This window comes from Vibrio sp. V04_P4A5T148, assembly GCF_963875605.1.
GTDB lineage: Bacteria > Pseudomonadota > Gammaproteobacteria > Enterobacterales > Vibrionaceae > Vibrio > Vibrio anguillarum.
The window spans coordinates 1-57,671 of sequence record NZ_CAWNMS010000069.1 but is presented as its reverse complement, the minus strand read 5'-3'; the positions used below and the strand labels follow the sequence as shown (position 1 = coordinate 57,671).

The following is a 57,671-nucleotide window of genomic DNA, read 5'->3' as shown; positions in this document are numbered from 1 at the left end:
GTATGGGTAATAAACTCTTGCAAACCAAATTCGCCAGCCAGATAGCGCTCGACAATGTGTGGCAGTTCCGAGCGGCCTTTTACGCCGCCAAATGCACTACCACGCCATACTCGGCCCGTCACTAATTGGAAAGGGCGAGTTGATATTTCTTGGCCCGCGCCAGCCACACCAATAATGACCGATTCTCCCCAGCCTTTATGACAGCATTCCAATGCTTGGCGCATCACATTGACGTTACCGATGCACTCAAAAGAAAAATCAACACCGCCATCAGTCATCTCAATAATCACTTCTTGGATTGGCTTAGTCAGAGTTTTCGGGTTCAGGCAGTCCGTTGCACCAAGCTGAGTAGCAAGCTCAAACTTACTCTCATTGATATCAATGCCAATAATACGGCTGGCACCGGCCATTTTTGCGCCAATAATGGCGGAAAGCCCGATGCCGCCTAGGCCAAAGATGGCCACAGTATCACTTTTTTTAACTTTGGCCGTATTGAGCACCGCGCCCATGCCCGTTGTGACACCACAACCGAGCAAGCAGACCTCTTCTAATGGCGCCGCTTTATTGACCTTAGCCAAGGAAATTTCTGGCAACACGGTATACTCAGAAAAGGTGGAGCAACCCATATAATGGAAAATGGGTTGGCCGTCTTTATAGAAACGTGTAGTGCCATCAGGCATTAATCCTTTTCCTTGCGTTTCACGTACTGCTTGGCACAGGTTAGTTTTACCTGATTTACAGAATTTGCATTCACCACACTCTGCGGTGTACAAGGGAATGACATGATCTCCTACCTTGACGCTGGTTACCCCTTCACCAATCCTCTCAACGATACCGCCGCCTTCGTGGCCGAGGATAACCGGAAAAATCCCTTCAGGGTCTTCACCCGATAGCGTAAAGGCATCGGTATGACAAACGCCGCTCGCAATAATACGCACCAACACTTCGCCTTTTTGGGGCAACATAACGTCAACCTCCTCGACTTTTAGTGGTTGATTTGGCCCCCACGCAATCGCCGCGCGAGATTTAATGAATTGATGTGATGACATAAGATTTTCCTTTGCACATGGCTTGAAGTTTTAAGTGAGTTGGGGAGAGTGACAGTATATTCCCTTCTTGAAATTTGATAATCGGTCTAAAATAAGAATCACTTTTACTTATCAGTAATAATTAAGATGGCGAGTTGGGAAGGCATTCATGAATTTGTTGCGGTGGCTGAAACTGGAAGTTTTACCGCAGCAGCGCACAAACTATCGACATCAGTAGCGAATGTCAGCCGACGTATTGCGCTATTAGAAGAGCGCTTGGCGGTAAAGTTGTTGCAACGTACCACGCGGCGAGTCTCCCTGACCGAAGCGGGTCAACTCTATTATCATCAGTGTCGGCAATTGGTTGAAGGCTTAGCGCAGGCTGATCTTGCTGTCACGCAGATGCAGCAAACGCCGTCAGGTTTACTGAAAGTGACCGCTCCGGTGACTTATGGTGAGCAGAAAGTCGCGCCTTTGCTGCATGAGTTTTTACAGTTACATCCTCAATTGGAGTTGGAACTGATACTCACTAACCAAAAATTGGATCTGATTGCGGAAGGAATTGATGTCGCCGTACGATTAGGTCAGTTAGATGATTCGAGTTTTATTGGCAAAAAGTTATCCAACCGACAACTGTTTGTCTGCGCTAGCCCTGACTATTTGGTGAAATATGGCACCCCCTATTCATTGTCAGAGTTGGTTCATCACCAATGTTTACAAGGCACTATGAACTATTGGCGATTTAAGGATCAGCAACGCTCTCGTGAAATCGGTGTTAAAGGAAAAATTAAATGCAACAGCGGTGTGGCGTTATTGAATGCCGCGTTGCAAGGGATTGGAATCGTACAATTGCCCGACTATTATGTAGAGCCGTATTTGCTCTCGGGTGAGTTGCAAGAAGTGCTACATCAGTACCGAGATGATCGTGAAGGTGTATGGGCCTTATACCCACAAAATCGCCATTTGTCCTCAAAAGTTAGGCTGCTGGTGGATTTTCTGGCAGAACGGCTATCGTCCGCTAACGGCAAAGGCTAGTGAAAGAGAAAATAGGATATATGAATACACAGTTTACCGTTCAAGATCAAAAGTTTATGCGCCGAGCCATCGCGCTTGCCAATCTTGCAGAACAAGCAGGTGAAGTGCCTGTGGGCGCTGTGCTTGTTAAAGATGGCGAAATTATTGCTGAAGGTTGGAATGCCTCTATTGGTCAACATGATGCGACAGCGCACGCTGAAATTCAGGCTTTGCGTCAAGCAGGTCAACGGTTACAAAATTATCGTTTGCTTGATACTACCTTATACGTCACTTTAGAGCCCTGTCCAATGTGCGCAGGCGCACTGCTGCATAGCCGAGTCAAAAGGATTGTCTTTGGCGCTCCAGATCTCAAAGCTGGGGCGGCCGGTACGGTGCTGAATTTATTTGAAAGCCAAGCCTCCTATCATTACGCGACGGTCGATAAAGGATTGTTAGAAGAGGAGTGTCGGGAGCAACTGCAATCTTTTTTTAGACGAAGACGCGCAGAGATACAGGCGGAAAAACAGCGGAATAAGCAACAGAGTGATGGGCTTTAGCAAACATCCACTTTGAGTAGATGTTTGCCGCTGAAGGTTAAGCAGAGATTAATTGCATAAATGCACGGTTACGCCAGATAATTTTCTTTTTATTATTGGATAACATACGCTTACGACGGTTCGCTGCCACCGTTTTATTAAGGTGTTTTGATAGCTTTTTACGTTTAAGCATAAACAACCTCCTACTGCTGAGTTTTGACAATGATCCCTAATGGTTTAGGGTGCCTTATAACAATCTTAATCTGCCTTTATAGTGCAGGATTGTTACCATAATATGAAACTTAGGAAACGATCTTTTTCACGTTTTGATGTATGGGCTGCACACTTGGAAATCAAGTGTGCAATTTTCGTTCAATGTGGAAGATTTAGCTATTATTATGCTTATTGAGCTACGGGGTCGAGATACTGATTATCTTGCGCCTCATCGGCCGATTCCATAGCTTCCAACGCGGCCTCCTCCTCCTCAATACTGATCACAACCAAATCATCAGTACCTGAACTATTGTCTATCTGCTTTTGTTGATCAACATGGCCAATAATACTTTGATAATAGCGACGAATATTTTCAACGTAGGCCTTGGCTTCGTCACCTCGCGCGTAGCCATATCGAGTCTGGCTGAAGTATTTCTTTTGTCTCAGTTGAGGGAGGCGTTCTTTGACTTCAGTCCATGAATCAGGGTTCGCACCTTGTTGCTTGGTTAAGCGTCTTGCATCCATCATATGCCCATAGCCGACGTTATAGGAAGCAAGAGCAAACCAAATTTTCTCATGTTCTGGGATCGAGTCTGGTATACGTTGCACCATCCGACGTAGGTATTCGACACCACCACGGATCGATTGTTCCGGATCGAGCCGATTGGTTACACCAACACTTTTAGCCGTCGGGAGGGTTAGCATCATCATACCGCGCACTCCCGTGGGAGATTTAGCCAAGGGATTCCAGTGGGATTCTTGATAAGCTAAGGCGGCAATCAATCGCCAATCAAATTCGTCAGAATATTGTTGGAAAAGAGGGGCCCATTTTGGTAAGCGGACATCTAGTGCTCTAATAAAGGCGCGCGTATCGACATAATCAAACGTGCCCACGTGACCAATATATTTCTCTTCCAAGGCTGCTAGTTGGCCAGATTGTTTAAGGTTGCCAAAAAACTCAATCATCAAGGCGTATAAGCTTTCATCTTCAGAACGACGCATATACCAAGCGATGGGCTGATCTTCAGTTAATTCAAAGGCGATGGCTAAGTCAGGGTAGATTCGCTGCGAAAGCGAGACTTCGACCGAATCAGCCATGGTAAACAGCAGTTCGCCATTCGAAACTTGTTTTAAAAGGTCGTTAACGTCGGCGTTATTATTCACATTGTACTGAAACTCTGGGTGGATCTGTTTAATGTCGCTGAGCGTATTTTCAAAGTGGGATTCATTCACGATAGAAAAAACGCTGTCACCTTCATGACCAGCAATCAGTTCCGGTTGTTTTTCCAGTAATTGTTTTAAATTTCTTGGACGCCAGTTGCCTTTTTTATAGACCACTTGTTGGCTGACATAGTAATAAGCGGGCCCTGTTCTGAACTCATTCAGATGTTGGTTGGACTGGCTTAATCCTGCTGCAATAACGTCGATTTCCCCATTTTTCAGTGCAGGAAAGAGACTCGATAACCGATAAGCGGGTTTCATCTCCAATTTAACCCCAAGCTGATTGGCAAATTCGCGTGCTAGTTCGTAGTCCAGCCCTGCAGGGCCATCTGGGCCAATGTAGTAGGAGAGTTGATTGTTCAACGTACCCACTCGCAATACGCCACGTTCACGAATATGGTCAAGCTCGCTTTTAGGATCTGAATCGATTTGGCAACCGACTACAAAAAGAGTGAGTAGGAAAATGGACAATGAGCGATGAAGCTGAATCAGATAATACTTTGGCATTTATGAGCGATCTCTTACATCAATTACTGCCTTTATATCAAAGGCGGCCATATTGGCAAAGTTTCAGATCAAAAACGGATGAAAAAGTGTCGGCGACCACGCTAATGTGGCTGTATTTCAAATTTGACAAAAAAAATGACGCAAACGGTTGCTTTCAGTGTTACGTCACAAAAAGAATTCCTTTATAATGCGTTCGAAATCACGAGGTGAAATTGGTATGTATTCAGTTTTTTTTATTAACTTATTGTATTTTAATGATTTTGAATTCATTCCAATTACACCTCAACCCACTGTATAAGAGACCTAAGCACATGAGAATTTTGCGTGGCTCCCCAGCGCTTTCTGAGTTTCGTGTTAACAAACTCGTTGAACTTTGTCGTGAACAGCAACTGCCTGTATCGGGTATTTACGCGGAGTTCATGCATTTTGCTGATCTCTCTGCGGATTTAGACGCTCAATCCCTTGAAAAATTAGAGAAACTACTCACTTATGGCCCAACGATTCAAGAACATGAGCCACAAGGTCTTCTTTTACTGGTCGCTCCTCGCCCTGGAACCATCTCGCCTTGGTCTTCCAAAGCGACGGATATTGCGCATAACTGTGGTTTGAATGAGGTGAAGCGCTTAGAGCGAGGCACGGCTTACTACATCGAATTAGATCGCGAACTTTCTCAACCGCAACTTGTTACGCTTTATTCCCTGCTGTACGACCGAATGATGGAAGTCGTGTTTACCGATTTCGAATCAGCAACCTCACTGTTTAAAGTCGCTGAACCTGCTCCCGTAGCGTACGTCGACTTGCTGAATGGCGGCCGCTCAGCGCTTGAAAAAGCAAACGTTACCCTTGGGCTTGCATTGGCTGACGATGAAATTGATTATTTGTTCGAAAGCTTCGTCACTAAGCTTGAGCGTAATCCAACCGATATCGAATTAATGATGTTTGCTCAAGCAAACTCTGAGCATTGTCGCCATAAAATCTTCAATGCCGATTGGACTATTGATGGCGTTAAGCAAGATAAATCGCTGTTTAAGATGATCAAAAACACTTATGAAGTGACTCCTGATCACGTGCTGTCTGCCTATAAAGATAATGCCGCCGTCATGGTGGGTTCAGACGTTGGGCGTTTTTTCCCTGATCCAGAGACACGCCAATATGGTTATCACCATGAAAAAGCGCATATTTTAATGAAGGTGGAAACACACAACCACCCGACGGCGATTGCTCCTTGGCCGGGCGCTTCAACGGGTTCCGGTGGTGAAATTCGTGACGAAGGTGCAACGGGGATTGGTGGAAAGCCTAAAGCAGGGTTAGTCGGTTTTACTACTTCAAACTTGCGTATTCCTAATTTTGTGCAGCCTTGGGAAACGGATTTTGGTAAACCGGGGCGCATTGTCACGGCACTTGATATTATGCTGGAAGGCCCGCTCGGTGGCGCGGCTTTTAACAACGAATTTGGTCGTCCCAACTTGTTAGGTTACTTCCGTACTTACGAAGAGAAAGTTAACTCTCACGCAGGTGAAGAAGTGCGTGGTTATCACAAACCAATCATGATTGCTGGTGGGATGGGGAATATCCGCGACGAGCATGTGCAGAAAAAAGAGATCCCTGTTGGCGCGAGCTTAATTGTGCTTGGTGGTCCGGCAATGAACATTGGCCTTGGTGGGGGCGCCGCTTCTTCGATGGCATCTGGTCAATCTGCGGAAGATCTTGATTTTGCGTCGGTACAGCGTGAAAACCCAGAGATGGAACGTCGCTGCCAAGAGGTGATTGATCGCTGCTGGCAACTCGGTGAGGCGAATCCGATCGCCTTTATCCATGATGTGGGCGCTGGTGGTATCTCAAACGCATTGCCTGAGCTTGTTGATGATGGTGAACGTGGCGGTATTTTCCAACTGCGTGATGTACCTAACGATGAGCCGGGAATGAGCCCGCTTGAAATTTGGTGTAATGAATCACAAGAGCGTTACGTACTGGCTGTAGCGCCAGAAAACATGGCGCGCTTTGACGCCATTTGCCAACGTGAGCGCGCGCCTTATGCTGTTGTGGGCATTGCCACTGAAGAGCGTGAACTGAAATTGGAAGATTCACATTTCGACAATACGCCAATTGATATGCCGATGGACGTATTGCTTGGCAAAACACCTAAAATGTATCGTGATGTGAAGACGCTGAAAGTTAATAATCCAGCACTTGATCGCCGTGATATCGAATTGAACGAAGCGATTGATCGTATACTGCGTCTCCCTGCGGTTGCAGAAAAAACCTTCCTCATCACCATTGGTGACCGAACCGTCACTGGCTTGGTTGCTCGTGACCAAATGGTTGGTCCATGGCAAGTGCCAGTAGCAAACTGCGCGGTTACCGCGGCAAGTTATGATACTTACCATGGCGAAGCGATGTCGATGGGGGAGCGCACGCCAGTTGCCTTGCTGGATTTTGGGGCATCGGCACGCTTAGCCGTGGGCGAAGCGATCACCAACATTGCCGCTACCCATATCGGTGATATCAAACACATTAAGTTGTCGGCGAACTGGATGTCACCAGCGGGTCACCCAGGTGAAGATGCTGGTTTGTATGAGGCAGTAAAAGCGGTCGGTGAAGAGCTTTGTCCTGCGCTCGGCCTGACTATCCCTGTGGGTAAAGATTCGATGTCGATGAAGACCAAGTGGGATGAGAATGGCGAACAAAAAGAAGTGACCTCTCCGCTATCATTGGTGATCACGGCATTTGCTCGTGTTGAAGATGTGCGTAACACCATCACCCCTCAGTTAAGAACCGATAAGGGTGAAACCGCCCTGGTTTTGATTGATTTAGGTAATGGTAAGAATCGCTTGGGCGCAACGGCGTTAGCACAAGTCTACAAACAGTTGGGTGATAAACCCGCAGACGTAGATAATGCGGCGCAGCTTAAAGCCTTCTATGAGGCGATCCAAACCTTGGTCGCCAATCAGCAGATTATCGCCTATCACGATAAAGGTGACGGTGGTTTATTCGTCACTCTAGCTGAAATGGCCTTTGCTGGTCATTGTGGCGTGAAAGCCGATATTGCCGCGCTGGGTGATGATGCATTGGCCGCGTTATTTAATGAAGAGCTGGGCGCAGTCATTCAAGTTCGTCACCATGACTTGGATACGGTGCTTTCGACGCTAACGGCGCATGGTTTACAAGCGTGTTCACACGTTATCGGTCGTGTTGAGGCTTCTGATGAGCTAGCCATTACCGCTGGTGAGCAATCTATTGTGGTGCGTAACCGCACCGAACTTCGCACCATCTGGGCTGAAACCACGCATAAGATGCAAGCGCTGCGCGATAACCCGCAGTGCGCGGACCAAGAGTTTGCAGCAAAACAAGATAACAGTGATAAAGGTCTTAACGTCAGTTTGAGCTTTGACGTGCAACAAGATGTTGCAGCACCGTATATTGCTAAAGGCGTGAAGCCAAAAATGGCTATTTTGCGCGAGCAAGGGGTTAACTCACACGTTGAAATGGCGGCAGCGTTTGATCGCGCAGGCTTTGAAACAACCGATATACACATGAGCGACATCTTAACGGGTCAAGCGGTGCTTGAAGAGTACCAAGGCCTCGTCGCATGTGGTGGGTTCTCTTATGGTGACGTATTGGGCGCGGGCGAAGGCTGGGCGAAATCAGTGCTGTTTAATGTACAAGCTCGTGAACAGTTCCAACGTTTCTTCCAACGTGAAGATACTTTCTCGCTAGGGGTGTGTAACGGCTGTCAAATGCTGTCGAATTTGAAAGAGTTAATCCCCGGCGCGGATTTATGGCCGCGTTTTGTGCGCAATGAATCAGAGCGTTTTGAAGCGCGCTTTAGCTTAGTGGAAGTGCAGCAATCTGATTCACTGTTTTTCAATGAGATGGTTGGCTCGCGCATGCCGATTGCGGTTTCGCATGGCGAAGGGCGCGTTGAAGTACGTGATACGGCACATTTAGCGGCGATTGAACAATCGGGCACCGTTGCGCTGCGTTTTGTGGATAACAACGGCCATGCCACGCAGCAATATCCGAACAACCCAAATGGTTCACCCAATGCGATTACAGGCTTAACGACTCAAGATGGTCGTGTGACGATCATGATGCCGCACCCAGAGCGCGTGTTCCGTACGGTAGCGAACTCTTGGCATCCTGACTCTTGGGGTGAAAACAGCCCATGGATGCGTATGTTCCAAAATGCACGTAAGAACTTAGGGTAACTCACCTTGTCGCCAGTGAGAGAAACGACTTAGTCTTGTTATTCCAGCCGCTGCAACTCAGCGGCTTTTTGTTTACTTTGAGGATGAATTTTTTGTAAAAAATGCAGAAAAAAATTGTGATTTGTGCTCTAATGCCGCGCTTACCAAGGGATGGTGTTCAACATCCGCCGCCATATAATATAATGGCGCGCGACAAACGTTGATGAGTAATCCCTTATTATTCCCTTAGGAAAACGAAAATGTCAGAAAGTAAAAAATTTACCATCAAAGTGACTGAAAAGCGCAATGGTTGGGCGGCGGAAATCGTACGTCAAGTGACCTCTCGCAGAAGTGTTGTTTCAAAGCGCGAAATGGGTTTTGAAAGCGAAGCACAAGCACAAGCTTGGGCGGAAAAAGAGCTCAGTGGCTTTATTGAGAACCAAGCGAAACGCAATGAGCGTAAGGCTCTGGCAAGAAAAGAGAAAAAAGCTTAGTACAAAAATCTGAGTGCTGCGCTTTAAGAACGGTTATTTGAACGAAAACCCGCTTTAAATTAGCGGGTTTTTTATGCCTTAACGAAATTGACCGATTTGCGGTAAAAACTCAAAACCAGCACTGGCTAAGCGAGCCTCTAATGCCGCGCGATCGATATCAAAGTCATCCGCCAGCTTATCAAGATCGCCATTAAAATCATCACGTAGCTTCATATTGATGATGCTCATCAGCATGATTGGATCCATTGTGGCAAAATTGGCTAAATTCATCACTTATCCTCGAAATCAGAAATCAGCAAGTTAGCTGCCGCAAAGGCTGCTTGCTCTCGAACCGCTTTTGGCAGCGATTCGTCTGCTGCGACATCATTCAAGGTTTTGATGGCGCAGGAGATTGCTTGAGGAATATAAGCTTGATCACCACTGCCTATCTGCGCATAAAGCTCGCGCACTAATTCACAACAACCGTAAACTTGCATAGATTAAATCCTAACTAATGATAATGGCTCTCAATATACACATTACGTTTGGCAAAGACAAAATCAGAACTTGCGTTTGCGCAAGCTCTGATTGCATGTGATGAAACTTTAAGCGTTCACTTGCCGATCTAATTGTAGAAATAAAAAAGGTTGCCATTTAGGCAACCTTTTCAATAACACACTTTATTAGGCGATTTGAGCATTAATAAAGGAGGCTATTTCATTCATAGCGACGGCCGACTTCTCACCACTGCGGCGATGTTTATATTCGAAGTTGCCCTCATCCATACTGCGATCGCCAATAATGATGGTATGTGGTACACCGATCAGTTCCATATCTGAGAACATTACGCCCGGGCGCTCTTTACGATCATCAAATAGCACTTCAATACCAGCAGCAGTCAGTTCCGCATACAGCTTTTCAGCAGCTTGTTGGACGCGCTCTGATTTGTGCATGTTCATGGGGACAATCGCCACTTGGAAAGGCGCGATCGCGTCAGGCCAGATGATGCCGTATTTATCGTTGTTTTGCTCAATGGCTGATGCCACAACGCGTGATACACCAATGCCGTAACAACCCATCTCTAAAATGGTGTTTTTACCATTAGAATCAAGAACGCCACAGTTCATTTTCTCAGAGTAGTTGGTACCCAATTGGAAAATATGACCCACTTCGATACCGCGTTTGAGCATTAGTGTCCCTTTGCCACATGGGCTTGGGTCGCCTTCAACGACGTTACGGAGATCTTCCACTTTCGCTAGCTCAACGTCACGGCCCCAGTTGATGCCAAAGTAGTGTTTGCCATCGATGTTGGCTCCTGCGCCAAAATCGCTCATGACGGCTACGCTGTGATCAACGATAAATGGCAATTCAAGACCAACAGGGCCAAGAGAGCCTGGGCCTGCGCCAATCAGCGCGCGAATCTCTTCTTCGCTAGCCATTTCTAGCGGAGCGGCAACTTCAGCGAGTTTCTCGGCTTTGATTTCATTGAGTTCATGATCACCACGGATGATCAGTGCCACGATAGAGGCATCGATCTCATCAGATGCTTTTACAAACAGTGTTTTAACTGTTTTCTCAATCGGTAGGCCATGCTGCTCAACCAATTCAGCGATGGTTTTGGCGTTTGGCGTATCAACCTGCGTCATCTCTTGAGTTGGCGCGGCGCGCTCAACGGCTGGCGCAATGGCTTCTGCTTTTTCGATGTTGGCGGCGTAATCCGATTCAGTTGAGAAGGCGATGATGTCTTCACCACTTTCAGCCAATACATGGAACTCATGAGAGCCGTTACCACCGATAGCGCCGGTGTCGGCTAATACTGGGCGGTAATCAAGCCCCATGCGATCGAAGGCTTTACAGTAAGCTTCGTGCATCGCTTGGTAAGATTTCTCTAAGCCTGCTTTATCAATATCAAAGCTATAGGCATCCATCATGCAGAATTCACGAGCACGCATCACACCAAAACGAGGACGTCTCTCATCACGGAATTTGGTTTGAATCTGGTACAGGTTCAGCGGCAATTGCTTGTAAGAGCTGACTTCGTTGCGTACCAAGCTGGTGATCACTTCTTCTGCTGTTGGACTAAGCACAAACGGACGAGTATGGCGGTCAGTAAAGCGAAGTAGCTCAGGGCCCATTTTCTCAGAGCGACCTGTCTCTTCCCACAGTTCAAACGGTTGCACAACGGGCATCAAGGTTTCGATTGCACCGGCATTGTCGATCTCTTGACGAACGATGTTTTCGACTTTACGCAGCACACGTAGACCAGTAGGCAGCCAGGTATAAAGACCTGAAGCCAGCTTACGGATCATACCTGCACGTAACATGAGCTGATGGCTCACGACTTCTGCGTCGTTTGGAGTCTCCTTCAAAGTAGAAAGAAGATATTTACTGGTACGCATTCTATGGTATCCGTTTCATGATAGTTAAAAGCGCTCTCCAATGAGAGGCTAGAATTAAGCCGCTAATAATATCAGCCAATCGGCTTTGTCAAAAGCGTTCTATTGCGGTTACTGAGACTAAGTTGTTTGCGATAGTGAATTTTACGTTCAGATCGAACAGATTTACCGCATATTCTTTATAATCGATTTTGTGTTTTTTATAGGCTGGGCGAGGGTCTTGAGCCAGCACTTGCTCAATGACGGCTTTAACCATGTCGTGATCTGCTCGCGCATTCAGTACCGTTAACGCCGCTTGGCTAAAGGTCACTGCGATCTTGTCGGGCTCGCTCTCGGCATAGCCACCGCCGGCTGTGGCTATCGAATCGGAATAGGGAATATAGGGTTTGATGTCAATGATCGGTGTGTTATCGACTAAATCTACGCTGCCTAGTTCCAAATAAACCTGATCACCTTGTTGAGTGACGCCTTTCAATTCAACGGCAGACATACCGATGCCGTTAGGTCGAAACGTAGCCCGTGAAGCAAATACGCCGATCCGCTCATTTCCGCCTAAGCGCGGTGGGCGCACGGTCGGTTTCCAACCAGCATCGAGGTTTTGGTCAAACAGAAAAAGTAACCAGACATGGCTAAATTGTTCGATACCTCGCACCGACTCTAAGCAATTAGCGTGACCGATGAGCTTGACTCTCGCGCTTGCGCTCGCCACTAAGCGAGGTTGGCGAGGAACGGCAAATTTTTCTTTATAAGGCGTTTCAATAGTGCCAATCGGAGCAATGGTGTGCATATCCGTATCCGTCTTTTTTCACGTTGGTTGAGAAAAATATCACATTTAAGCTTGCTTTTCTTCTTGGTAATGATTATTAATTGGCATGTTATAACATAACAATTTAAGTGAGGGGAAATTGATGAAAGACGGAATTCATCCGCCATACCAAAAAGTGGTTTTCCACGACACCAGTGTGGATAAGTATTTTATTGTGGGTTCAACGCTAAAAACTGATCGGACGATCGAGTGGGAAGATGGCAACACCTATCCTTATTTCACCTTAGATGTGTCGTCTGAATCGCATCCGTATTACACCGGTAAGCAGCGAGTTGTTCAAAAAGAAGGACGAGTGGCGAATTTCAATCGTCGCTTTGCTCAGTTTGGTAAGGAGTAAACTATGAAAGTATTAAGTTCATTAAAAAGCGCAAAATCACGTCATCCAGATTGTCAAATCGTCAAAAGACGCGGTCGTTTATATGTAATTTGTAAAACTAATCCAAGATTTAAGGCGGTTCAGCGCTAATGAAGAGGAACGGTTGGACAGGCTAGTGATTGTCCAACCGTCAAAACGTGGTTATTTGTTCGCTTTAGCCAAAATGCGATCCAAATGGTTGGCAAATTCGCGCCGTTCTGTTTGAGAAAGCGCACTTGGTCCGCCAGTTTGGATACCGCTTGAGCGCATAGTGTCCATAAAATCTCGAATATTGAGGCGCGCCTTGATGGTCTCTTTGGTATACAGCTCACCACGAGAATTGAGTGCCAAGCCACCTTTGGTTATCACTTCATCGGCCAGCGGAATATCGGAAGTAATTACCAAATCGCCCACTTCTACCCGTTTGACGATTTCGTTATCGGCAACATCAAAACCACTGGGGACTTGCAGTGAACGAATGTTGGATCGTTGCGGAATCGGAACGACATGATTGGCCACAAAAGTACATTCAACGCCCGTCCTTTCGGCTGCGCGGACAATGGTTTCACGAATTACTTTCGGACATGCATCGGCGTCCACCCAAATTTTCATCATTCAATTACTTCTCGGTTAGTTGTGCCTCTAGGGCTGCTACTCGGGCTGACAAAGCGGCTAGTTGCGTTTCAAGTTCGGCTACCTTGTTCGCGCTATTTTCCGTACTAACGCTCACTTCTACTTTGGGAACTCGGTGTGCATTTTTCCAACTTTTGATGGTTGCAATCAAGGCTGGCATTGGCACTGAGGTGCTAAGACGTGACTTTACTAAGGCCACACTCGGTTCCTTTCCCTGTTGTTGTAAGAGAGTCAAGATGCTTTCTAGTTCTTGAGTGACATCTTTTGTGAGCATAGGTTGTCCTTTTTGTGAGTTGCTGTGATCTTACCTTTTATTTACCAAGAGCAAAAGTGGCGAAGTGTTGTAAGAGATCTCGCACATTGTTTGTAAGAAATCACAGTGTTTAACGCAGTGTTTGGTGGTGATTTTTTTATAACTATTTGTTTTTAATTAATATATCTATTTCTTTAGGTTGTTTTTTTTAAAATGATATTTTTAGGTGATTGTTTCTTAAAGCCAAACGAGTAAATTGAACCCTGTCGGAAGGATTCTGACAAGGAATTACAAAGCACCAAGGTTTGGTCTCTTCAGGAAGAAGACAAGGTTGTTCACGAAGAATAACCACGCAGGATGCTAGGACAGCGTAAGGATACAACAGTTGGCAGGATGCGAGCTGCATGGATTGGCGATGGACACCTTGTGGATAAGGCAGGACAACATCAGGATGATGTTATGGACACCGCTCAAGGAACAAGTGATGAGTATTGACCGGAGTGTTAGTACCATGGAAAGTTTGGACACCGCTAGGATGGCGATGCAGGATGAGCCGAAGAATTGGCCACTATTATGGATGATGCATGGAGCACACAATTTAGTAGCTGGACTGCTGCGAGTAAGACTTTAAGCCTCGACACATGCGTGTTGAGGCTTTTCTTATTACTTGCATTCTGGCTTTAGCGTGTTGTTGCTTCAAAAAAAGTTCATATGATAAGTGCAGCAAAATAATAACAACAAAAAAACAATCTAGATCAATTACCTCATCGTTCGGTTGGTTTAATTTTCGGCTTCTTTGCAAAAATAGAGTACCAGATTTTATCTGGGCTAAGGCGTATTGCCCTGAGCCTAGTTGAGTCTTTCGGTATTATTTTGCGGCTAACAAGGATTGTACGTGACAACCGTAACAAGAAGAACACTTCTTCTCCCTTACACCGATTCGTTAGAGTCTGATTTTTTGATGCTCAATTGTTGCGCCAAAAATCGGGCACAGATGAATGGCCCTAAAACGGTCGCTTCAGCAAAACAGCTTTTTCAACGAGTGCTTCATGATCCTCATTTGTACGCAATGGCGGTGTTAGATAATTATAACCGCGAATACATGGGGCATTTGTTCATTGAACTTGACGAAGAGCGAGCAGAACTCGGTTTTCTGTTTGATAAATTGTATTGGGGCAAAGGCATTGCAACTGAGGCATTGAAGGCTTTTTTACCTAAAGCGGCCTACCAATTGCAACGACAAAAAATTACAGCCACTGCTAATATTGGCCACCATGCCTCTATTGCGGTACTCAAAAAACTCGGCTTTGAGCTGTTGGGTGAGAAAGAAGATGTTTTTGGCCCTTATTGGGAATTTGAGTTTACATACGATGAGGCGGCAAATGAAAAGCAGATGGCCTAAAGCCTATCATTTGTAATTCACCTTGGTAGCAGTCGTCACCTAGTGCAGAAAACTCAAACCAATAAACGGTATGCCAACGCCAGAGTCCTTCTGGCGTTTTGAATTTGTGGCGTCCAAAAGCCACGCTGATCAGCTGTAAGTCGAGTTGTTCGCATTTTCGACTGATCGCCGCTTTTGCCAATTCGGCTTGGCGACGCTGTTGCCAGAAAAGAAAGCAGCCCAAGCTGAGTAATAAAATAGCCAATAGATCGCCTAGCATAAACATTCCAGTTATTGAGCTTTAGTTGTTTGTTGTAAGCGAATTAAGGCATCGGCTAATTCGATCGAAGGGCTAGAATGCAGCAGTGGCAGCAGTATCATTCGCAGTTCTGGCAGCATCACTAAATCAGCAAAGAGCTGGTTAAAGAGGGCTTGATTGCCTGTTTGCGCCAAGCGTAATAAAAACGTTTCGGCAAGTGATGGGTTAGACAATACATGCCACGAGCGCCCTGCAATGGCAATTAATATCTCTTGATGGCTCAAGCGTGGGCTTTGCAGAATACGTTCAACCAAGGTCGCGGTGAGTGCATTATTCGCACCTGATAAGGCTCGTATTAAAGCAGAGAGTAAGAACAGATCAGGTTCGTGGCTTTCGATGTGCAACATTGCCATCTCTTGCAAACGCAGCGCCAACTTATCATTCAACGGTGCACTATGTTCGAGTGCCCCAAGCAGGGCATACAAAGGCTGAGCGGGGAGGTGGTTTAATGCTTTCCTTAGTAACACGCTATTTTGTTCTTTGCTTAAACGAGCACAAATATCAGTAATGCCTTGTAAGCCGACCGTCTGCCAGTTTTCCCAGCCTAAATCCCCACTAAAATAGTGTTGCGCATGCTCATAATATTGGCTTGATGGTAGGTTCAACTGGGCGCGTATTTGGCTGTGGAATACTGCCATTTTGTCGTCGCTCGGTTTAAAGGTATAAGGGTTATTGGCAAGCTTTTGCTGCTGCTCATCGCTGAGGTCTTGATGCAAACGTGACCCCATCGCTTCAAGTACAAACTTGATGAAGTTACCTATCTCAGCTTGTTTGAGTAGGCCGCGTTCATCCAAAGAGAATTTAAGAAACCAGATCCAAGGTTGTTGGGCTTGGTTCCAATACGCGATGGCAAGATGAGCATGACGCTGCAATGGATAGGGATACGGTTGTTGACCTTTTTCTACTTGAGAAAAGTGTGTATTTTCAATCGGGCAGATGCGTCTTCCTAAATCAAAGATCCGATATTGGCTACCACTATTGGTGAGCAATTGGCTAAGCGTATGAATGGTATCCATGGATAAAGTGGCCTTAACTTGTGTTCTTGAATAACTATTTTTGATCAATAACTCTCTTTGAACAATAAATGGTACTCTATAGCCCATTTTCAAGGTCACTTAGCAAATTAACTTGGTGAATAATGACAGTAAGCACAGAACTGACCCACCTGTTGAAGCAATTAGAAACTCAGCTACGCAATACTCAGTGCTGGCAATCTCAGCCGCCAAGCGAAAGCGCATTGATGAGCACAGAGCCTTTCTCCATCGATACCCTCACTCCGGAGCAGTGGCTGCAGTGGATTTTCATCCCCAAAATGTTATTGGCAATTGAGCAGCAAACAGAGCTTCCTCAAGGGTTTTCGCTCACTCCCTATTTTGAAGAGGCATGGCAACATCAAGCGGAATTGGCTGAGGTGATTGCGCTGCTACGTTTGATTGATGAGGTAAGCCAAGCATGTTAGATATTCTGTATCAGGACGATGATTTGGTCGCCGTGAATAAACCCGCAGGAATGCTGGTGCATCGCTCATGGCTAGATAAACACGAAACGCAATTTGTGATGCAAACGCTGCGCGATCAAATTGGCCAGCATGTGTTTCCCCTACATCGATTAGATAGGCCAACTTCTGGCGTGCTCGTGTTTGCGCTCTCCAGTGAAGTGGCGGCGCAAATGATGCCGATGTTTGCCAACCATCAAATGGAAAAAACGTACCATGCGATTGTGCGTGGTTGGATTGAACAAGGGGATGTGCTTGATTACCCACTCAAAATCGAGCTAGATAAAATTGCCGATAAGTTTGCCAAACAAGATAAAGAAGCCCAAGAAGCGATCACCGCTTATCAACCATTAGCGACAGTAGAAGTGCCGTATTCAACCGGGCGTTTCCCAACCAGCCGCTACTGTTTGGTGGAAATGAAACCGCAAACGGGCCGTAAACATCAGTTGCGTCGTCATATGCACCATTTGAGTCATCCGATTATTGGTGATACCACTCATGGTGATGGCAAGCACAACCGCCTATTTCGCGATCATTATGACGCGCAGCGTCTGATGCTCCATGCCTCTGAATTACGTTTTACTCATCCGTTTACTGGCCAAGCATTAGTGCTTAAAGCTGGTTTTGATGAGGTATGGCAAAGGCTGTTTACTCAGTTTGAGTGGAGCCAGCCGATATAAAAACAAAACCCTCGCGATGCGAGGGTTTTGAGTATTGGGATGTAACTGAAAGTGATGTAGTTCATCAAGACATTCAGTTCATAAAAGTCGGCAGCGAACAAAAAACGAGCTACTTCGCTAGATACTCTTGAATGGAACGCTCGATGCCTTTGGCATCTAAACCTAATTCTGCATGCAGCTCTTCTTGTGTACCTTGAGCGATGAATTGATCAGGCAAACCTAAATTGAGTACTGGTTTTAGGATTTTCTCTTTCATCATCAATTCAATGACGCCGGCACCCGCACCACCTGCAATCGCATTCTCTTCCAAGGTCACTAGCACATCATGTTGCGCAGCCAGTTGGCGAATGAGTGTTTCATCAAGGGGCTTAACAAATCGCATGTCAGCTACTGTTGCATTTAGCTTATCGGCTGCTTCAAGCGCGTTTGGTAGGAAAGTACCAAAGTTGAGGATCGCGATTTTTTCATTCGCGATAGCGGTGTCACATTGGCGCATAATGCGTCCTTTACCAATCTCTAACGCACTAAATTGGGTTTGAATTTCGACTCCCATGCCATTGCCACGAGGATAACGCACTGCGCTTGGCCCTGTGTGTTTATGGCCGGTATAGAGCATTTGTCGGCACTCATTTTCATCGGCGGGTGCCATGATCACCATGTTGGGAATACAGCGCATGAAGCTTAAATCAAACGCACCTTGATGAGTTTGGCCATCAGCTCCGACTAACCCTGCGCGGTCAATGGCAAACATAACGGGTAAATTCATGATGGCAACATCGTGGATCAGTTGATCATAACCCCGTTGTAAAAAGGTTGAGTAGATCGCCACTATCGGATGATCTCCCGCAATCGCCATACCTGTCGCAAGGGTGACGGCATGTTGCTCAGCAATCGCCACATCAAAATATTGTTGTGGGAACTCTTTTGAAAAGCGAACCATGCCAGAGCCTTCGCGCATCGCGGGTGTAATCGCCATTAATTTTGGATCTTGCGCGGCCATGTCGCATAAAAAATCGCCAAAGATTTTAGAAAAAGTAGGTTTAGCATTGCTGCTTTTTGGCAGGCTAGTGTGGCTCGGGTCAAATTTAGGAACGCCATGGTAACCAATCGGATCTTTTTCGGCGGGCTCATAGCCTTTGCCTTTTTTGGTCATGATGTGCAAAAACTGCGGGCCTTTGAGCTCGCGCATGTTGCGTAATGTCTTGATAAGTTCAATCACATCATGGCCATCTACTGGGCCTATATAGTTAAATCCAAGCTCTTCAAACAAGGTGCCGGGTACGACCATGCCTTTCAAGTGCTCTTCTGTGCGGCGTACCAGCTCTTTGATAGGCGGTATGCCAGAGAGCACTTTTTTGCCCCCTTCACGGATCGAGGTATAAAGGCTACCGGAAAGCAGTTGCGCTAAATGATTATTCAGTGCGCCCACGTTTTCAGAGATAGACATTTCGTTGTCGTTGAGCACGACTAACATATCCGGATGAACGTCGCCAGCATGGTTCATTGCTTCAAAGGCTATACCTGCTGTGATAGCACCATCACCAATCACGCCCACCACTTTGCGATTTTTCCCTTCTTTACCTGCACTGATCGCCATCCCTAAGGCGGCACTGATTGAGGTGGACGAGTGGCCGACAGAGAGCGTGTCATATTCACTTTCTTCGCGCCAAGGAAAAGGATGAAGACCATCTTTTTGACGAATGGTCGACATTTGCTCGCGGCGACCAGTTAAGATTTTGTGTGGGTAAGCTTGGTGACCTACATCCCAAATCAGCTGATCGAAAGGGGTGTTATAGACGTAGTGTAGGGCAACCGTTAATTCAACCGTGCCTAAGCCTGACGCAAGGTGGCCACTCGACTGACTGACGGAATTAAGAAGGTAGTTTCTTAATTCATCACACAACGTTGGCAGAACCTCTTTTGGCAGACTGCGCAGTTCATCGGGTGTATTTGCTAAAGCCAGTGTTGGGTATTTTGAAATATCAAGAGTCATAATTTTGCGCGCTTATAGTTTAGTTCTTGCGCTCGACGACGTATCGGGCGAACTCTTCGAGTGATTCTGTATTGTAGGGTATTGCTTCCAAGGCTTGAAGAGCTTCCTGTAACAGACTTTGTGCTTTATCAATAGCACCTTGTAACCCTAGCAGCGCTGGGTAGGTACTTTTATTGAGTTGTTGATCCGAGCCTTGAGGTTTACCTAATGTCTCGGTATCGCTAACGATATCCAAAATATCATCTTGAACTTGGAATGCGAGACCAACGGCATCGGCATAGCGATCCAATTGTGGTAGTACCGCAAGCCCTTTTTCACCAGCCGCAAGCGCACCTAAACGGATTGCACAACGCATCAAGGCTCCTGTTTTATTGCGATGGATCTCTTCTAATTCCTGCACTGAAACCAGACGATTTTCCGCTTGCAGATCCAACGCTTGCCCTATACACATACCTTGAGCACCGGAAGCTTGAGCCAACATTTGAACCATCTTAATGCGGTTGACTTGCGCATGTTCGGCGAGTTGACCTTCTGCCAAAATAGTAAAGGCCAGTGTTTGCAGGGCATCGCCCGCTAAAATCGCGATGGCTTCGTCAAATTCGATGTGACAAGTGGCTTTACCGCGACGCAATTCATCGTCGTCCATCGCGGGAAGGTCATCGTGGATCAATGAGTAAGCATGAATACATTCTATTGCGCAGGCTGGGGTATCGAGTTTATCTGGCGTACAACCAAGCATTTGCCCTGTGATATACACCAAATAAGGTCGAGCTCTTTTGCCGCCAAGTAACAAACCGTAGCGCATCGCGTCAATCAACGGTTGTTTTTGGTGCGGTAAACGGCCTAACCAAAGGTTTAATTGGTCAATATTTCTTTGCTGATAGGAGCTCAGAGCCTCAATCATAGGGCACTCTTTCTACTAAGTTGTGGTATCTACTAGGTTACGATCGACCGTTTCCCTGTGACTTAATTGACAGGTTCATGTCACATAGCGAGCGATGAGATCGATAAATATGAGTCAGTAATAAGTATGTATCAGTAATACGTGCCTATTACTCAGGTAGTTCAGTAAAGTCAGAGAGTGGCGCGTCATCGCTCGCACTGAGCAAAATACTGACTCGCTGCTCCGCTTCACTTAACTTACTTTGTCCAGCACGAGCAAGGGATATTCCGCGCTCGAATTTTTTTAGCGCATCATCTAAGGCTAAATCGCCATTTTCTAGCTGTTCCACTAAGCTATCAAGTTCTTCGATTGTCGCTTCGAAGGACATATTTTCAGGTTTCTTGCTCGCCATAATCTTTTTATCTTGGTAAATATGCACGAAAGTTACCTTAGGGCGTAGTGATGGTCAAATTTAACCAACGATTTTTGTCTGAAAAGTCCCTCTTTTGGAACTGTCACTATCACAAATAATAAAAATAATAATACGATACTTAGCAACCAGACCGATATTTACTGAAATAGTGACGGTGACTCAGAATCTTGGCCATATCAGTGTGCTGGCAACAGTGCATCTTTGCTCAGTTTAGGTATAAACTGAATAGAGAAAATTTCGGTATGATCCAATAATTTACTTAAAGATTTGAATCTATTGCCGATAACGAGTTTAAACTCATTATCGCGGGTAAGCAGCATGAGGAGTGCTTTGTGGATTTAGCAACGCTGATAGGCCTGATCGGAGGCCTCGCTTTCGTTATCATGGCGATGATTTTAGGCGGAAGCCTAATGATGTTCTTCGACGTCACATCTATCTTGATCGTAGTGGGGGGCTCAACCTTTGTTGTTTTGATGAAATTCACGATGGGACAATTTTTTGGTGCAGCCAAAGTCGCAGGTAAGGCTTTTATGTTTAAAGCTGATGAGCCTGAAGATTTGATCGCAAAAATCGTGGAAATGGCGGATGCGGCACGTAAAGGCGGCTTTCTTGCATTAGAAGAGATGGAAATTACTAATAGCTTCATGCAAAAAGGGATCGATTTGCTGGTGGATGGCCATGATGCTGACGTGGTGCGTTCTGCGTTGCAAAAAGACATTGTATTAACCGATGAGCGCCATTCTCAAGGGTCTGGTGTATTTCGTGCCTTTGGTGACGTAGCGCCAGCAATGGGCATGATCGGTACTTTGGTGGGCTTGGTTGCCATGTTGTCTAACATGGATGACCCTAAATCAATTGGCCCTGCCATGGCCGTTGCCTTATTAACTACCTTGTACGGCGCTGTTCTCTCGAACATGATTTTTTTCCCGATTGCAGACAAACTTGCTTTGCGCCGAGACCAAGAAAAGCTTAACCGTCGTTTAATCATGGATGGCGTTCTGGCTATTCAGGATGGACAAAACCCACGGGTCATTGATAGTTATCTGAAAAACTACCTCAATGAAGGCAAGCGTGTTTTAGATGTTGATAGTGAATAACGGAGCCTGTAATGGATGATGAAGAAGGCTGTAAATGCCCACCTCCCGGCTTGCCGTTGTGGATGGGAACCTTTGCCGATTTAATGTCGCTGTTGATGTGTTTCTTCGTACTGCTGCTCTCTTTTTCCGAGATGGACGTACTGAAGTTTAAACAGATAGCGGGCTCGATGAAGTTTGCTTTTGGTGTGCAAAATCGTTTGGAAGTGAAAGACATTCCTAAAGGGACAAGCATCATTGCACAAGAGTTTCGCCCGGGCCGCCCCGAACCGACACCGATTGATGTCATCATGCAACAAACCATTGATATCACGCAGCAGACACTTGAGTTTCAAGAAGGGGATTCAGATCGAGCGGGTGGTGTTCAGCGTGAAGAAGGTCAATTGACTGGGGGGCAATCCCCTGAAACTTCAACGCAGAATAATCAAAATACTCAATCGGAAATGCAACAACAGCAAGCAGAATCTATGTCGCAAGAGATGGAAATTGTTGAACAGGACATCAAAAAAGCGTTAGCAAGAGAAATCGAACAAGGCGCAATTGAAGTTGAAAACTTAGGTCAGCAATTGGTGATCCGTATTCGTGAAAAAGGTGCGTTTCCCGAAGGTTCTGCATTTCTACAACCTAAGTTTCGTCCATTGGTTCGTCAAATTGCCGATCTGGTTAAAGATGTGCCGGGCATTGTGCGTATTTCTGGCCATACCGACAATCAAAGTGTCGATTCTGAATTGTATCGCTCAAACTGGGATCTTTCGGCTCAACGAGCGGTTTCTGTGGCGCAAGAGATGGAAAAGGTTCGTGGGTTTTCTCATCAACGACTCAGGGTGCGTGGTATGGCCGATACCGACCCAGTCGGCTCTAACGATACGGAAAGTGAACGTTCACGCAACCGCCGAGTAGAAATCAGTATCATGCAAGGTGAACCGCTGTACAGTGATGAAGTTCCATCCGTTCAGTAAGTTACGTTGGATTATGTAAAAACACATAGACGAGCGCTAAGGCTCGTCTTTTTTATGGTTATCACCTCGTGTATAATCCTGCGCCCTTAGCGGTGTATCAGTAGCAAGCAGAATGCGACCCATTGATTCACCACGTTGCCCAATCAGATTGCGAATAGAACTATGAAATTTATTGTTAAGCCCCATCCGGAAATTTTTGTTAAAAGTGACTCAGTACGCAAGCGCTTTACAAAAATTTTAGAGTCCAATATTCGTAATATCATCAAACGAAGAACAGAGTCGGTCGCGGTATTTAACCGTCGCGATCACATTGAAGTGGCTGCGCAAAGTGACCAATACTATCAAGAAGTCCTTGAAATTCTGACTCATACTCCTGGCATCCAGCAAGTGCTCGAAGTGCAGCAATCTGAGTTTAAGGATATGCATGACATTTACGAGCAAGTGTTAGCGCTCAGCCGTAATAACATCGAAGGAAAAACTTTTGTTGTGCGTGCTAAGCGTCGAGGAAAGCATGATTTTACCTCAATCGATGTTGAGCGTTATGTTGGTGGTGGTTTAAACCAAGCAGTTGAGAGTGCAAAAGTTCAACTTAAAAACCCGGACGTTACCATCAATATTGAAATAGCCGATGAATTGCTCAATCAAGTGATTGCCCGTTATAAAGGCTTAGGTGGTTTCCCTCTTGGCACTCAAGAAGATTTATTGAGTTTGATTTCTGGTGGTTTTGACTCGGGTGTATCAAGCTATTTACACATCAAACGTGGCTCAAAAGTGCATTATTGCTTCTTCAATTTAGGCGGCCCTGCGCATGAAATTGGTGTAAAGCAAGTGGCCCATTATTTGTGGAATAAATACGGTTCTTCAGCCAAAGTGCGTTTTATCTCGGTCGATTTCGAGCCTGTGGTGGCTGAAATCTTAGAAAAAGTAGACGATGGCCAAATGGGTGTGGTGTTAAAACGTATGTTTATGCGCGCCGCAGGCATGATAGCTCATAAGTTAAATATTGAAGCTTTAGTGACCGGAGAAGCGTTGGGTCAAGTTTCGAGCCAAACTCTAACTAATCTTCGTCATATTGATGGTGTGACAGATACTCTAATTTTGCGTCCTCTCATCAACTGGGACAAAGAAGAGATTATTAAAGTGGCGCGCGAGATTGGAACAGAAGATTTTGCCAAAACGATGCCAGAATACTGTGGGGTTATTTCAAAAAGCCCAACAGTTAAAGCGGTGAAAGCGAAATTAGAAGCCGAAGAGGCGAAGTTTGATTTCTCAATCCTAGAGCACGTAGTTTACAACGCTCGTCAAATGGATATTCGTGATATTGAGAAAGAGAGCCAAGAGCAAGCACCTGAAGTTGAACAAGTGACCGCTATCGAAAAAGATGCGGTGGTACTTGATATTCGTAGCCCAGATGAAGAAGATGACAAGCCACTGCTGATTGAAGGTGTGGAAGTAAAACATTTGCCTTTCTACAAGTTATCGACTCAGTTTGGCGATTTGGATCAATCGAAAACATATCTCTTATATTGTGCGCGCGGTGTGATGAGCCGGCTTCAAGCTCTTTATTTGAAAGAGCAAGGCTTTAACAACATCAAGGTATATCGACCTTAATCGTTATCTCGATACAGAATCGACCGCTCACGTTTTCGTGAGCGGTTTTTTTATGGCTCCGACTTAATCACAGACATAAAAAAACACCGCCCAAGGGCGGTGCTAAAGAATTTGACAGACAGGTCAAACAATAAATACAGGAAGTATATGTTTTGGTGCAGGGGATAACTGCACAAAACAGGATGGTAGAATTCTACCTCACTCGAAATACGAGTTTGCAAACACAACATCGCAACAAAAGCCAATTGATTCATAACTGAATCAAGCCGTTCAGGCCTTGTTGCGGGGTGAAATATAGAATTTCTCTAGCCGCTCGGCAATGGACAATTTATAATGTTTCAGATTAAAAAAACTAATCTAATTTTTGAGTGTACCTATGTCCAGAAGATTGCCACCATTAAACTCGCTGAAAGTGTTTGAAGCGGCAGCTCGCCAGCTGAGTTTTACTCGTGCTGCGGAAGAGCTATTTGTGACACAAGCCGCAGTCAGTCATCAAATCAAAGCGTTAGAGGAATTTTTAGGGTTAAAGCTATTTCGCCGTCGTAATCGTTCTCTGCTATTGACAGAAGAAGGGCAAAGTTACTTTCTCGACATTAAAGATATCTTCACCGCACTCTCTGAAGCCACCGATAAGGTACTAGAGCGCAGTGAGAAAGGGGCATTAACCATTAGTTTACCGCCGAGTTTTGCGATTCAGTGGCTCGTGCCGCGTCTGGCCGATTTTAACCAGCAAGAGCCGGATATTGATGTGCGTATCAAAGCGGTTGATATGGATGAAGGTTCGTTAACCGATGATGTGGATGTGGCGATTTATTATGGACGAGGTAACTGGCCTGGTTTACGCGCGGATAAGTTGTATCAAGAGTTTTTGATCCCGCTTTGTTCTCCTTCACTGCTGTTAGGCCCTAAGCCTTTAGAAACACTGGACGATCTAACACGCCATACTCTGCTACACGATACTTCACGTAAAGATTGGAAACAGTTTGCCAAAGAGAACGATCTTGAAGGGGTGAATGTCAACCACGGCCCCATCTTTAGCCATTCGACCATGGTGCTGCAAGCGGCGGCGCATGGGCAAGGTATCGCACTGGGGAATAACGTGTTAGCTCAGCCAGAGCTGGAAGCGGGTCGCTTGATTGCGCCTTTTGACGAAGTGCTGATGACTAAAAATGCTTTCTATGTGGTCTGTCACGAGAAGCAGGCCGATATGGGGCGCATCGCCACTTTCCGTGATTGGATGCTCAAAAAAGCCAGAAGGGAACAAGAGGTATTGTTAGATGAAGAGTAAGTTATTGCTCACTATCGCGGCTTTTATGGCGGGCGTTGGTGTCGCTCTAGGAGCTTTTGCGGCGCACGGCCTAAAAGCGTATTTAACCCCTTACTTGCTTTCGGTGTTTGAAACGGGAGTGCAGTACCAATCGATTCACGCTTTAGCCATATTAGCGTGTGGTATTTTGCTGCGTTGTCGTTTGGGATCGAAAGCACAAAAATATTTTTTCATTGCGGCAATTTGCTTTATCATCGGCGTCCTTTGTTTTAGCGGCAGTCTTTACGCTTTAGCACTCACGGGCATCAAGTGGTTTGGCCCGATCACGCCATTTGGTGGCGTGTTCTTTATGCTAGGGTGGGGAGTGTTTGGCTATGCAGCACTTAATATTCAAGAGGTGGACCAGTGAAACACGTAATGCTCTATTGTCGTGCAGGCTTTGAAAAAGAGTGTGCCGGAGAGATCCAAGATAAAGCGACTAAGCTAGAGGTTTTTGGTTTTCCTCGTTTGAAAAACAATACGGGTTACGTTTTGTTTGAGTGCTATCAGGCCGGTGATGCTGATAAGCTGATTAAAGAGATCGATTTCCAATCGCTTATTTTTGCTCGTCAGATGTTTGCGGTAGCGGCGGAATTTAGCGATTTACCTAAAGATGATCGTATTTCGCCTATCTTATCTGAACTCGCCGAACTTGAGGGTTTTCCGCGTTGTGGTGACATTCGCATTGAAACGCCAGATACCAATGAAGCGAAAGAGTTGCTCAAATTTTGTCGTAAGTTTACCGTGCCATTGCGTCAAGCGTTACGTGGCAAGGGGATTTTGTCTAACAAAGAGTCGGCGAAGAGACCTGTGCTACATGTCTGCTTTATTCAACCCGGACACTGCTTCGTTGGGTATTCGTACACCAACAATAACTCGCCTTTTTTCATGGGTATTCCTCGTTTGAAATTCCCAGCCGATGCGCCAAGTCGTTCCACACTGAAGTTGGAAGAGGCTTTCCATGTGTTTATTCCTCGTGAAGAGTGGGATGAACGTTTGGCTCCGGGAATGTGGGCGGTAGACTTGGGCGCATGCCCGGGGGGCTGGACTTACCAACTGGTGAAGCGTTCGATGTTTGTTCATGCTATCGACAACGGTCTAATGGCTGAAAGTTTGATGGACACAGGACAAGTGAAACACCATGCCGAGGATGGTTTTAAATTTGAGCCGCCACGCAAGAACGTGACTTGGATTGTGTGTGACATGATTGAAAAGCCAGCTCGTGTTGCGCATTTAATGGGGCAGTGGATCCTCAAGGGTTGGGCGAAAGAAGCCATCTTCAACTTAAAGCTGCCAATGAAAGGGCGCTATGATGAAGTTTTACAAGATATTGAAAATCTGAAAGTTTTTCTGATTAAAAATGATGTAAAGTTCCGCATGCAGGCAAAGCATTTGTATCATGATCGTGAAGAGATCACAGTGCATGTCCAATGCTTGTCGAACATCTCTCCGCACTAATGCTCCAATAGGTTAATTTAACGCTCCTTTCTAGGAGCGTTTTGCTATTCTGGATGGGATACTTGCGCTGAAAAGCGAATGTCTTGCAAATTAAAACCGAGCTCTATATCGGTCTTTAGTGTGGCAATGTGTTTGCAGACTCGCGCCATATCGATCTGCTCATCAAATTTTTTACGGTATTTCTTGGCCAAATCAGCACTGGCGTAGGCCGCTTCTATGTCGGGAAATTGCGTTAATATCTCTTTTGCTGCTTTGGGACCAATGCCGGCAATGCCGGGAACTTGGCTTGAACTGATGCCCGTTAATCCCCAAAAATCGGTTAATTGGCTCGGCTTTACGCCAAATTCCTGTTCAATAAAGGGTTGATCTAACCAACGATGTTGAAAGTAGTCACGAATTTGTAAAGTGGGGGAGAGTAGTTGGCAGTAGCCTTTATCGGTTGAAATGATCGTTACTTTTTCACCGTGGCTTGCCACTTTCGTGGCTAAGGTGGCCACCAAATCATCGGCTTCATCACCTTCCGAGAGCAGTGAATCAATCCCTAATTCCCACCATGCTTGCTGAATGGCGTCTAAGCCAAGTTGCAGTGCTTCTGGCATCGGCTTCCGGTTCTGCTTATAAGTCGGTAGAAGCTGTGCTCTCCAGCCCCGGTCTTGGAAGTGATGATCAAACACGGCGATGATGTGGGTCGGTTGAGCTTCATTGATGATACGGTGCAAGGTGCGCGAGGTTGTCTCTATGGTTCTTGCCATATCGTTAGGATCGGGTTGTGCGGAGTGCACCCGACGGATCAAATTCAAAGCATCAATGATGACAAGGTGTAAAGACATAACGACCAAAAAATAAGGGCTTAATAAGCCCTTATTGTAATGATCTCACTTAATATTGCCACTCATCCCCGGCATAAGTTATTTTTGCCTTTAATGGTTAATGGTTAATGGTTAATGGTTAATGGTTAATGGTTAATGGTTGCAATTTTATAGCAAGGTTCATAAGCACTGCCGCCGGGCAGCTTCATTCGGTGTTGTGCAACGAAGTCTTTTAGCAATAGATCCATTTTTTTCATCAATTGGGCATCGCCATCAATGATGAATGGGCCGTGACGTTCAATTTCTCGAATGCCTTCCGCTTTCACATTACCAGCGACAATGCCAGAGAAGGCGCGACGCAAGTTAGCAGCGAGTACTTCTGGTTTTTGGTTTAGGTGTAAATCCAAGTTGGCCATACTGTCGTGAGTCGGTTCAAAAGGCAGTTGGAACTCAGGCTCGATTTTGAGGGACCAGTTGAAACTATAAGCATCACCACTATCTTTACGATGCTGACGAACCAGCGGCATCGCTTGGCTCATGATACGCGCCGCTTTTTCTGGATCATCAATGACGATTTGATAATGTTGGCGTGCTTTTTCACCTAATGTTTCGGCAATGAATGTGTCGATTGAACGGAAGTAGGCTTCGCTCTCTTTTGGCCCAGTCAGTACAATTGGCATTGGTTGGCTTGCGTTATCTGGGTGCATCATGATACCCAAAATGTACAGCAGTTCTTCCGCTGTTCCTGCTCCACCGGGGAAAATAATGATGCCGTGCGCCATTCGCACAAAAGCTTCTAGTCGTTTTTCAATATCCGGCATAATCACCAGTTCGTTCACAATCGGATTTGGTGGCTCGGCGGCAATGATCGACGGTTCGGTTAAGCCAAGATAGCGTTGTGCGGTATAGCGCTGTTTAGCGTGTCCAATGGCGGCCCCTTTCATTGGCCCCTCCATAGCACCTGGTCCGCAGCCTGTACAAATGTTCAGTTCACGCAAGCCCAGTTCATGGCCCACTTCCCGCGTATATTGGTACTCAGCAGGGTTGATCGAGTGTCCACCCCAACAAACCACTAAGTTAGGTTCAAGACCGGGAACCAAGGCACCGGCATTACGCAAAATACCAAATACTAAGTTGGTGATGTGAATGGCATTGGTGAGATTTAGGCGCTGATTATCCGCCAGATGCATGTTGACATAAACGATATCGCGCAGGACCGAAAACAGATGTTCTTGAATTCCTTTAATGATCTGCCCATCAACAAAGGCATGTTCTGGTGGATTCGTCAGCTCTAGCTTGATACCGCGTTCACGGCGCATGACAGTGACATCAAAAGATTTATATTTTTCAAGAAGTTCTTTTGAGTTATCCGTATGGCTACCAGAGTTAAGTACCGCCAAAGTGCAGTTGCGGTACAGTTGATATAGATCGCTCGACGCGGTCTTTTTTAGACGCTCAACTTCAAGTTGAGAAAGCAGATCCATGCTGCCTGTAGGGCTGATATGAGTAATCATACTGGCCTCCTTAGTTGAGAAGTAAGGAAAATGTCCACGCTACGACTAAAGTTGGTTTTTATATATACCCGCTTAGTATGGAGTATAGGTCATGGTTCGTTTAGTGACGGATGTGCGATAGGACGACATAACTGATTGAAATTACAGTATCAATCTAGTTCTTTTCTCGATTGTTAGGAAATGTTTATGCAAGCAGAGTGTGATGTTAAGCACGCTTTAGTTTGGTTTTGTTCAAATAGCGACCAGTTAAGGCCGCGATTTGAATGGGTTTCTTTTGTCTACATCCGATCTGGACTTGTGTTTATTTCCAAACTACTTGGTTAGGGCCGAAACTCTTGGCTTCTAGTAACGAGCGGCGTAAACGTTCAAGTACTTCCTCTGGCGTATCGGAGTCTTTAAAACAGGTACTCGCGGCTGAAAGTGTAATCGTAATACTCTTGTCTCTGAACTTGAAAGGGAGCCTCGATACATGACGTTGAATGTTTTTTACCACCTTGAAACAGTGATTATCTTCTTGATCGGGAAGTAAAATAATAAATTCTTCACCAGAGAAACGTGCCACGGTATCCGTATCGGATGCTTCTTTGGATATGGTGCGGGCAATAATTTTAAGGGCTTTATCACCTGCCGTATAGCCAAAGCTATCGTTGATAGTTTTGAACTTATCAATATCAAAGATTACGATTCGGAAAGTGTGTTGAGCTCTTATCCAGCGCCGATATTCCAGCTCAAGGTGGTCATTAAAGGCCGTGCGATTATAGACTTTTGTCAGTGGATCAAGCAGCAAGCGCTGAGACTGATCTTCCAATCGACGGCGATAATCTTGGGTGAGCTCAAACAGAGCTTCCATTTGATTTTTGCCATAATTTAAGCGTTCAATCAGTGCCTGCTCGCGTTGCTCTGCATGACTTAAGCGTTCAGAAAGTGACGCCATTTCGCATAATATAGGTGAAACGGAGAGCTTAAGATCGTCAATCGCCACAGAATCTTTGATTAGGGTTTGGCTTTGGGTAATCAAAGCGGCGAGTTCAGCATTCATCTCTTGGCGATGTTCAAAGTAACTCTGGCTTTGGTCTGCGTTGTGAGTGCTACTTTTAATGTGTTTTGTGAGTGATGAGTTGACCTGTTCTAAAAACTTCTCAGATGTTTTTCGCTCACTGTTGGTGCCATCAATCACCAGTTTTAGAATCTCTAACGTTAACTCTAAGAGCGTTGATGTCGATACGCCAATCAACAGCTTGGCACGAATATCTACCAGTAGTTCCCCTGATTCACCTTCAAAATCCAATTCAGTGATCAGGTGTTGCAGTTCATCGGATAGCTTGGTCAATAGCTCTCTATCCGCGACATGCAGCTCGCTGATGGCCGTATTCGGGTTCGCTGTTATTATTTTGATTGCACGTTCATAAATCCCAAGCAGTTGAATCGCTTGTTCGGCTTTAGGCTGAGCTTCTGAAAAACTGAGCAGATCACGCAAATCACGCTTAAGTTTGGCGGGTAGGCCAGCAACGCGAAGTAATGTTTCCCCACAATGTTTGATTTGAGAGTCCAAATGAGAGTTTTCTTTTTCCATAACCAAAGTTTGTTGCTTCAACATGCGCTCCAATACGGCTAAGCGAGGTATGAGCGTGCTTACATCTTTTTGTTGCTCTAGAGCTTCACGAAGATCCGATAAATTAATATTTAGCTGATGATCATTACCCTGACACGCCAAGCTTAATGATGCGACGATCCGTTTTAGGACAGTATGTTCTCGTTTAAATTTGAACGAAGTGTCCCTGTGTGTCAAACGAACCTGTTCCAACTGAGTTTTCAGCTGCTGTAACTGTGTTTGAATATCCTGTTCGAGAGCGCCCATGTACAACTAAACTAAACTGCGAGGATCGTTAGGATCCTATTAATTGATTTATCGATAATAACAAATTAATTGCCCACGTCACTGCTTTAACACATTGAATGCCGAGTAATTACCCATCTTTTAGGAGTTTTTTGATGCTCTCCTCATTCTTATAAGAAGAATGCACTTTTATCAACCCTTGATTGATGGCGTGCTTGCATGATTTGCGAATATTGTTGGAGGCAAAACTAGCGGCTGGAGCGTTATCGATCGCTTTTAAGTAGACCCAATGGCTTGCTCCTTCTCTCATACTTAGCTCACGAGCTGTGTTAGTTGCCATCAGCAGAATATCGAGCAGCTCTTTATCATTAATCGCCATATAAGCTCTTGGCAAAAATGGGTAGTCGGCGATGCCCATTCGTATTGTACGGTTTAAGCGACGTTCAGGTTGAAATTCATCTATCCATTGCTGAATTTGATCGAATGCGATTTCAGGCGGTGTATTGCGATCGGCATTCGGTTCGATATAGAGCAGATTGGAATCTGAAAAGTGATAAATCCGATTCGGTTCTTTGATTTTCGATTTTAAAAACTGACCAAATTGATGCTCCAATTCTAAGCCAGCTGAATAGCCATGTTCTAAGTACATGTTGCGCAGAAAGGGAATATCAATCATCACAAAGCGGAGGCGATCACTCAGTGGCTCGTGGATGAGTTCACCAATATACCACGGCTCAAAATGACGGCTGCTTTTTTGCATCGCTGAAGGAAGCTTAGCATTGAGCATGCGCAGGTTACGTAAGCGAGAGCGAGAATGGGTAAAGAGCGTGCTGTTGAGTTCATCGATTTCTTCATTTTGCAACTGGATAAGGTAGCCTCTACGCAGTAACAGTAAAAATAAAATAATGGAGATGATAAACAGAATAAAAGCGATCTTTTTGAACTTATTATACTCTTCTTGAGTTTTGAGCAGCGCTTTTTCTTGCCCGACCAGATGTAAGGTTTGTTCTACAAACTCTTTTTGTTGACGAAAAGCATCTTCACTGATCTGATTGAGTTTTTCTTGGCGTATTTGCGATAGTGCATTGCTGCGTTTTATGTTCTCTAAGGCCTGTGCGTACTGACCGTTTTGCTCATAACCCAAGGCCAGTAACCGATAGGCATGCTCTTCAATCTCTTCATCTTGCATCGTTTTAGCAACGCTTAAGGCGTGTTGAGCGTTGCTGATGACCACATCGGCTTGTTTTTGGTGAAAGGCCAATCCTGAATGCAGTAAGTAAGCCTGTGCTTTTAAACGAGGATAATCTTTCAGCTCAAGCAAGTCTTCAGCGCGAGTGAGATACTGGTCAGTTAATGGGTAGTTATAGAGACTAAGGTAGGTCGCCGCCAAACTAATACGCACTTCAATGACTTTTTCCAGATCATTGCGGCTCGTTTCGTGATCGATCACGTTGAAGTAGTGAACGAGCGCTAGATTGTATTTACCTTGCTGGTAATAGACATCGCCCATACGTTGCAATACATCAGCCAAGGCTGGCGACTTGTTATAGCCGTCATAAAAATCGGCGGCTTGAGACAAATGCTCTAAAGCCTTATCGAGCACTTTTCTTTCAAAAAAAAGCTGAGCCAGTAAGGTATTAGTTTTAGCGAGTAGGGCGCTTGAGTTGTTTTCAATCGCGCCCCAATAGGCAACTAGCAACTCAGATAAAGCGCGATTGTAAAAGCCATGAGTGAGAAAATGTTGACCAATAACAATCTGATATTCAATCACGGTTTTCGGTGAGGAGATCGAATCAATGTAAGGCTTTAGGTCAGCAAAAAGCTTATTGGCCAGTTCGATATCATTGGCTTTTGAGGCAATTTCTGCTTTGAGCAGGGTAATTTTATAATCGAGACCTTTTGCCACTTGATCCGCATTTTTGATGGCATCATATTGACTGCTGATCGCGCGTAGCGCCTGCCGAGCGGCGCTTGCATCATTATTATTGAGCCAAATTAGACGAGTTTTGAGTATTTGTACATCCGTGGCTAAATAAGGCAATTGATAGTGTTGCGTGAGCTCTTCAGCAAGTTTTAACGCGGCCAGTGCGGCATCCATATTGTGCAACTGGAACTCTGCTTTGGCTAAAATCTTTAACGCATCAACGCTGCTGCCCGGTGTTCGAATCCGACTGTCGCTTTCATCGCGCGCCATCACTGATGATGATTTTTCTGATTTTTCGGCCAACTTGCGCTGAGTCAGATACTCAGTGGCTAGGGTTTTGGCTTGATTCGGTGAGATATCAATCAACCCATTGGCTTCATTTAACATTGGCGACGAGTAGATAGTGGCTTGTGAAGCCAATGAAAACAGAGCCAGAGTTAAACTGAGCAAAAGTGTCCAGCGCACGTTGATCATCCTAATGCTAATCCTTATTGACGGGCCATACGTTGGTTATGTGTTGGCCGTTCTTGTTCGGTTGAGCGAAATGGGTTGATATCCAAACCGCCGCGGCGAGTGTATCGAGCGTATACTGTTAACTGTGTCGGTTGGCAGTATTGCATAATGTCGGTGAAGATGCGCTCTACACACTGTTCGTGGAACTCATTATGTTCACGAAATGAGACGAGATAACGTAACAGTGCTTCTCGATCAATTTGTTGACCTTGATAATGAATTTCGACGCTGCCCCAGTCGGGTTGATTGGTGATTAAACAGTTCGATTTCAGTAAATGGCTGTGCAGTGTTTCATTGACTTGCTCACCACGCGCGGCACTTTTCAGTAAGCTGGCATCAAATTGGTAACTTTCAATCTCAATATCTTGTCCATCAATGCATTCACCTTGCATAGTCACAATCGCTTGGCCAGTGTAATCGCTCACCGGGTTGAGAGTGACACTGACTGGCGCGCCGGCACAGGCCGATAAATCGTTGGTTAAGCGCTGCGTTACTTCATCCCAACTGGCTATTTTGCTTTGGTTATAGCTATTGAGGTAGAGCTTAAAGGATTTAGATTCAATCAAACTAGCACTTGTCGCAGGGATAGAAACCTCGCCAATTGCCACTTGTGGTAACCCTTTTTCATTGAGCCAAGAGAGCTCGTACAAAGTCCAAATGTCACAGCCTTTAAACGGTAAGCTATCCCCCAAATGCAGATCATCACGGTTTAAGCTACGAGGGACAGGTTGCAGTAAGCTTGGATCGTACTGTTTGGCGTAGTCGGTTTTTTTGCCAAGGGTTAACCCTGCCAGCGCTTTGGCATTGGAATATTTGCTCATACTTTCACGTCAATTCGATTAGAATAAGCAGAATTTTACGCAATCCTAGGGTTGCTGTCATCACACAAGGCAGCGACTCATCAATTTTGGAGCACTTCATGGCACAAACTGCCGAGCAAGCCTTACTTTCATTTACTCAACGTTATCTTGACGCTTACCAAACAAAGCATGGCGAGTCTCCTCGTAATGATGAGTTGGCTGAGTTGGATTCCCCTTGCGCAGTGATGAACGACCAAGACAGTGTGCTGTGGAAGTCCGTCGTCAGATCGGTTACAGCTGATTTTTCTAACGTAGAAGCAGCGATTGAATTGACTCTACATTCTGATATTAAAGCCTTTTATGGCGTACAGTTTTGTGCGGACATGCCCGCTAAATGGCAAGGCAACGAGCTCGCTCTATTGCAAGTGTGGAGTGAGGATGATTTTGTTCGTTTGCAGGAAAATATCCTCGGTCATTTGGTGACTCAGCGCCGACTAAAACTCAAACCAACCGTGTTTATTGGTGCAACCGATGCGGAGATGGATGTAATTTCGATCTGTAACCTTTCTGGCCATGTGTTATTAGAACGTTTAGGTACCGATAAACGCGACGTGCTGGCCGAAAGTGTGGCCGAGTTTTTCGCTAATTTAGAACCTGTGGTGTAACGATGTACGTGGTTGAATTGCAGTTTGAGTGTTTTGATAACACGACTATTTCGGCGGTAGATAAAGCGATTAATGGCCTAATGGATGCTTTACGCTATAACGGTCAAGTGCTTGGGCGTGAATTCCCCATCGTGATGGGAGAGGGCGAGTTCTTTGTGCGGGTGGTTTGCCCAGAGCAAGAAAGCTTACACCCTAAGTATCATTCTGATTTTGTTAGGGTGTGCCTGAGTCGCTTGACGGAGGCTAGTTTGCTGGCTCCGAAAGCCCGTTTGTTGGGGCGCGATCTTAATTCTGAGCAAGCCGCTGATGATGTTTTGCCTAGCTGGCAGATACTTTACACCACTTATGTACACACTTGTTCTCCGCTGCGCAGTGGTGACACATTGCTGCCGATCCCTTTATATCGTAATTCTGCGACCTTAAATGGCGATCATAAAGCAGTGATCAAATGGCAAACAGAGTGGCAGGCGTGTGATGAACTTCAGATGGCGGGTGGTTGCCGAGCAGAACACGCTGCATTGCACGAGATTTGCGATGTGGACAGTGTGCTGTTTATTAGAGGATGGGATTTACGAGGACGAATTGAGTTTTTGACCCACATCCCTACTTATTACTACCAGTATCGAGTTGGCGGCCAGAGCCTAGCGGACGAACAAGCCAGAAAATGCCCGAAATGTGGGGGAGAGTGGCTACTCAATGAACCGCTGCACGACATTTTCCATTTTAAGTGCGACCCGTGCCGTATTGTGTCCAATATGTCTTGGGATCATATTAAGTAAGCAGGTGCGTGTTGTTGATACGAAAAAGCCGATACATCGCGTATCGGCTTTTCTGTTTTTATAGGCTTTTTTGCACAGGTAATAGGTTTATTAATTACCAGCCTTTTACTGCACCACCGTCAAAAATTTTCGAAGCGGCTTGGTACACTTCTTCTGTTTGGTAGGCTTTAACAAAGTTAGTCACGTTTTCAGCATTCAGATTTTCTGCACGAGAAACAATGATATTGACATAAGGTGACTCTTTATCTTCAACGAACACACCATCTTTTTCAGGCGTTAGATTGATTGAGCTGGCGTAGGTCGTGTTGATGATAGAGAGCGTAACGTCGTCAAGTGAACGAGGCAGTTGCGCGGCATCTAACTCAACAATAGTGATGTTTTTTGGGTTGGCGACCACATCACGTACCGTTGCCAGTAGGCCTGCTCCGTCACGTAGAGTAATAAGGCCTTGCTGTTCTAGCAGCAGTAAAGAGCGACCAAGGTTGGTTGGATCGTTAGGTACCGCAATACGAGAGCCATCTTGAATCTCATCAACCGATTTCACTTGTTTTGAATAGCCAGCAATCGGGTAAACAAAGGTGTTACCTGCAATCGCTAATTTGTAACCGCGGTCAGCGATCTGTTGATCAAGGTATGGCTTGTGTTGGAATGCATTGATATCAATCGAACCATCATCCAGTGCCGCATTAGGGGTAACATAGTCGGTAAACGTCACGAGTTCTACATCTAGGTTGTATTTTTCTTTTGCAATTTTTGCTGCAACTTCAGCAACTTGTGCTTCAGCACCGGCAATGACACCCACTTTGATTTTATTGTTGTCGACCGCTTTTTCACCACAGCCTGCCAGCACGAGTGCTGAAGCGCTAACGGCGAGGGTAAGTAGAGCTTTAAGGCTAAATTTCATGATTAACTCCTTGTTATAAAACGAATCTGTGTTTTAACTTTATTGTGATTTAACGGTGGTCGACACGGCGGACAAACTTATCGCCAATCGATTGAATAATTTGTACTAAGACAATCAACATCACCACGGTGACCGTCATGATGCCTAAGTCGTAGCGATGAAAGCCGTAACGAATAGCGACATCGCCCAAGCCACCGCCGCCAACGGTTCCGGCCATGGCAGAGTAACTTACTAGAGTGACCATAGTGATGGTGACTGAGTTGACAATCGTTGGTAGCGCTTCAGGAAGCAACACTTTACGAATAATTTGGATCGGCGTAGCCCCCATTGACTGCGCAGCTTCGACCAAACCAGTGGGCACTTCCAGCAATGCACTTTCAATTAAACGAGCGACAAATGGAATTGCGCCAATCGTCAGCGGCACAATGGCCGCCGTGGTGCCAATAAACGTACCGACAAGCAGTTTTGTCACCGGAATAATGGCCACCATAAGCACCAAAAATGGCACAGAGCGACCAATGTTGACGATGGCACCAAGAATGCGGTTCAGCTGAGTGTTTTCGAGAAGGCCGCCTTTTTTGGTGGTATGTAAAATAACCCCCAGTGGAATACCAACCACGAAACCGACGATGCCCGCGACAGCGACCATGTAGAGTGTTTGCCAGGTTGCCATCAGTAGAAGATCGCCATTCAGGTTTAACCAAGCGGTGATGGTGTTAAAGGACATAACCAAGTACCTCTACTTTTACGTTGTTTTCGCGAAGAAATTCAAGAGCGGCCGTATCGTCCGACTCATTACCAAACAGTTCAGCGACCATCATGCCGAATTTAACGCCACCAGCGTAATCAAGGTCAGAACTTAATATACTGACATCAATATTAAATTTACGGGCAATTTGTGTCATCAAGGGAGCATCAACCGTTGCGCCTGTAAACTCTAATCGCACCAGCGGGTAGCTACCTTTTACGCGAGTGGCTTGCAGGCGAGCTTGGTAATCTTCCGGAATTGATAAATCGAGCGTTGAGCGAATAAATTGATGAGCTAAGGCGGTTTTAGGGTGAGCAAAAATCTCGCCAACTGTGCCTTTTTCAACCAGTTCACCGTCGCCAATAATCGCCACTTCGTGGCAAATACTTTTTACCACATCCATTTCGTGAGTAATTAGCAAAATGGTGATATTGAGTGTGCGGTTGATCTCTTTCAATAGCTCTAAAATCGATTGAGTCGTCGCAGGATCAAGCGCACTGGTGGCTTCGTCACACAGCAATACTTTGGGATCAGAGGCGAGTGCTCGCGCTATTGCAACACGTTGCTTTTGACCACCACTCAGATTTGCAGGATAAGTTTCGCGCTTATCCGTCAGGCCGACCAGTTGCAACAGCTCTGACACTTTCTTTTCAATGCTATTTTTTTCGACACCAGCCAGCTCAAGTGGCAGAGCAACGTTGTCAAATACCGTACGTGATGAAAGCAAATTGAAGTGTTGAAAGATCATGCCAATGTTGCGACGAGCTTGGCTGAGTTCTGATTTGCTCAGTTGAGTTAAATCAACGCCATCAACCACAACCGAACCTGTTGTTGGAGCTTCTAGCATGTTGACGCAGCGAATCAGTGTACTTTTCCCTGCACCTGACGAGCCAATTACACCAAAAATAGTGCCTTGCTTAATGTGAAGATTAATCTCTTTCAAAGCATGAATTTCCTTATTGCCTTGATAGAAAACTTTATTTACTTGATTAATTTGAATCATCGGAAAACCTGTGCAGGGATAACAGAATAAAATGTTGAACTCTCTCTCACTTGTTGGACGATGCTATGGCTTAACTTGATTTAAGTCAATAGATATTTTTACGTCTAGACGTCTAAACGCTTTGGTGAATTAGGTAGTGATGAAAAAAATAAAGCGTGTAATAATCATCATATCTGGCGTGATATGAGAGAGTTATTTTGGCTAAACCTGCAGTGTTTTTAGATCGCGATGGCGTGATCAACGTTGATCATGGCTATGTTCATGATGAGCATGATTTTGAGTTTATCGATGGTGTATTTGAAGCTACTAAGAAGTTTCAAGACATGGGGTATTTGCTGGTTTTGGTGACCAACCAATCAGGTATCGCTCGTGGGAAATTTAGTGAAGAGCGCTTTTTATCTTTAACGCAATGGATGGACTGGAATTTTGCCGATCACGGTGTCGAGTTTGATGGTATTTATTACTGCCCGCACCATGCAGAGCACGGTGAAGGTAAGTATAAAGAAGAGTGTGATTGCCGCAAACCCAAGCCTGGTATGTTTATCTCCGCACGGGACTTTCTTGATATCGATATGGAAAAATCCGTGATGATAGGCGATAAAGCTGAAGATATGATGGCTGCACAAGCCGCAGGTGTTGGTACTCGTGTGTTAGTGCGTTCGGGTAAACCCGTTACTGAGCAAGGTGAATTACTCGCCACCGTGGTACTTGATAGTATTCGCGATGTCCCTGCTTTTCTTGCACAGTAAAAATTCCCCCCTTTGTGGAAGGCAATATGAATAAATCATTTCTTTTTGTTGGATTCAGTGTTGGTTTTTTAGCGGCATGCTCACCACACTACGCGAACGATTCGCGCGTTGAAAGTGAGAACCTGTTCCAGCATTATCAATGCCGTTCTGGTGAGCATTTTGATGTTGCGTATATTGAGCAACAGTCAGCCGTTCTCCGTATTGCCGATCGCGAATATACATTAATACAAATTCCAGCCGCCTCTGGCGCAAAGTATGTGATCGACGATAGCGAGCAAACTCAGCCTCAAACCGTGCTTTTACATACGAAAGGCGATGAGGCTTTGCTCGAAGTGGGATCAACGACTTATCAAGGCTGTACCACTCAATAATTCATTTAAGATAAGCGCATGCTATCTTCCATTTTTATTTACGCTATAGGTTCGCATGAGCAGAAAACTGACTATCTTGGATATTGCAAAACTGTCTGGTGTTGGTAAATCGACGGTTTCTCGTGTATTGACGAACGACCCAAAAGTGAAGCCTGAAACACGAGCAAAAGTGGAACGCGTTATCCAAGATTCTGGGTATGTGCCACTGAAATCGGCTCAGTTAATGCGTGGTGGCAGTGAGAAAGTGATTGGCGTGATTATCTCACGCCTTGAGTCACCGTCTGAAAACCGCGCCGTGGGGCGAATGCTACAGGTGTTGTATCAAAATGGGTACGATGTGGTGATTATGGAAAGCCAGTTTGATCGCACTAAAACGAACGAGCACCTTGAGGTTTTACATAAGCGTAATGTGGATGGTGTGATTGTATTTGGTTTTACCGATCTCGATATCACACAACTCAACCTATGGGCATCGCGAGCGGTTGTGATTGCGATGGATGCCGATAAAGTCTCATCGATTAACTATGACAATTATGGTGTTATTCAAGGCGCGCTTGCTCATTTGACTTCGAAAAATCGAGTTCATATTTCCTACATTGGGGTCGATCCTAGCGATAAAACGACAGGTAAATTACGTTTAGATTCGTACTTAGATTGGTGCAAACAAAGTGGATGCACTCCCAATTATCGCACTGGACGTTTGCATCATGAAAGTGCCTACCAACTGGTTGATGAAGTGCTGAATGATCAGACTCAAGCTATCGTGTGCGCCAGTGACACTCTGGCACTTGGCGTGATTAAACGTCTCCAAGAATTGGGCCGAGATGATATCGCCGTCACTGGTGTAGGTGGTAATGAGCTGCTCTCTTTTCTTTTCCCTAATATTTACAGTATTGATCCTGGCTATGCTCAAGCGGGAGAAAAAGCAGCTAATTTATTGATTTTACAGCTTAATAATGAAATGAACCCTGCACACATCACTCAACAACCGCTAACAAGCTAACTCCTTATTTCTTAAAGTGAATTACAATTAGTCTGTGATCTTATTCAATTAATGGGATTGTTCCCATTTTTACCTTTTATTATTTATGTCAATATTGCACTTGTAGGTGGGAATGTTCCCATTAAAAAGAAAAACAGACAGTATTCCAATATAGGGTGGGCAAAAGTATGGCCAAGATAGCGAAGCAAGACGTGATACGTCTCATCGAGCTGGTAGGTGGTAAAGAGAACATCGCCAGTGTGAGTCACTGTTTGACTCGTTTACGCTTTGTTTTAAATGATACCGACAAGGCGGATAAAAAAGGACTAGAACAGCTGAGCATGGTTAAAGGGTGTTTTACCAATGCTGGGCAGTTTCAAGTTGTGATTGGTACTGAGGTGGACGAAGTTTACGCCATCTTAATCGGGCTTTCAGGCAAAGAAGCCGTTTCTAAAGATGAAGCGAAGAAAGCCGCTCGCCAAAACATGAACTTTTTAGAACGTGGCATTTCGCATCTTGCGGAAATCTTTGTTCCTTTGCTGCCAGCGATCATCACTGGCGGTTTAATCCTCGGTTTTCGTAATGTCATTGGCGACATTCGCATGTTCGATGGCAAAACCTTGGTTGAAATTAGCCAATTTTGGGCCACGGTTCATTCTTTCTTATGGTTAATTGGCGAGGCTATTTTCTTCTTCCTACCGGTTGGTGTTTGTTGGTCAACGGTGAAAAAGTTGGGTGGAACACCGATACTAGGTATTACTTTGGGTGTGACTCTGGTTTCGCCTCAATTAATGAATGCTTATCTGATCGGTAAGCAGATGCCCGAAGTGTGGGATTTTGGCTTGTTTGTGATAGAGAAAGTCGGCTATCAAGCTCAGGTTATTCCTGCAATGTTGGCGGGTGTTGCTCTGGCGTTTATTGAGACAAACTTAAAGCGCATCATCCCTTCTTATCTTTATCTCGTTGTTGTGCCGTTTATCTCTATCATATTGTCCGTTATTTTGGCTCACGCTTTAATTGGTCCATTTGGCCGCGTATTGGGCGATGGCGTCGCGTTTGCGGCTAAAGCTGCAATGACTGGCGATTTTGCGGTTATCGGCTCAATGGTGTTCGGTTTATTGTATGCGCCACTGGTCATTACCGGGATTCACCACACCACTAACGCGGTGGATCTGCAGTTGATGCAAGAAATGGGTGGTACGCCAATTTGGCCATTGATTGCACTGTCAAATATTGCTCAAGCGTCTGCGGTCGTCGGTATCATCTTTATCAGTAAAAAACACGGTGAGCGAGACATCTCTGTTCCTGCTGCTATTTCGGCTTATTTGGGTGTGACAGAGCCAGCGATGTATGGTGTCAACTTAAAGTACAAGTTCCCAATGCTAAGCGCCATGATTGGTAGTGCTATTGCAGCCGCAATTTGTGGTAGTGCAGGGGTGATGGCGAATGGCATCGGTGTGGGTGGTTTACCAGGTATTCTTTCGATTCAACCACAATACTGGGGTATTTACGGCATCGCGATGCTGGTGGCGATGGCCGTCCCAATTCTGCTTACTCTGTTTTTATACAAACGAGCTCAAGCTAAAGGCGAGCTAGAGCCAGCAAGTGCATAACCTTTCATTCGAGTGGTGAGTTTTCACCACTCATTTTCATTTTGGTAAGTGAGTTGTCAATATGGTTATAACCAAGAGTGATAGTCAGTGGTGGAAAACTGCGACCATCTATCAGATTTATCCCAAAAGTTTTTGTGATAGCGGCAATAAAGGAACGGGAGATATCAAAGGGATCATCTCTAAACTGGATTACTTGCACCGCTTGGGAATTGATGCCATTTGGCTGACACCCATTTATTCATCTCCAATGGTTGATAACGGTTATGACATTTCGGATTATTACAGTGTCAATCCTCAATTCGGTAGCATGCAAGATTTTGATGAACTGCTGGCTCAAGCTCATCAAAGAGGGATCCGTATTATTATGGATATTGTGGTTAACCACACCTCAACCGAGCACGCTTGGTTTCAGTCGGCGTTGGGTGATAAATCAAGCCCGTATCGTGACTATTATATTTGGCAAGACCCGATTAATGGTCAGGCTCCAAATAATTGGCAGTCAAAGTTTGGTGGTAGTGCATGGGCGTTAGATGACGCAACAGGGCAATATTATCTGCACCTATTTGCCAAAGAGCAGGCTGATCTTAATTGGGAAAATCCTCAAGTTCGTGAGGAAGTGAAGCAAGTGATTCGTTTTTGGGCCGAAAAAGGGGTGGATGGTTTTCGTCTCGATGTGATCAATTTAATCTCAAAAGCGCAGGATTTCAGTGATGATCACCAAGGTGATGGACGCCGTTTTTATACCGATGGCCCGCGCGTGCATGAATTTTTACAAGAGATCAGCCAAGCTGTTTTTCAACAATACGGCAGTGTCACTGTGGGGGAAATGTCCTCAACAACGCTTGAGCATTGCCAGCAATATTCAAGCTTGGATGGCAAAGAACTTTCGATGGTGTTTAACTTCCACCATTTAAAAGTGGATTATCCGAACGGTGAAAAATGGACGAAAGCGCCATTTGATTTCTTGCAATTGAAGCAGATTTTCAACCATTGGCAAACGGGTTTAAATGGTAAAGGGTGGGGAGCACTTTTTTGGTGTAACCATGATCAACCTCGTATCGTGAGCCGTTTAGGGGATGATCAACGTTATCGCGTTGAGTCGGCAAAAATGTTGGCCGCATCGATTCATATGATGCAAGGCACGCCTTATGTTTATCAAGGTGAAGAAATAGGCATGACCAATCCCGGCTACACCGCTATTGAACAGTACCGAGATGTGGAAAGTACTAACATTTACGACATCATGGTGAACCAGCAAGGGGTAAGTCATGAAGCGATGATGGCCATTCTTGCACAAAAATCCCGTGACAATTCTCGCACGCCAATGCAATGGAATGCAGAGCGCTTTGCTGGTTTTAGCCAAGGTCAGCCTTGGCTAGACATTGCAGAAAACTATCAAGAATTGAATGCGCAATGTGCGTTAGCTGATGAGCAATCGGTGTTCTATTTCTATCGAGAGTTGATAGCGCTGCGCAAAAAAATCGGTGTAATTACCGATGGTGATTACACCGATTTGCTACCCGATCATAAAGAGATTTTTGCCTACCAGCGACGCAACGCGAAACAGGTGCTGATCTGTATCAATAACTATTATGGCGTTGACACCGAATGTGTGTTGCCAAAAGAGTTACCGATTGAGAAAGCAAAATACCTGTTAGGTAACTATACAGATATAAAACCACTCAAAGTTTTGGAACATCAAGTGCTTCGTCCGTATGAAACACGCGTAATTTTGTTCGATTTAGTATCCTGATTGAGCCCTACCCCTATAGGTTCAGTCATTTTTCAGCCCCGAATTTTCGGGGCTTTTTTATCGACTCTGTTTATGAGTCACGGCCCAATGGCACTTTCTTCGTGCTCTTATTGATTCAACGCGGTAGGTTCGGCTGTTGATGGTTTGTTTGATATTTTAACAACACCACAACTTTGTTGCTTGGTCACAATTAGTCACACAAAGATGAAACACAATCCGCTATAGTTTGCGTTCTTAGCAAACGGATGTGAAACACAATGAACAGTACTCTCTCCCCCTCTTATCGAGTGGTTCTCGTTGAAGACGATTTAGAACTCTCGGAACTGATCAAATACTTTCTCAACCACTATGAGTTTTGTGTCTCAACGGTTGCGGATGGGATTCAAGCCGTTGATCGGATTTTGGATGAGCAACCTGATTTAGTCATTCTGGATATTATGCTACCAGGGCAAAGTGGTATGGATGTCTGCCGCGCTGTCCGAGATCAATACCACGGTATGATCTTAATGCAAACGGCGTTGGATGACGATATTGATCAGGTGATGGGGTTGGAACTGGGTGCCGATGACTATGTTGTTAAGCAGGTTAAGCCCCGTTTGCTACTGTCACGTATTCGAGCTTTACTTCGAAGGCAAGCAAGAGGAAGTCAAAGTGACAAATATGAATTGTGCATAGGTAGCTTGTGGATGAATTTGCAACATCGAGCGGTATTACTTGAGCAGCAGCCCATAAAACTCACGACCAGCGAGTTTGAGCTCTTGTATCTACTCGCCCAACATGTCGGCACCATTGTCACGAGAGATGATATCGCTCAGCATGTGCGTGGTTTTGAATATGATGGTTTAGATCGCTCAATTGATCGTCGTATATCACGCTTGCGGCGTGCGCTCGGAGATGATCCTAATGAACCTAAGTTGATAAAAACGGTTCGAGGTAAAGGATATCAGCTCTGCGCTGTATCGGAAGGGAGGTGGTCATGATTCGATCTTTTTGGGTACTCTGGGTAGCTGTGTTTCTGCCGATCTTATTACTCAGTATTCCCACGCAATTTAATCCGATCCCATATCTTAGCCGCAGTATCTCTGAAGAATTTTATAAGCCTGTCTATCAGAGTAACTTTACGTTTCTATCTGAAAAATTACGTCAAGCGCCTCAAGCTGAGTGGACAACGATTATTGACGGCTATGCTAAGCATTTCAGTTACCCACTTCGATTAGAGGCATTAGACAGTTACCACGCCTCCCCAGAAGTTTATCAAGCGTTGCAAAAAGGCGAGATCATTTTCCAAGATGGTGATCCTATGGCACTTTTGCAAAGAGTGCTGAACAGTGACAAAGTGCTCTATTTCGCGATCAATGAACCGAGAGAACTCGCTGCGCTTAACCAGTCCAGAGGTACATTATACCTCGCGGTAGAAGATCTCCGTAGCCAACCTCGTAATCAATGGCAAACCAGTATTGCTGAGCAAAATAGCCGAATACCTTTAGAGTTGAGTCTATTGCGAGAGCAAGATTTGTCACCCATCGAGCGAACCAAATTGCTGGCTGATAAAGAGCAGATGACCAGTTATATCAATCAACAAGGCAGCATGATCTTATTGGCTGCGGTGGATGAGAATACGTGGTTACGCGTCGAGGACAATATTTCCTACCAAACCCAATTAAAGCTCACTACGGCTATCGGCGGTTTCTTTTTTTTAGCCATTTCTGTGGCCTTAGTTATGTGGATTTATCCTTTATGGCGAGATCTGAAACGTCTGGTAAAAACGGCGAATGAATTTGGCCAAGGAGTATTATCTCGTAGAGCGACGACATCCCGGTTGTCCGTGGTCTCTCAGCTCAGTCATTCTTTTAATAACATGGCAAATAACATCGAAAAGCTGATTGCCAGCCAAAGAACCTTAACCAACGCCGTGGCGCATGATTTACGAACACCGCTCTACCGTTTACGCTTTGCATTTGAAATGCTTGAGGATGAAGACATTGCCTTAAGCCAGAAAGAAAAATACCGCCAAGTGATTCACTCCAGTATTGAAGATCTCGATCATTTGATTAACCAGACACTTGTTTTGTCGCGCTATAACCGTATCACAGATATTCGCCATTTTTCTTATTGCCACTTTGCCGACAATTTGGTTGCAGAAGCGGAGCATTTCCAGCTTGAAAACCCGCAACTCACATTGCGTGTCAGCGTGTTGGATTCGTTGCGACAGCAAACGATATTTGTCGATAATCGAGCTTTATTGCGGGCCGTTAAAAACTTGCTGAGTAATGCCGCGCGATTTGCGCAGCAAGAGATCCATCTCTCGTTGAACGAATCTAATGGGCAACTTTTTTTGGTGGTCGAAGACGATGGCCCCGGTATTGCGCCAGATGATATTGAACGTATTTTTGAGCCCTTTACTCAAGTGAATAATCAAGAGCGTAATAGTGAAAAAGGCCATGGTCTTGGGCTGGCGATTGTCAAACAGATCACTCGTTGGCATCAAGGTAAGGTTAGAGTAAAAGTAAATGGTTCAGCATTAGGGGGCGCATGTTTTGAACTGCAATGGCCAAAGCAGATTTCGCTACCTAATGTGACCAAACTGGATACAAATGGTCAATAAACTGCTGACGATTTATTTGTATTGAGAATGCTACCTTGAATGGGTCGGTGAATCAGACCGCTCACAAGGAGTAAGCATGAATACCAAATTATTAGCGCTGTTTTTAAGCGGCGTATTTTTCTCATCTACCAGTGCCACTAAACCGATGGAATGGATCTCAGCCTTCAGCGATGGGGTCCGCTTAAATGACCAGCTCAGCCAAACCAATACGCAATCGAATGTGATGATGGATTACTCGCAACAAGATGCTGCATTGTATTTGGACGGTAGTGAAGTCGCCTTTCTTTCCATCAGTACCAGTTACCTCTTCTAATGCTTAATCACAGGAAAATATTATGTTTAAGTTAAACCAGTTGTTCGTGATCCTGAGTGTGCTCGCACTTATCGTGGGATGTAAAGCCGATGATTTGAAAGATGCGGATAAGCTGACTAAGCCTACGGTTAATGCTGGTGCTGATCAGATGTTAATACTGCCAGTAAATAGTATTACGCTGAGCGGAACGGCGAAATCTGAGTTATCAATATATGAAATTAAAACGAAGTCTTGGCGTCAAGTTTCTGGGCCTCAATCGCTTACTTTGATCAATGCAGATTCTCTGAAAGCAACGGCGTTTTATCCTACGATTGCTGGCACGTATATTTTTGAATTATCAGTCAAAGACAGTGGTGGAAGAAGCAACAGTGACCAAATGCAGGTGATCATTCAGGCGGCCGCGCAAAGCATGCAGCGAGCCTATATGCAGCAGGTTGATGTCGTTGCTTGGCAGTATGCTGATAGGAACCAAGGCATGCTGAGCTTTAGTGATTTAGATTCGGTTTCTTTAACCGAATTGGACACTCAATTAGAGCATGCGCTGACCTCACTCAATAGCGCTGCTGAGTTTGAGCTACATTTTGCCGCCAATGCTGGGGGAAATATACAAACGGCTTTGTTGTTATTAAATGCCCTTTCTGCTCAAGGAGTTCCGATTTGTTTAAGTGAAAGTTCATCTTGCCACTCTTTGGAACAAGGGTTTTTATTGCAGACTGAACTGCCAGAGAGTATCAATTGCAGTGATGCACAAAGCTGTGTTACCGCTCTACTTCAGTATATTGAGGGTTAACTAGACTACTTAGTGACGTCAGTTTATAGAGCTATGATGTAAAGAAACGAAAAAGCCAGCTCGAAAGCTGGCTTTTTATCGTTCTCAATCGAGAAAATATGGTGGAGGGGGACGGATTCGAACCATCGAAGGCGGAGCCGGCAGATTTACAGTCTGCTCCCTTTGGCCACTCGGGAACCCCTCCGGGTGTTTTCCTATTCTAAAAATAGGCTTGAATGATGTTTTCCCAACGTATCAGTCAAGGTTTCTCTTACGAGAGAATATGGTGGAGGGGGACGGATTCGAACCATCGAAGGCGGAGCCGGCAGATTTACAGTCTGCTCCCTTTGGCCACTCGGGAACCCCTCCGGGTGTTTTCCTATTCTAAAAATAGGCTTGAATGATGTTTTCCCAACGTATCAATCAAGGTTTCTCTTGCGAGAGAATATGGTGGAGGGGGACGGATTCGAACCATCGAAGGCGGAGCCGGCAGATTTACAGTCTGCTCCCTTTGGCCACTCGGGAACCCCTCCAGAGGGTTTTCATACAATGTGATTTATAGTGTTTATAACGACACTATTGGCTCACAGTATGCTTAAACAACGTTTTCCCAACGCATTGCTCAAGTGCGGAGCGCATGATAGCAAACTCGCTCTCTCTGTAAAGCCTTTTTCTTATGATTTTGAATTGAATGCTGCCTTTTTGGGCAAAGGGGGGAGGAATGGATAGTTTTGCTCTATTTATACCCTTCCCAGTTGAAGCTCCAGCGGTGTTGGCTACGTTCGCTCACCCCAATCACATAGTTTATCTATGCTCATGGGGATGAATTTACTTGCCGCCTACCTGCAACTTCAGGTTGTTTGGGTATAGCCTGTGTGTGACGCCTAAAAAGCTGCCGGAGGAGGCTAAGTTATGACGCACGTTACAGATATTTAATAAGATTTACACTCCTTGACGTTCGAGCGTCGTATAAGCAGTTACAATTCAATCAGTCTATTTATTGTTGAATAAAAACTATGAAAAACACGTCTATTCTTTCGTTAATGATGGTTACTTTGCTTACCACACCGTTAAGTGCGTTCGCTGCGCAAGCACCACAAGCCGTTGCGGTGGTCGCAGAGCGTGTGGCAACTCATCAAGTGTCTCAGTCTCTTTCACTGATTGGTAAATTAGAAGCTGAACGAGCAGTGGAGATCTCATCTGAAGTTTCGGGAAAGGTCAGTCATATTGCGATTAAAGCCAATCAAGAGGTCAAGAAAGGTCAGCTCTTAATTCAGCTTAATGATGATAAAGCCAAAGCCGCACTTTCAGAGGCTCAAGCCTATTTGAACGATGAACAGCGTAAGTTGAAAGAGTTTGAACGTTTGGTCAAACGGAACGCCATTACCCAAACGGAAATCGATGCGCAAAAAGCGAGTGTTGATATTGCTCAAGCACGTTTAGATGCAGCAAACGCAAATTTAAACGATCTGCGCATTAGCGCGCCATTTAATGGCACCGTTGGTTTTATTGATTTTAGTTTGGGCAAAATGGTCAGTGCAGGGACGGAATTGCTGACTTTAGATGACCTATCGGTGATGCAACTCGATATCCAAGTGCCAGAGCGTTACCTTTCGTTAATCAGTAAAGGTATGACGGTGACGGCGAAGAGTAATGCTTGGGCAAAAAACGAGTTTACCGGCAAAGTTGTGGGTATTGATTCTCGCATTAACCGTGAAACCTTGAATTTGCGTGTCCGTATTCATTTCGATAACCAAGATGGCAAGCTAAAACCCGGGATGTTGCTTTCTACTAAGTTGAATTTCCCAGCGATTGAAGCGCCCATTATTCCCGTTCAAGCACTCGAATATTCAGGCACTAAACGCTATGTCTATGTGATTGATAGCAATAATAAAGTAATACGCACGGAAGTTTGGCTTGGCGCGCGGATCGACAATCAAGCGGTGATTGATAAAGGTTTAGCCATTGGCGATAAGATTGTGGTGCAAGGCATCGTGAATATGAGAAACGGCATTGTCGTTACTGAAGTCAATGTGGATGGCTCACCGATACAAAAGGATGACAAATAATGTGGTTATCCGATGTTTCAGTGAAGCGCCCTGTGGCGGCGGTGGTATTAAGCTTACTGTTGTGCGTTTTTGGTCTAGTGTCATTTTCTAAGCTTTCGGTCCGGGAAATGCCTGATATTGAAAGCCCGGTGGTTTCAATCAGTACTCGCTATGCAGGGGCTTCAGCTACCATCATTGAAAGCCAAATCACTTCTGTATTGGAAGATCAACTGGCAGGCATTAGCGGGATTGATGAAATTGAATCCACCACGCGTAATGGCATGTCACGGATTACTGTTACATTTGAACTGGGTTACGATCTCAATACTGGTGTGAGCGATATCCGCGACGCCGTTGCGAGAGCGCAGCGCTCATTACCCGATGAAGCAGATGATCCAACTGTATTCAAAAATAATGGCTCTGGTGAAGCTTCTTTGTACATTAATCTCAGTTCTTCAGAGATGGATCGAACCCAACTGACCGATTATATCGAACGAGCTTTGATTGACCGTTTTAGTTTAATCTCTGGCGTCAGTTCTGTGGATGTGTCTGGTGGCCTTTATAAGGTGATGTATGTCAAGCTCAAGCCGAATCTGATGGCTGGGCGTGGTGTCACGACTTCTGATATATCAAGTGCATTGCGCAGTGAAAATATTGAAAGCCCGGGCGGGGAAGTGCGTAACGATTCGACAGTAATGTCGGTGCGTACCGACCGAGCGTACAAAACGGCTCAAGATTTTGACTATTTGGTGGTTAAGCGCGCAAGTGACAATTCGCCGATTTACTTAAAAGATGTCGCGGATGTCTTCATCGGCGCTGAGAACGAAAACTCAACCTTCAAAAGCGACGGTGTGGTTAATGTGAGCATGGGCATTGTGCCACAGTCAGATGCTAACCCCTTGGATGTGGCGCAGCGTGTCCATCAAGAAGTCGATAATATTCAGCAGTTTCTACCCAAAGGAACGCGCTTGGCCATTGACTACGACTCGACCGTCTTTATTGATCGCTCAATTTCGGAAGTGTATAGCACACTGTTTATCACGGGTGGTTTAGTAATTTTGGTACTGTACATTTTTATCGGCCAAGTTCGGGCAACGCTAATCCCAGCCGTTACTGTGCCAGTATCATTGATCTCTTCTTTTATTGCCGCTTATTATTTCGGATTCTCTATTAACCTTATCACCTTGATGGCGCTGATTCTTTCCATCGGTTTGGTTGTTGATGATGCGATTGTGGTGGTGGAAAATATATTTCATCACATAGAACAGGGAGAGAAGCCACTGCTGGCGGCTTATAAAGGGACGCGCGAAGTCGGCTTTGCCGTGATTGCCACCACATTGGTATTAGTGATGGTCTTTTTACCGATCTCTTTTATGGACGGTATGGTCGGCCTGTTGTTCACCGAGTTCTCTGTACTTTTGGCCATGTCGGTTCTCTTTTCATCGCTAATAGCGTTAACTTTAACGCCCGTTCTCGGTAGCAAGATTTTAAAGGTCAATGTCAAACCAAACCGTTTTAATCGTTTTGTTGATCGTGTTTTTGGCCGTTTAGAAGCGGGTTACAAATCCTCTTTACGTTTTGCTATCAGTTGGAAATGGGCTGCACCGCTCGTCATCCTTGCATGCGTTGGTGGTAGTTATTTTCTGATGCAGAAAGTGCCTTCTCAGCTTACGCCTTCAGAAGATCGCGGCGTTATTTTTGCCTTTGTGCGCGGAGCGGATGCGACCAGTTATAACCGGATGTCGGCCAATATGGATCTTGTTGAGCAGCGGTTAATGCCTTTGGTTGGCAAAGGTTTTCTCAAGTCGTTTAGTATTCAATCGCCCGCGTTCGGTGGGCAAGCGGGTGATCAGACGGGTTTTGTTATCATGATTTTGGATGACTGGAACGAACGAAGCATCACCGCTCAACAAGCATTAGGGCAGGTCAAAAAAACGCTAACGGGAATTCCCGATGTACGAGTTATGCCCTTTATGCCCGGCTTTCGTGGTGGCTCTAACGAGCCTGTTCAGTTTGTGTTAGGTGGGTCAGACTATCCTGAACTCAAAAAATGGGCTGAATTGTTAAAAACGGAAGCTGAAAATTCCCCCTTTATGGAAGGAGCTGACACCAATTATTCCGAAAAGACACCTGAACTGGTGGTGACGATTGATAGGCAGCGTGCCGCGGAATTGGGGATCAGTGTCGCGGATATTTCAGATACGTTAGAAGTGATGCTCGGCGGGAAGAGTGAAACCAGCTTTGTTGAGCGTGGCGAAGAGTATGATGTTTATCTCCGTGGGGACGAAAATAGCTTCAATAACGCCTCCGATTTAAGCCAGATCTACATGAGAACCGCATCTGGTGAGCTTGTTACACTGGATGCACTTGCGAAAGTGGAAGAAGTGGCATCATCGATCCGCTTGTCTCATTACAATAAGCAAAAGGCGATCGCGGTTACTGCAAATTTATCGGCTGGTTACACGTTGGGAGAAGCGCTTGATTTTCTTGACAAGAAAGCGATAGAGATACTTCCTAGTGATATTTCCGTTAGTTACTCAGGTGAGTCAAAAGATTTTAAAGAAAACCAATCGAGCGTAGCCATTGTATTTGCGTTAGCGCTGCTTGTCGCCTATTTGGTACTTGCCGCCCAATTTGAAAGTTTTATCAACCCGTTAGTGGTGATGTTGACGGTGCCGATGGGTGTGTTTGGCGGCTTTCTTGGTCTATCAATTATGGGACAAGGTATCAACATCTATAGCCAGATTGGGATGATTATGCTGATCGGTATGGTGACCAAAAATGGCATTTTGATCGTTGAATTTGCCAACCAGTTGCGTGATAAGGGGGTTGAGTTTGAAAAAGCAATTATTGATGCTTCAGCAAGGCGCTTACGGCCAATCATGATGACCGCCTTTACTACTTTAGCAGGTTCCATCCCATTAATTATCTCGACAGGAGCAGGCTATGAAAGCCGAGTTGCGGTGGGTACGGTGATTTTCTTCGGTATGGGTTTTGCCACTTTAGTCACTCTGTTTGTTATCCCTGCTATGTATCGTTTGGTCTCGGCATCAACACGCTCTCCTGGGCATGTGGAAGCTGAACTTAACCAAGAACTGCTGCACGATGTTAAATCCAGAAGTGTGCACTGATTAATGTACCAAGAGCCTGCGCCCTGCAGGCTCTTCTTTGTTCACCGCTCACACCTATTCCATTCACCGTTATCTATGCCCATTAGATGAACTCACATACGGTCGACCAGTCGAGTTAGCACATCAAGTTATTTGAATATAAAAGCAAGATATCAAATGGTTAATGTGGTTAATGCCATATTCGATAATCTATCAAAATAGCCAGATCTTTTTTCCTATTTAAATCTTAGGTATTAATTATAGATAGACTCAATTTTGAGACACACATTGCAATGCACCTTGCGATACTCTATCCACCTCTTTAATACAGAGACAAAATGAAGTGAATGCATCAGTAATGGCCATGGAAAATAAAAAACTCTCTATTCTCATCGTATGTATGGGAAATATATGCCGTTCACCGCTTTCTGAAGCTGTTTTGAGCCAAAAAGCGCAACAACAAGGAATTAATTTATTTGTTGAAAGCGCTGGTACTGTGAATTATCAAGTGGGCCGAAAACCAGATCCCAAAGCAATATCTGTCGCTGAGCAGCGTGGCTATTCAATGTCAAATTTAAGAGCAAGGCAGGTTTGTTCTGAGGATTTCGAAAAATTTGATCTTATTTTTGCCTTAGATAAAGCCAACTTAGCGGATCTCATTGACATTTGTCCTGCTAGACATAAAGAGAAACTTTCACTGTTTCTATCGCATAGTCACATCGGTGTCACGGAAGTCCCTGATCCTTACAAAGGAAATATTCATATGTTTGAACGGGTTTTGGAACTGATAGAGAGCGGGGCTCAAGGGATCATCGAACATATATCTAAACAATATCAATTAAAGGAAAGTGCAATGAAACTTTGTGTGTAACACATAGAAAGTTTTATATGACTTTTTGATTACCCACCCCCAAAAAAAACAACAGTTTGACAATTTATTTCTACTCATCGTTTATAGGTAGATGATTAAATATGGGTGGTTAATAAGTTTCATCTTATATACATAAAGCAAAAAATGTGAAGAAAATGCGCATTCTAGAGGCGATATCTAGTGGCGGTAGCGTATTTAACCGTTGCTATTCACCATTTTATCTACCTTTTTTGAAGACATAGCGTTGAGCAGTTTGTTCTTAAAAGTCATTTAGTTTAGCCCAAGGAAATAAATAAAGTGAAAAAAATACTCATTGCGTTTGGTACACGACCTGAAGCAATAAAAATGGCGCCTCTAGTTCATCAACTTAAACAAGATAACCGTTTCGATACAAAAGTATGTGTCACTGGCCAGCACAGGGAAATGCTTGACCAGGTTTTAGAGTTGTTTGAAGTGGTGCCTGATTTTGATCTTAATATCATGGAACCAGGGCAAACACTAACGACAGTAACGACTAAAATCTTGAACGGTATGGAAACGGTTCTAAAAGACTTTCAACCAAACATCGTCTTAGTGCATGGCGATACCGCTACAACGTTTGCGACTTCACTTGCTTGTTATTATCAGCAAATTTCAGTCGGCCACGTTGAGGCTGGGTTACGCACCGGCAATATTTATTCCCCTTGGCCTGAAGAAGCGAACCGTAAGCTTACGGGTGCATTGACTCACTACCATTTCGCACCAACGGCAACATCTCAACAAAATTTATTGGATGAAAATTATTGCCTCGAGAACATCCATATTACTGGGAATACCGTCATTGACGCCTTGTTTATGATCCGTAACAAGATTCACAACGAGCAAGATCTCAATGCTACGCTGGCACACCAGTTTCCGATGCTTGATAACAATAAAAAACTCATTCTTGTTACAGGCCACCGTCGTGAAAGTTTTGGTGATGGATTTGAGCGTATTTGTGAAGCCTTATCCATCACAGCAAAGCGTCACCCTGACTGTCAAATTCTTTATCCGGTACATCTTAATCCGAATGTTCAAGAGCCCGTCAATCGTCTTTTAAAAGGCATTGAAAACATTTTCTTAGTGGATCCACAACAGTATTTGCCCTTTGTCTATTTGATGGACAGAGCACACATCATCTTAACCGATTCCGGTGGTATTCAAGAAGAGGCACCGTCGCTAGGGAAGCCTGTATTAGTGATGAGAGACACCACCGAACGACCTGAAGCGGTAAGCGCGGGTACCGTCAAGCTGGTTGGGACTAACACACAACTGATTTGTGAAGAGTTAGACCAGTTGCTTAGTGATGAGCGCGCTTACCAACTCATGAGTCAAGCACACAATCCATACGGTGATGGCAAAGCCTGTCAACGTATCGCCGACATTCTAGCAAGATAAGATTTAAGGAAAATAAGATGTTTAATAAAGTCTCTGTGATTGGTTTAGGGTATATCGGCTTGCCAACGGCTGCCGTTATTGCTTCGCGCGGTATTGAAGTGATTGGCGTAGATGTCAATCAACACGCTGTCGATACAATCAACAAAGGTGAAATTCACATTGTCGAACCGGATTTAGATATCGTAGTTCGAAGTGCAGTGATGACTGGCAAACTAAAAGCAACCGTGACAGCTGAACCAGCTGATGCTTTCTTAGTGGCGGTACCCACACCATTTAAAGGTGACAATCACGAGCCTGATCTTAGCTATATAGAAGCCGCGGCCAAAGCGATTGCACCAGTTCTGGAAAAAGGCAATTTGGTGGTATTGGAAAGTACTTCCCCTGTCGGTGCGACAGAAAAGCTTTCCGCATGGCTAGCAGAGGCTCGTCCTGATTTAACTTTCCCACAGCATAAAGGTGACACGGCTGACATTAAGGTAGCGCATTGCCCAGAGCGAGTTTTACCGGGTTATGTACTACAAGAATTAGTCAGTAATGACCGAGTGATTGGTGGCATGAGTAAATCGTGTAGCGAGAAAGCGATGGCTCTGTATAAAACCTTTGTTAAAGGTGAATGCATCATCAGCAACTCTCGTACGGCGGAGATGGCGAAATTAACAGAAAACTCCTTTCGCGACGTCAATATTGCATTCGCGAACGAACTTTCCCTTATTTGTGAGAAATTAAAAATCAATGTTTGGGAATTAATTAAATTGGCCAACCGCCACCCTCGGGTCAACATATTAAACCCAGGACCAGGTGTTGGCGGGCACTGTATTGCAGTTGACCCTTGGTTTATTGTTAACAGCTGCCCAGAAGAAGCAAAACTGATTGCTGCTGCTCGTCATGTTAATGATGGTAAACCACACTGGGTCGTTGATCAGGTAAAACAAGCCGCAGATCAGTTCAAAAAGCCTGTTATTGCCTGCTTAGGTTTGGCCTTTAAAGCCGATATTGATGATTTACGTGAAAGCCCAGCTTTAGACATCACTTTGCATTTAGCACAAGACAATATTGGACAAATTCTAGCGGTAGAGCCAAATATCCACCAATTACCGGGTAAGCTAACAGAACATGATGTTGAACTAGTCTCGCTAGAGCGTGCTTTAGAGTTAGCCAATATCGTTGTGGTGCTGGTTGATCACCGAGATTTTAAAGAAGCAGATAAAACGGCGTTTGCCAAGAAAGTAGTGATTGATACTAGAGGTGTGGTTGCTTGAGTTCAGCATTCGATCTAATTAAAGCTGATCTGTATCGTCATACAGGAAAGTTGTCGACGGGGTTACTCATCAAGAATCTGATGTTTAACCCTGGTTTTAAGTATATGTTTTGGTTGCGATTATGCCGAAGTGAAAATCGTTTATTACGTTCATTTGCTAGGCTAATGCATAAAAATTTATCCATTAGGTACCAAATACAAATACCGAAAGAAACCGATGTTGGCCCAGGGTTATACCTAGGGCATGGTACTGGGATAATTATCAACAGTACCGCGAAGATTGGCGCCAATTGTAATTTAAGCCCCTTCACTGTAATTGGCTCAAACCAAGGACAAGCGGCTACGATCGGTGATTATGTGTACATCGGTCCTCATGTCTCGATAGTCGAAGATGTTACGATTGGCAATGGAGCGGTTGTAGGGGCTGGTGCTGTGGTTATTCGTGATGTTCCTGAAAATGCGGTCGTTGTTGGAAATCCGGGGCGAGTCATTAAAACGGAAAATAATCGAGCCTATATTGGCCATCCTGTGCAGTTGGATAATAAGCTATGAAAAAAGTACTTCTCATCATGCCTCTTTCAACTCTTAACTGGGGAGAGAAAAATGCAGGTGGGGTAGATTCTGTATGTCAGATGTTGGTTCGTGAGTTAGCCTCTAAAACTCAACCTTCAAAATATCGCTATCGCGTCTTGGCTTTTGATCCTAGCAGTCAAGAGCAATATACCGGTAGTCCAATTATTCTCTCTGAACAGGTAGAAGTTATCTTTGCACCTGCTAATGAATCACGTATAGGGATACCCTTACCCGGAATATTGACAGGATGGTTACGAGTAAGAGAACAAATCTCAAATTACAAGCCTGACATAGTACATGGACATATGAATAGTTGGATGATTTGGCTCGGAGGTAGGTCTAAGAATATTGTAACTCTTCATTCTTATCGGAAAATAGCAAGAAAACCAGTATCAACGACTAATGATTTTTTATATGAAAAAATAATCCCGTTTTTAAGTAAATATTTTGTTGATGCTTTCACTTGCGTTGGAAATGAGCTGGGTGAGGC

General features: G+C 44.9%; 55 protein-coding genes and 3 tRNA genes (1 of these 58 running past the window's edge). 33 read left to right on the top strand and 25 right to left on the bottom strand.

All coding sequences use genetic code 11. From position 1 onward, the window contains the following. Window positions 1-1,049 carry the 5' portion of an S-(hydroxymethyl)glutathione dehydrogenase/class III alcohol dehydrogenase gene (locus AACT18_RS14270; RefSeq protein WP_094124935.1) on the bottom strand. It extends 85 nt beyond the left edge of the window, so only the first 1,049 of its 1,134 coding nucleotides appear in the window; the start codon lies at window positions 1,047-1,049; its stop codon lies beyond the left edge, outside the window. Window positions 1,050-1,175: 126 nt separating this feature from the next. On the opposite strand from AACT18_RS14270, the gene AACT18_RS14265 reads away from it, so the two are divergent. After that, window positions 1,176-2,063, top strand: a complete 888-nt coding sequence (locus AACT18_RS14265) for a LysR family transcriptional regulator (RefSeq protein ID WP_017045589.1) — start codon at window positions 1,176-1,178, stop codon at window positions 2,061-2,063. Window positions 2,064-2,083: 20 nt separating this feature from the next. Next, window positions 2,084-2,599, top strand: coding sequence for a tRNA adenosine(34) deaminase TadA (tadA, locus tag AACT18_RS14260; protein WP_170888572.1), 516 nt, complete (start codon window positions 2,084-2,086; stop codon window positions 2,597-2,599). A gap of 37 nt (window positions 2,600-2,636) precedes the next feature. On the opposite strand, the gene AACT18_RS14255 is transcribed toward tadA, so the two are convergent. Beyond that, a complete protein-coding gene (locus tag AACT18_RS14255; RefSeq protein WP_254917022.1) occupies window positions 2,637-2,771 on the bottom strand; it encodes a hypothetical protein in 135 nt (44 codons plus the stop codon). 209 nt (window positions 2,772-2,980) lie between these two features. Then, a complete protein-coding gene (gene mltF, locus AACT18_RS14250; protein WP_094124582.1) occupies window positions 2,981-4,519 on the bottom strand; it encodes a membrane-bound lytic murein transglycosylase MltF in 1,539 nt (512 codons plus the stop codon). 311 nt (window positions 4,520-4,830) lie between these two features. Between mltF and purL the strand changes: the two genes are divergently transcribed. Beyond that, window positions 4,831-8,727, top strand: a complete 3,897-nt coding sequence (gene purL / locus AACT18_RS14245) for a phosphoribosylformylglycinamidine synthase (RefSeq protein ID WP_094124584.1) — start codon at window positions 4,831-4,833, stop codon at window positions 8,725-8,727. 239 nt (window positions 8,728-8,966) lie between these two features. Further along, window positions 8,967-9,200, top strand: a complete 234-nt coding sequence (locus AACT18_RS14240) for a DUF3622 domain-containing protein (protein ID WP_010319076.1) — start codon at window positions 8,967-8,969, stop codon at window positions 9,198-9,200. 78 nt (window positions 9,201-9,278) lie between these two features. On the opposite strand, the gene AACT18_RS14235 is transcribed toward AACT18_RS14240, so the two are convergent. The 4 genes from AACT18_RS14235 to tsaA form a co-directional block, all read right to left on the bottom strand. Continuing rightward, window positions 9,279-9,470 carry a DUF4250 domain-containing protein gene (locus tag AACT18_RS14235; protein WP_026028112.1) on the bottom strand — a complete coding sequence of 64 codons (192 nt, stop codon included), beginning with the start codon at window positions 9,468-9,470 and terminating at the stop codon, window positions 9,279-9,281. After that, a complete protein-coding gene (locus AACT18_RS14230; protein ID WP_010319078.1) occupies window positions 9,470-9,676 on the bottom strand; it encodes a YaeP family protein in 207 nt (68 codons plus the stop codon). Before AACT18_RS14230 ends, AACT18_RS14235 begins: the two co-directional genes overlap by 1 nt. A 186-nt stretch (window positions 9,677-9,862) precedes the next feature. Beyond that, window positions 9,863-11,578 (bottom strand): proline--tRNA ligase, encoded by a 1,716-nt coding sequence (locus AACT18_RS14225; protein ID WP_094124585.1) that lies wholly within the window; start codon window positions 11,576-11,578, stop codon window positions 9,863-9,865. 88 nt (window positions 11,579-11,666) lie between these two features. Further along, on the bottom strand, window positions 11,667-12,362 hold the full coding sequence (tsaA, locus tag AACT18_RS14220; RefSeq protein WP_094143050.1) for a tRNA (N6-threonylcarbamoyladenosine(37)-N6)-methyltransferase TrmO: 696 nt from the start codon (window positions 12,360-12,362) through the stop codon (window positions 11,667-11,669). A 121-nt stretch (window positions 12,363-12,483) separates the two neighbouring features. Here tsaA and AACT18_RS14215 point away from each other — a divergent pair, with 121 nt between their 5' ends. Together AACT18_RS14215 and ykgO are read left to right on the top strand one after the other, a co-directional pair. Further along, window positions 12,484-12,738: a type B 50S ribosomal protein L31 gene (locus tag AACT18_RS14215; RefSeq protein WP_010319081.1), complete on the top strand. Its 255-nt coding sequence runs from the start codon at window positions 12,484-12,486 to the stop codon at window positions 12,736-12,738. A 3-nt stretch (window positions 12,739-12,741) separates the two neighbouring features. Continuing rightward, the gene (ykgO, locus tag AACT18_RS14210; RefSeq protein WP_010319082.1) at window positions 12,742-12,867 is read left to right on the top strand and encodes a type B 50S ribosomal protein L36; all 126 of its coding nucleotides are present in this window, start codon (window positions 12,742-12,744) and stop codon (window positions 12,865-12,867) included. A 51-nt stretch (window positions 12,868-12,918) separates the two neighbouring features. Here the strand turns inward: ykgO and AACT18_RS14205 are convergent, their stop codons facing one another. Together AACT18_RS14205 and AACT18_RS14200 are read right to left on the bottom strand one after the other, a co-directional pair. Next, complete coding sequence (locus tag AACT18_RS14205) at window positions 12,919-13,368, bottom strand: YaiI/YqxD family protein (RefSeq protein ID WP_026027673.1); 450 nt, start codon at window positions 13,366-13,368, stop codon at window positions 12,919-12,921. A gap of 7 nt (window positions 13,369-13,375) precedes the next feature. Next, entirely contained in the window at window positions 13,376-13,663 is a 288-nt protein-coding gene (locus AACT18_RS14200; protein WP_013857408.1) for a hypothetical protein, read from the bottom strand. A gap of 868 nt (window positions 13,664-14,531) precedes the next feature. Here AACT18_RS14200 and AACT18_RS14195 point away from each other — a divergent pair. After that, window positions 14,532-15,044 (top strand): GNAT family N-acetyltransferase, encoded by a 513-nt coding sequence (locus tag AACT18_RS14195; protein WP_013857407.1) that lies wholly within the window; start codon window positions 14,532-14,534, stop codon window positions 15,042-15,044. On the opposite strand, the gene AACT18_RS14190 is transcribed toward AACT18_RS14195, so the two are convergent. Next, window positions 15,004-15,303: a DUF3301 domain-containing protein gene (locus AACT18_RS14190; RefSeq protein WP_017045584.1), complete on the bottom strand. Its 300-nt coding sequence runs from the start codon at window positions 15,301-15,303 to the stop codon at window positions 15,004-15,006. The two genes, AACT18_RS14195 and AACT18_RS14190, sit on opposite strands and share 41 nt — an antisense overlap. An 11-nt stretch (window positions 15,304-15,314) precedes the next feature. Then, window positions 15,315-16,358: a DUF3549 family protein gene (locus tag AACT18_RS14185; protein WP_094125083.1), complete on the bottom strand. Its 1,044-nt coding sequence runs from the start codon at window positions 16,356-16,358 to the stop codon at window positions 15,315-15,317. A gap of 122 nt (window positions 16,359-16,480) precedes the next feature. Between AACT18_RS14185 and AACT18_RS14180 the strand changes: the two genes are divergently transcribed. Continuing rightward, window positions 16,481-16,801, top strand: coding sequence for a YqcC family protein (locus AACT18_RS14180; RefSeq protein ID WP_094125081.1), 321 nt, complete (start codon window positions 16,481-16,483; stop codon window positions 16,799-16,801). Next, window positions 16,795-17,517, top strand: coding sequence for a tRNA pseudouridine(65) synthase TruC (gene truC, locus AACT18_RS14175; RefSeq protein ID WP_094125080.1), 723 nt, complete (start codon window positions 16,795-16,797; stop codon window positions 17,515-17,517). The genes AACT18_RS14180 and truC overlap by 7 nt, the downstream gene beginning before the upstream one ends. Before the next feature lie 109 nt (window positions 17,518-17,626). Here the strand turns inward: truC and dxs are convergent, their stop codons facing one another. The 3 genes from dxs to xseB form a co-directional block, all read right to left on the bottom strand. Next, complete coding sequence (dxs, locus tag AACT18_RS14170) at window positions 17,627-19,510, bottom strand: 1-deoxy-D-xylulose-5-phosphate synthase (protein ID WP_094125079.1); 1,884 nt, start codon at window positions 19,508-19,510, stop codon at window positions 17,627-17,629. 19 nt (window positions 19,511-19,529) lie between these two features. After that, entirely contained in the window at window positions 19,530-20,414 is an 885-nt protein-coding gene (ispA, locus tag AACT18_RS14165) for a (2E,6E)-farnesyl diphosphate synthase (protein WP_094125078.1), read from the bottom strand. Window positions 20,415-20,562: 148 nt separating this feature from the next. After that, a complete protein-coding gene (gene xseB / locus AACT18_RS14160; protein WP_010319093.1) occupies window positions 20,563-20,805 on the bottom strand; it encodes an exodeoxyribonuclease VII small subunit in 243 nt (80 codons plus the stop codon). Window positions 20,806-21,158: 353 nt separating this feature from the next. Between xseB and pomA the strand changes: the two genes are divergently transcribed. The 6 genes from pomA to rlmM all read left to right on the top strand — a co-directional run bounded on the left by pomA (window position 21,159) and on the right by rlmM (window position 27,254). Further along, complete coding sequence (gene pomA / locus AACT18_RS14155) at window positions 21,159-21,923, top strand: flagellar motor protein PomA (RefSeq protein ID WP_017045579.1); 765 nt, start codon at window positions 21,159-21,161, stop codon at window positions 21,921-21,923. Window positions 21,924-21,934: 11 nt separating this feature from the next. Beyond that, entirely contained in the window at window positions 21,935-22,879 is a 945-nt protein-coding gene (locus AACT18_RS14150) for a flagellar motor protein MotB (RefSeq protein WP_017044193.1), read from the top strand. 162 nt (window positions 22,880-23,041) lie between these two features. Further along, on the top strand, window positions 23,042-24,490 hold the full coding sequence (gene thiI, locus AACT18_RS14145; protein ID WP_026028114.1) for a tRNA uracil 4-sulfurtransferase ThiI: 1,449 nt from the start codon (window positions 23,042-23,044) through the stop codon (window positions 24,488-24,490). Between the two features lie 376 nt (window positions 24,491-24,866). Then, complete coding sequence (locus AACT18_RS14140) at window positions 24,867-25,778, top strand: transcriptional regulator GcvA (protein ID WP_026027676.1); 912 nt, start codon at window positions 24,867-24,869, stop codon at window positions 25,776-25,778. Next, complete coding sequence (locus tag AACT18_RS14135; protein ID WP_013857395.1) at window positions 25,768-26,166, top strand: DUF423 domain-containing protein; 399 nt, start codon at window positions 25,768-25,770, stop codon at window positions 26,164-26,166. The genes AACT18_RS14140 and AACT18_RS14135 overlap by 11 nt, the downstream gene beginning before the upstream one ends. Next, entirely contained in the window at window positions 26,163-27,254 is a 1,092-nt protein-coding gene (rlmM, locus tag AACT18_RS14130) for a 23S rRNA (cytidine(2498)-2'-O)-methyltransferase RlmM (RefSeq protein ID WP_017045575.1), read from the top strand. The genes AACT18_RS14135 and rlmM overlap by 4 nt, the downstream gene beginning before the upstream one ends. Before the next feature lie 44 nt (window positions 27,255-27,298). Here the strand turns inward: rlmM and xni are convergent, their stop codons facing one another. From xni to queF, 5 genes are all read right to left on the bottom strand, one after another. Further along, a complete protein-coding gene (gene xni, locus AACT18_RS14125) occupies window positions 27,299-28,084 on the bottom strand; it encodes a flap endonuclease Xni (protein WP_094125077.1) in 786 nt (261 codons plus the stop codon). A gap of 125 nt (window positions 28,085-28,209) precedes the next feature. Beyond that, complete coding sequence (ppnN, locus tag AACT18_RS14120) at window positions 28,210-29,577, bottom strand: nucleotide 5'-monophosphate nucleosidase PpnN (RefSeq protein ID WP_094143609.1); 1,368 nt, start codon at window positions 29,575-29,577, stop codon at window positions 28,210-28,212. Between the two features lie 301 nt (window positions 29,578-29,878). Next, window positions 29,879-31,435, bottom strand: a complete 1,557-nt coding sequence (locus AACT18_RS14115; protein ID WP_017044199.1) for a GGDEF domain-containing protein — start codon at window positions 31,433-31,435, stop codon at window positions 29,879-29,881. Window positions 31,436-31,544: 109 nt separating this feature from the next. Further along, a complete protein-coding gene (locus AACT18_RS14110) occupies window positions 31,545-33,812 on the bottom strand; it encodes a tetratricopeptide repeat protein (RefSeq protein WP_094125233.1) in 2,268 nt (755 codons plus the stop codon). 14 nt (window positions 33,813-33,826) lie between these two features. Continuing rightward, a complete protein-coding gene (gene queF / locus AACT18_RS14105) occupies window positions 33,827-34,672 on the bottom strand; it encodes an NADPH-dependent 7-cyano-7-deazaguanine reductase QueF (protein WP_094125234.1) in 846 nt (281 codons plus the stop codon). A gap of 98 nt (window positions 34,673-34,770) precedes the next feature. Between queF and syd the strand changes: the two genes are divergently transcribed. Further along, complete coding sequence (syd, locus tag AACT18_RS14100; RefSeq protein ID WP_176428331.1) at window positions 34,771-35,316, top strand: SecY-interacting protein; 546 nt, start codon at window positions 34,771-34,773, stop codon at window positions 35,314-35,316. 2 nt (window positions 35,317-35,318) lie between these two features. After that, window positions 35,319-36,095, top strand: coding sequence for a Zn-ribbon-containing protein (locus AACT18_RS14095; protein ID WP_094125236.1), 777 nt, complete (start codon window positions 35,319-35,321; stop codon window positions 36,093-36,095). Window positions 36,096-36,189: 94 nt separating this feature from the next. On the opposite strand, the gene AACT18_RS14090 is transcribed toward AACT18_RS14095, so the two are convergent. Genes AACT18_RS14090 through metN form a run of 3 tightly spaced genes read right to left on the bottom strand, consistent with a single transcriptional unit; the run spans window position 36,190 to window position 38,750 of the window. Beyond that, window positions 36,190-36,999 (bottom strand): MetQ/NlpA family lipoprotein, encoded by an 810-nt coding sequence (locus AACT18_RS14090; protein WP_013857385.1) that lies wholly within the window; start codon window positions 36,997-36,999, stop codon window positions 36,190-36,192. 49 nt (window positions 37,000-37,048) lie between these two features. Further along, window positions 37,049-37,726, bottom strand: a complete 678-nt coding sequence (locus AACT18_RS14085) for a methionine ABC transporter permease (protein WP_017044205.1) — start codon at window positions 37,724-37,726, stop codon at window positions 37,049-37,051. Continuing rightward, a complete protein-coding gene (gene metN, locus AACT18_RS14080; protein ID WP_013857383.1) occupies window positions 37,716-38,750 on the bottom strand; it encodes a methionine ABC transporter ATP-binding protein MetN in 1,035 nt (344 codons plus the stop codon). The genes AACT18_RS14085 and metN overlap by 11 nt, the downstream gene beginning before the upstream one ends. Window positions 38,751-38,947: 197 nt before the next feature. Here metN and gmhB point away from each other — a divergent pair, with 197 nt between their 5' ends. The 9 genes from gmhB to AACT18_RS14035 all read left to right on the top strand — a co-directional run bounded on the left by gmhB (window position 38,948) and on the right by AACT18_RS14035 (window position 47,926). Next, window positions 38,948-39,499, top strand: coding sequence for a D-glycero-beta-D-manno-heptose 1,7-bisphosphate 7-phosphatase (gmhB, locus tag AACT18_RS14075; protein WP_094143607.1), 552 nt, complete (start codon window positions 38,948-38,950; stop codon window positions 39,497-39,499). A 26-nt stretch (window positions 39,500-39,525) separates the two neighbouring features. Beyond that, entirely contained in the window at window positions 39,526-39,870 is a 345-nt protein-coding gene (locus tag AACT18_RS14070; protein ID WP_017044208.1) for an MliC family protein, read from the top strand. Between the two features lie 55 nt (window positions 39,871-39,925). Next, the gene (gene treR / locus AACT18_RS14065; protein WP_013857380.1) at window positions 39,926-40,873 is read left to right on the top strand and encodes a trehalose operon repressor TreR; all 948 of its coding nucleotides are present in this window, start codon (window positions 39,926-39,928) and stop codon (window positions 40,871-40,873) included. A 167-nt stretch (window positions 40,874-41,040) separates the two neighbouring features. Continuing rightward, window positions 41,041-42,465, top strand: a complete 1,425-nt coding sequence (gene treB, locus AACT18_RS14060; RefSeq protein ID WP_094125030.1) for a PTS trehalose transporter subunit IIBC — start codon at window positions 41,041-41,043, stop codon at window positions 42,463-42,465. A gap of 61 nt (window positions 42,466-42,526) precedes the next feature. Further along, on the top strand, window positions 42,527-44,218 hold the full coding sequence (treC, locus tag AACT18_RS14055; RefSeq protein ID WP_094125029.1) for an alpha,alpha-phosphotrehalase: 1,692 nt from the start codon (window positions 42,527-42,529) through the stop codon (window positions 44,216-44,218). A gap of 257 nt (window positions 44,219-44,475) precedes the next feature. Beyond that, on the top strand, window positions 44,476-45,198 hold the full coding sequence (locus tag AACT18_RS14050; RefSeq protein WP_094125028.1) for a winged helix-turn-helix domain-containing protein: 723 nt from the start codon (window positions 44,476-44,478) through the stop codon (window positions 45,196-45,198). Beyond that, window positions 45,189-46,823 (top strand): ATP-binding protein, encoded by a 1,635-nt coding sequence (locus AACT18_RS14045; protein WP_094125027.1) that lies wholly within the window; start codon window positions 45,189-45,191, stop codon window positions 46,821-46,823. Before AACT18_RS14050 ends, AACT18_RS14045 begins: the two co-directional genes overlap by 10 nt. A gap of 76 nt (window positions 46,824-46,899) precedes the next feature. Then, complete coding sequence (locus AACT18_RS14040; RefSeq protein ID WP_094125026.1) at window positions 46,900-47,136, top strand: hypothetical protein; 237 nt, start codon at window positions 46,900-46,902, stop codon at window positions 47,134-47,136. A 22-nt stretch (window positions 47,137-47,158) separates the two neighbouring features. Continuing rightward, complete coding sequence (locus AACT18_RS14035; RefSeq protein WP_094125025.1) at window positions 47,159-47,926, top strand: PKD domain-containing protein; 768 nt, start codon at window positions 47,159-47,161, stop codon at window positions 47,924-47,926. A 99-nt stretch (window positions 47,927-48,025) separates the two neighbouring features. On the opposite strand, the gene AACT18_RS14030 is transcribed toward AACT18_RS14035, so the two are convergent. From AACT18_RS14030 to AACT18_RS14020, 3 genes are all read right to left on the bottom strand, one after another. Beyond that, window positions 48,026-48,110, bottom strand: a tRNA-Tyr gene (locus AACT18_RS14030). 79 nt (window positions 48,111-48,189) lie between these two features. Continuing rightward, a tRNA-Tyr gene (locus AACT18_RS14025) sits at window positions 48,190-48,274 on the bottom strand. A gap of 79 nt (window positions 48,275-48,353) precedes the next feature. After that, window positions 48,354-48,438 (bottom strand) — tRNA-Tyr (locus tag AACT18_RS14020). A gap of 483 nt (window positions 48,439-48,921) precedes the next feature. Here AACT18_RS14020 and AACT18_RS14015 point away from each other — a divergent pair. From AACT18_RS14015 to AACT18_RS13985, 7 genes are all read left to right on the top strand, one after another. Next, window positions 48,922-49,974: an efflux RND transporter periplasmic adaptor subunit gene (locus tag AACT18_RS14015; protein WP_094124827.1), complete on the top strand. Its 1,053-nt coding sequence runs from the start codon at window positions 48,922-48,924 to the stop codon at window positions 49,972-49,974. Continuing rightward, window positions 49,974-53,084 carry a vibriobactin export RND transporter permease subunit VexH gene (gene vexH / locus AACT18_RS14010; RefSeq protein ID WP_094124828.1) on the top strand — a complete coding sequence of 1,037 codons (3,111 nt, stop codon included), beginning with the start codon at window positions 49,974-49,976 and terminating at the stop codon, window positions 53,082-53,084. Before AACT18_RS14015 ends, vexH begins: the two co-directional genes overlap by 1 nt. Before the next feature lie 322 nt (window positions 53,085-53,406). After that, on the top strand, window positions 53,407-53,934 hold the full coding sequence (locus AACT18_RS14005) for a low molecular weight protein-tyrosine-phosphatase (RefSeq protein ID WP_094143538.1): 528 nt from the start codon (window positions 53,407-53,409) through the stop codon (window positions 53,932-53,934). A gap of 297 nt (window positions 53,935-54,231) precedes the next feature. Next, window positions 54,232-55,350, top strand: coding sequence for a non-hydrolyzing UDP-N-acetylglucosamine 2-epimerase (wecB, locus tag AACT18_RS14000; RefSeq protein WP_094125801.1), 1,119 nt, complete (start codon window positions 54,232-54,234; stop codon window positions 55,348-55,350). A 17-nt stretch (window positions 55,351-55,367) separates the two neighbouring features. Further along, window positions 55,368-56,609 (top strand): UDP-N-acetyl-D-mannosamine dehydrogenase VpsB, encoded by a 1,242-nt coding sequence (gene vpsB / locus AACT18_RS13995; protein ID WP_017047992.1) that lies wholly within the window; start codon window positions 55,368-55,370, stop codon window positions 56,607-56,609. Then, window positions 56,606-57,160, top strand: a complete 555-nt coding sequence (gene vpsC / locus AACT18_RS13990; protein WP_017045453.1) for an exopolysaccharide biosynthesis acetyltransferase VpsC — start codon at window positions 56,606-56,608, stop codon at window positions 57,158-57,160. The genes vpsB and vpsC overlap by 4 nt, the downstream gene beginning before the upstream one ends. Next, window positions 57,157-57,671, top strand: a 515-nt coding sequence (locus AACT18_RS13985) for a glycosyltransferase (RefSeq protein WP_141138104.1), incomplete at its 3' end; no start/stop codon positions are given. The genes vpsC and AACT18_RS13985, both read left to right, overlap by 4 nt.

Coding starts and splice junctions, on each gene's coding strand:
- AACT18_RS14265 (WP_017045589.1), top strand. CDS start 1,176: ATGGCGAGTTGGGAAGGCATTCATGAATTTGTTGCGGTGGCTGAAACT.
- tadA (WP_170888572.1), top strand. CDS start 2,084: ATGAATACACAGTTTACCGTTCAAGATCAAAAGTTTATGCGCCGAGCC.
- AACT18_RS14255 (WP_254917022.1), bottom strand. CDS start 2,771: ATGCTTAAACGTAAAAAGCTATCAAAACACCTTAATAAAACGGTGGCA.
- mltF (WP_094124582.1), bottom strand. CDS start 4,519: ATGCCAAAGTATTATCTGATTCAGCTTCATCGCTCATTGTCCATTTTC.
- purL (WP_094124584.1), top strand. CDS start 4,831: ATGAGAATTTTGCGTGGCTCCCCAGCGCTTTCTGAGTTTCGTGTTAAC.
- AACT18_RS14240 (WP_010319076.1), top strand. CDS start 8,967: ATGTCAGAAAGTAAAAAATTTACCATCAAAGTGACTGAAAAGCGCAAT.
- AACT18_RS14235 (WP_026028112.1), bottom strand. CDS start 9,470: ATGAATTTAGCCAATTTTGCCACAATGGATCCAATCATGCTGATGAGC.
- AACT18_RS14230 (WP_010319078.1), bottom strand. CDS start 9,676: ATGCAAGTTTACGGTTGTTGTGAATTAGTGCGCGAGCTTTATGCGCAG.
- AACT18_RS14225 (WP_094124585.1), bottom strand. CDS start 11,578: ATGCGTACCAGTAAATATCTTCTTTCTACTTTGAAGGAGACTCCAAAC.
- tsaA (WP_094143050.1), bottom strand. CDS start 12,362: ATGCACACCATTGCTCCGATTGGCACTATTGAAACGCCTTATAAAGAA.
- AACT18_RS14215 (WP_010319081.1), top strand. CDS start 12,484: ATGAAAGACGGAATTCATCCGCCATACCAAAAAGTGGTTTTCCACGAC.
- ykgO (WP_010319082.1), top strand. CDS start 12,742: ATGAAAGTATTAAGTTCATTAAAAAGCGCAAAATCACGTCATCCAGAT.
- AACT18_RS14205 (WP_026027673.1), bottom strand. CDS start 13,368: ATGAAAATTTGGGTGGACGCCGATGCATGTCCGAAAGTAATTCGTGAA.
- AACT18_RS14200 (WP_013857408.1), bottom strand. CDS start 13,663: ATGCTCACAAAAGATGTCACTCAAGAACTAGAAAGCATCTTGACTCTC.
- AACT18_RS14190 (WP_017045584.1), bottom strand. CDS start 15,303: ATGCTAGGCGATCTATTGGCTATTTTATTACTCAGCTTGGGCTGCTTT.
- AACT18_RS14185 (WP_094125083.1), bottom strand. CDS start 16,358: ATGGATACCATTCATACGCTTAGCCAATTGCTCACCAATAGTGGTAGC.
- AACT18_RS14180 (WP_094125081.1), top strand. CDS start 16,481: ATGACAGTAAGCACAGAACTGACCCACCTGTTGAAGCAATTAGAAACT.
- truC (WP_094125080.1), top strand. CDS start 16,795: ATGTTAGATATTCTGTATCAGGACGATGATTTGGTCGCCGTGAATAAA.
- dxs (WP_094125079.1), bottom strand. CDS start 19,510: ATGACTCTTGATATTTCAAAATACCCAACACTGGCTTTAGCAAATACA.
- ispA (WP_094125078.1), bottom strand. CDS start 20,414: ATGATTGAGGCTCTGAGCTCCTATCAGCAAAGAAATATTGACCAATTA.
- xseB (WP_010319093.1), bottom strand. CDS start 20,805: ATGGCGAGCAAGAAACCTGAAAATATGTCCTTCGAAGCGACAATCGAA.
- AACT18_RS14150 (WP_017044193.1), top strand. CDS start 21,935: ATGGATGATGAAGAAGGCTGTAAATGCCCACCTCCCGGCTTGCCGTTG.
- thiI (WP_026028114.1), top strand. CDS start 23,042: ATGAAATTTATTGTTAAGCCCCATCCGGAAATTTTTGTTAAAAGTGAC.
- AACT18_RS14140 (WP_026027676.1), top strand. CDS start 24,867: ATGTCCAGAAGATTGCCACCATTAAACTCGCTGAAAGTGTTTGAAGCG.
- AACT18_RS14135 (WP_013857395.1), top strand. CDS start 25,768: ATGAAGAGTAAGTTATTGCTCACTATCGCGGCTTTTATGGCGGGCGTT.
- xni (WP_094125077.1), bottom strand. CDS start 28,084: ATGTCTTTACACCTTGTCATCATTGATGCTTTGAATTTGATCCGTCGG.
- ppnN (WP_094143609.1), bottom strand. CDS start 29,577: ATGATTACTCATATCAGCCCTACAGGCAGCATGGATCTGCTTTCTCAA.
- AACT18_RS14115 (WP_017044199.1), bottom strand. CDS start 31,435: ATGGGCGCTCTCGAACAGGATATTCAAACACAGTTACAGCAGCTGAAA.
- AACT18_RS14110 (WP_094125233.1), bottom strand. CDS start 33,812: ATGATCAACGTGCGCTGGACACTTTTGCTCAGTTTAACTCTGGCTCTG.
- queF (WP_094125234.1), bottom strand. CDS start 34,672: ATGAGCAAATATTCCAATGCCAAAGCGCTGGCAGGGTTAACCCTTGGC.
- syd (WP_176428331.1), top strand. CDS start 34,771: ATGGCACAAACTGCCGAGCAAGCCTTACTTTCATTTACTCAACGTTAT.
- AACT18_RS14095 (WP_094125236.1), top strand. CDS start 35,319: ATGTACGTGGTTGAATTGCAGTTTGAGTGTTTTGATAACACGACTATT.
- AACT18_RS14090 (WP_013857385.1), bottom strand. CDS start 36,999: ATGAAATTTAGCCTTAAAGCTCTACTTACCCTCGCCGTTAGCGCTTCA.
- AACT18_RS14085 (WP_017044205.1), bottom strand. CDS start 37,726: ATGTCCTTTAACACCATCACCGCTTGGTTAAACCTGAATGGCGATCTT.
- metN (WP_013857383.1), bottom strand. CDS start 38,750: ATGATTCAAATTAATCAAGTAAATAAAGTTTTCTATCAAGGCAATAAG.
- AACT18_RS14070 (WP_017044208.1), top strand. CDS start 39,526: ATGAATAAATCATTTCTTTTTGTTGGATTCAGTGTTGGTTTTTTAGCG.
- treR (WP_013857380.1), top strand. CDS start 39,926: ATGAGCAGAAAACTGACTATCTTGGATATTGCAAAACTGTCTGGTGTT.
- treB (WP_094125030.1), top strand. CDS start 41,041: ATGGCCAAGATAGCGAAGCAAGACGTGATACGTCTCATCGAGCTGGTA.
- treC (WP_094125029.1), top strand. CDS start 42,527: ATGGTTATAACCAAGAGTGATAGTCAGTGGTGGAAAACTGCGACCATC.
- AACT18_RS14050 (WP_094125028.1), top strand. CDS start 44,476: ATGAACAGTACTCTCTCCCCCTCTTATCGAGTGGTTCTCGTTGAAGAC.
- AACT18_RS14040 (WP_094125026.1), top strand. CDS start 46,900: ATGAATACCAAATTATTAGCGCTGTTTTTAAGCGGCGTATTTTTCTCA.
- AACT18_RS14035 (WP_094125025.1), top strand. CDS start 47,159: ATGTTTAAGTTAAACCAGTTGTTCGTGATCCTGAGTGTGCTCGCACTT.
- AACT18_RS14015 (WP_094124827.1), top strand. CDS start 48,922: ATGAAAAACACGTCTATTCTTTCGTTAATGATGGTTACTTTGCTTACC.
- vexH (WP_094124828.1), top strand. CDS start 49,974: ATGTGGTTATCCGATGTTTCAGTGAAGCGCCCTGTGGCGGCGGTGGTA.
- vpsB (WP_017047992.1), top strand. CDS start 55,368: ATGTTTAATAAAGTCTCTGTGATTGGTTTAGGGTATATCGGCTTGCCA.